At 59.9% G+C, this 56,621-nt stretch carries 53 protein-coding genes and 1 tRNA gene (1 of these 54 cut by a window edge); 40 read left to right on the top strand and 14 right to left on the bottom strand.

The window, feature by feature from the left end; translation table 11 throughout:
- Window positions 1–67: 67 nt before the first annotated feature.
- Both ACODSV_RS10170 and ACODSV_RS10175 read right to left on the bottom strand, forming a co-directional pair.
- Window positions 68–352 (bottom strand): colicin E3-like toxin immunity protein, encoded by a 285-nt coding sequence (locus tag ACODSV_RS10170; RefSeq protein WP_150295913.1) that lies wholly within the window; start codon window positions 350–352, stop codon window positions 68–70.
- 15 nt (window positions 353–367) lie between these two features.
- Window positions 368–1,531, bottom strand: a complete 1,164-nt coding sequence (locus ACODSV_RS10175) for an S-type pyocin domain-containing protein (RefSeq protein WP_454843132.1) — start codon at window positions 1,529–1,531, stop codon at window positions 368–370.
- A gap of 247 nt (window positions 1,532–1,778) precedes the next feature.
- Between ACODSV_RS10175 and ACODSV_RS10180 the strand changes: the two genes are divergently transcribed.
- Window positions 1,779–2,297 carry a hypothetical protein gene (locus ACODSV_RS10180; RefSeq protein ID WP_150054764.1) on the top strand — a complete coding sequence of 173 codons (519 nt, stop codon included), beginning with the start codon at window positions 1,779–1,781 and terminating at the stop codon, window positions 2,295–2,297.
- A gap of 80 nt (window positions 2,298–2,377) precedes the next feature.
- Here ACODSV_RS10180 and ACODSV_RS10185 read toward each other — a convergent pair whose 3' ends face one another.
- Window positions 2,378–2,749: a PH domain-containing protein gene (locus tag ACODSV_RS10185; protein WP_024077309.1), complete on the bottom strand. Its 372-nt coding sequence runs from the start codon at window positions 2,747–2,749 to the stop codon at window positions 2,378–2,380.
- Between the two features lie 156 nt (window positions 2,750–2,905).
- Here ACODSV_RS10185 and ACODSV_RS10190 point away from each other — a divergent pair, with 156 nt between their 5' ends.
- Window positions 2,906–3,541: a LysE family translocator gene (locus ACODSV_RS10190; RefSeq protein ID WP_024077308.1), complete on the top strand. Its 636-nt coding sequence runs from the start codon at window positions 2,906–2,908 to the stop codon at window positions 3,539–3,541.
- Between the two features lie 8 nt (window positions 3,542–3,549).
- On the opposite strand, the gene ACODSV_RS10195 is transcribed toward ACODSV_RS10190, so the two are convergent.
- From ACODSV_RS10195 to ACODSV_RS10210, 4 genes are all read right to left on the bottom strand, one after another.
- Window positions 3,550–3,879, bottom strand: coding sequence for a hypothetical protein (locus ACODSV_RS10195; RefSeq protein ID WP_102624133.1), 330 nt, complete (start codon window positions 3,877–3,879; stop codon window positions 3,550–3,552).
- A gap of 36 nt (window positions 3,880–3,915) precedes the next feature.
- Entirely contained in the window at window positions 3,916–4,590 is a 675-nt protein-coding gene (locus ACODSV_RS10200) for a DUF4276 family protein (RefSeq protein WP_150054765.1), read from the bottom strand.
- Window positions 4,587–5,714 (bottom strand): AAA family ATPase, encoded by a 1,128-nt coding sequence (locus ACODSV_RS10205; RefSeq protein ID WP_150095522.1) that lies wholly within the window; start codon window positions 5,712–5,714, stop codon window positions 4,587–4,589. Before ACODSV_RS10205 ends, ACODSV_RS10200 begins: the two co-directional genes overlap by 4 nt.
- Before the next feature lie 250 nt (window positions 5,715–5,964).
- Window positions 5,965–6,049, bottom strand: a tRNA-Leu gene (locus ACODSV_RS10210).
- Between the two features lie 108 nt (window positions 6,050–6,157).
- Here ACODSV_RS10210 and queA point away from each other — a divergent pair.
- The 6 genes from queA (at window position 6,158) to ACODSV_RS10240 (ending at window position 12,232) form a co-directional block, all read left to right on the top strand.
- Window positions 6,158–7,207, top strand: coding sequence for a tRNA preQ1(34) S-adenosylmethionine ribosyltransferase-isomerase QueA (gene queA, locus ACODSV_RS10215; RefSeq protein WP_024077304.1), 1,050 nt, complete (start codon window positions 6,158–6,160; stop codon window positions 7,205–7,207).
- 5 nt (window positions 7,208–7,212) lie between these two features.
- A complete protein-coding gene (gene tgt / locus ACODSV_RS10220) occupies window positions 7,213–8,328 on the top strand; it encodes a tRNA guanosine(34) transglycosylase Tgt (protein ID WP_003238437.1) in 1,116 nt (371 codons plus the stop codon).
- A gap of 43 nt (window positions 8,329–8,371) precedes the next feature.
- Entirely contained in the window at window positions 8,372–8,710 is a 339-nt protein-coding gene (gene yajC, locus ACODSV_RS10225) for a preprotein translocase subunit YajC (RefSeq protein WP_003175975.1), read from the top strand.
- Window positions 8,711–8,772: 62 nt separating this feature from the next.
- Window positions 8,773–10,641, top strand: a complete 1,869-nt coding sequence (gene secD, locus ACODSV_RS10230) for a protein translocase subunit SecD (RefSeq protein WP_150054767.1) — start codon at window positions 8,773–8,775, stop codon at window positions 10,639–10,641.
- Between the two features lie 9 nt (window positions 10,642–10,650).
- Complete coding sequence (gene secF, locus ACODSV_RS10235; protein ID WP_024077301.1) at window positions 10,651–11,565, top strand: protein translocase subunit SecF; 915 nt, start codon at window positions 10,651–10,653, stop codon at window positions 11,563–11,565.
- A gap of 124 nt (window positions 11,566–11,689) precedes the next feature.
- On the top strand, window positions 11,690–12,232 hold the full coding sequence (locus tag ACODSV_RS10240; RefSeq protein WP_024077300.1) for a glycine zipper 2TM domain-containing protein: 543 nt from the start codon (window positions 11,690–11,692) through the stop codon (window positions 12,230–12,232).
- A 128-nt stretch (window positions 12,233–12,360) separates the two neighbouring features.
- Here the strand turns inward: ACODSV_RS10240 and suhB are convergent, their stop codons facing one another.
- A complete protein-coding gene (gene suhB / locus ACODSV_RS10245) occupies window positions 12,361–13,176 on the bottom strand; it encodes a type III secretion system regulator SuhB (protein WP_003175971.1) in 816 nt (271 codons plus the stop codon).
- Window positions 13,177–13,321: 145 nt separating this feature from the next.
- Between suhB and trmJ the strand changes: the two genes are divergently transcribed.
- The 21 genes from trmJ (at window position 13,322) to ACODSV_RS10350 (ending at window position 32,166) form a co-directional block, all read left to right on the top strand.
- Window positions 13,322–14,092 carry a tRNA (cytosine(32)/uridine(32)-2'-O)-methyltransferase TrmJ gene (trmJ, locus tag ACODSV_RS10250; protein WP_150054768.1) on the top strand — a complete coding sequence of 257 codons (771 nt, stop codon included), beginning with the start codon at window positions 13,322–13,324 and terminating at the stop codon, window positions 14,090–14,092.
- A gap of 2 nt (window positions 14,093–14,094) precedes the next feature.
- Window positions 14,095–14,877 carry a serine O-acetyltransferase gene (gene cysE / locus ACODSV_RS10255; protein WP_024077298.1) on the top strand — a complete coding sequence of 261 codons (783 nt, stop codon included), beginning with the start codon at window positions 14,095–14,097 and terminating at the stop codon, window positions 14,875–14,877.
- A gap of 299 nt (window positions 14,878–15,176) precedes the next feature.
- Window positions 15,177–15,668 carry a Fe-S cluster assembly transcriptional regulator IscR gene (gene iscR, locus ACODSV_RS10260; RefSeq protein ID WP_003238451.1) on the top strand — a complete coding sequence of 164 codons (492 nt, stop codon included), beginning with the start codon at window positions 15,177–15,179 and terminating at the stop codon, window positions 15,666–15,668.
- Between the two features lie 50 nt (window positions 15,669–15,718).
- On the top strand, window positions 15,719–16,933 hold the full coding sequence (locus ACODSV_RS10265; RefSeq protein ID WP_024077296.1) for an IscS subfamily cysteine desulfurase: 1,215 nt from the start codon (window positions 15,719–15,721) through the stop codon (window positions 16,931–16,933).
- 99 nt (window positions 16,934–17,032) lie between these two features.
- Window positions 17,033–17,419 carry a Fe-S cluster assembly scaffold IscU gene (iscU, locus tag ACODSV_RS10270; protein WP_003209682.1) on the top strand — a complete coding sequence of 129 codons (387 nt, stop codon included), beginning with the start codon at window positions 17,033–17,035 and terminating at the stop codon, window positions 17,417–17,419.
- 28 nt (window positions 17,420–17,447) lie between these two features.
- Window positions 17,448–17,771 (top strand): iron-sulfur cluster assembly protein IscA, encoded by a 324-nt coding sequence (iscA, locus tag ACODSV_RS10275; RefSeq protein WP_024077295.1) that lies wholly within the window; start codon window positions 17,448–17,450, stop codon window positions 17,769–17,771.
- A gap of 8 nt (window positions 17,772–17,779) precedes the next feature.
- Complete coding sequence (gene hscB / locus ACODSV_RS10280; protein ID WP_024077294.1) at window positions 17,780–18,301, top strand: co-chaperone HscB; 522 nt, start codon at window positions 17,780–17,782, stop codon at window positions 18,299–18,301.
- Between the two features lie 51 nt (window positions 18,302–18,352).
- Entirely contained in the window at window positions 18,353–20,215 is a 1,863-nt protein-coding gene (gene hscA / locus ACODSV_RS10285) for a Fe-S protein assembly chaperone HscA (protein WP_150054318.1), read from the top strand.
- A 3-nt stretch (window positions 20,216–20,218) separates the two neighbouring features.
- Entirely contained in the window at window positions 20,219–20,560 is a 342-nt protein-coding gene (gene fdx / locus ACODSV_RS10290; RefSeq protein WP_003175958.1) for an ISC system 2Fe-2S type ferredoxin, read from the top strand.
- 14 nt (window positions 20,561–20,574) lie between these two features.
- A complete protein-coding gene (gene iscX, locus ACODSV_RS10295) occupies window positions 20,575–20,775 on the top strand; it encodes a Fe-S cluster assembly protein IscX (protein ID WP_017846180.1) in 201 nt (66 codons plus the stop codon).
- A gap of 91 nt (window positions 20,776–20,866) precedes the next feature.
- Entirely contained in the window at window positions 20,867–21,292 is a 426-nt protein-coding gene (gene ndk, locus ACODSV_RS10300; protein WP_017846179.1) for a nucleoside-diphosphate kinase, read from the top strand.
- Window positions 21,293–21,320: 28 nt separating this feature from the next.
- On the top strand, window positions 21,321–22,469 hold the full coding sequence (rlmN, locus tag ACODSV_RS10305) for a dual-specificity RNA methyltransferase RlmN (RefSeq protein ID WP_102624575.1): 1,149 nt from the start codon (window positions 21,321–21,323) through the stop codon (window positions 22,467–22,469).
- A 12-nt stretch (window positions 22,470–22,481) separates the two neighbouring features.
- Complete coding sequence (gene pilW, locus ACODSV_RS10310; RefSeq protein ID WP_024077291.1) at window positions 22,482–23,240, top strand: type IV pilus biogenesis/stability protein PilW; 759 nt, start codon at window positions 22,482–22,484, stop codon at window positions 23,238–23,240.
- On the top strand, window positions 23,240–24,262 hold the full coding sequence (locus tag ACODSV_RS10315) for a RodZ domain-containing protein (RefSeq protein WP_024077290.1): 1,023 nt from the start codon (window positions 23,240–23,242) through the stop codon (window positions 24,260–24,262). The genes pilW and ACODSV_RS10315 overlap by 1 nt, the downstream gene beginning before the upstream one ends.
- Window positions 24,263–24,264: 2 nt before the next feature.
- The gene (gene ispG, locus ACODSV_RS10320) at window positions 24,265–25,374 is read left to right on the top strand and encodes a flavodoxin-dependent (E)-4-hydroxy-3-methylbut-2-enyl-diphosphate synthase (RefSeq protein ID WP_024077289.1); all 1,110 of its coding nucleotides are present in this window, start codon (window positions 24,265–24,267) and stop codon (window positions 25,372–25,374) included.
- A 23-nt stretch (window positions 25,375–25,397) separates the two neighbouring features.
- Window positions 25,398–26,687, top strand: a complete 1,290-nt coding sequence (hisS, locus tag ACODSV_RS10325) for a histidine--tRNA ligase (RefSeq protein WP_150095177.1) — start codon at window positions 25,398–25,400, stop codon at window positions 26,685–26,687.
- A 41-nt stretch (window positions 26,688–26,728) separates the two neighbouring features.
- Window positions 26,729–27,370 carry a YfgM family protein gene (locus tag ACODSV_RS10330; RefSeq protein WP_024077287.1) on the top strand — a complete coding sequence of 214 codons (642 nt, stop codon included), beginning with the start codon at window positions 26,729–26,731 and terminating at the stop codon, window positions 27,368–27,370.
- The gene (gene bamB / locus ACODSV_RS10335; RefSeq protein ID WP_024077286.1) at window positions 27,363–28,514 is read left to right on the top strand and encodes an outer membrane protein assembly factor BamB; all 1,152 of its coding nucleotides are present in this window, start codon (window positions 27,363–27,365) and stop codon (window positions 28,512–28,514) included. The genes ACODSV_RS10330 and bamB overlap by 8 nt, the downstream gene beginning before the upstream one ends.
- Window positions 28,515–28,653: 139 nt before the next feature.
- Window positions 28,654–30,123 (top strand): ribosome biogenesis GTPase Der, encoded by a 1,470-nt coding sequence (gene der / locus ACODSV_RS10340; protein ID WP_041161016.1) that lies wholly within the window; start codon window positions 28,654–28,656, stop codon window positions 30,121–30,123.
- A 115-nt stretch (window positions 30,124–30,238) separates the two neighbouring features.
- The gene (locus ACODSV_RS10345) at window positions 30,239–31,387 is read left to right on the top strand and encodes a pyridoxal phosphate-dependent aminotransferase (protein ID WP_150054316.1); all 1,149 of its coding nucleotides are present in this window, start codon (window positions 30,239–30,241) and stop codon (window positions 31,385–31,387) included.
- Entirely contained in the window at window positions 31,375–32,166 is a 792-nt protein-coding gene (locus ACODSV_RS10350) for an amidohydrolase (protein ID WP_150054315.1), read from the top strand. The genes ACODSV_RS10345 and ACODSV_RS10350 overlap by 13 nt, the downstream gene beginning before the upstream one ends.
- 171 nt (window positions 32,167–32,337) lie before the next feature.
- Here the strand turns inward: ACODSV_RS10350 and leuA are convergent, their stop codons facing one another.
- From leuA to ACODSV_RS10370, 4 genes are all read right to left on the bottom strand, one after another.
- On the bottom strand, window positions 32,338–34,017 hold the full coding sequence (gene leuA / locus ACODSV_RS10355; RefSeq protein WP_024077281.1) for a 2-isopropylmalate synthase: 1,680 nt from the start codon (window positions 34,015–34,017) through the stop codon (window positions 32,338–32,340).
- A 324-nt stretch (window positions 34,018–34,341) separates the two neighbouring features.
- Window positions 34,342–35,163, bottom strand: coding sequence for a M23 family metallopeptidase (locus tag ACODSV_RS10360; protein WP_069076967.1), 822 nt, complete (start codon window positions 35,161–35,163; stop codon window positions 34,342–34,344).
- 3 nt (window positions 35,164–35,166) lie between these two features.
- Complete coding sequence (xseA, locus tag ACODSV_RS10365; protein ID WP_069076966.1) at window positions 35,167–36,546, bottom strand: exodeoxyribonuclease VII large subunit; 1,380 nt, start codon at window positions 36,544–36,546, stop codon at window positions 35,167–35,169.
- 10 nt (window positions 36,547–36,556) lie between these two features.
- Entirely contained in the window at window positions 36,557–37,447 is an 891-nt protein-coding gene (locus tag ACODSV_RS10370) for a LysR family transcriptional regulator (RefSeq protein ID WP_150055649.1), read from the bottom strand.
- A gap of 99 nt (window positions 37,448–37,546) precedes the next feature.
- Between ACODSV_RS10370 and ACODSV_RS10375 the strand changes: the two genes are divergently transcribed.
- The 4 genes from ACODSV_RS10375 to guaA all read left to right on the top strand — a co-directional run bounded on the left by ACODSV_RS10375 (window position 37,547) and on the right by guaA (window position 42,234).
- Window positions 37,547–38,314, top strand: a complete 768-nt coding sequence (locus ACODSV_RS10375; RefSeq protein WP_024077276.1) for a sulfite exporter TauE/SafE family protein — start codon at window positions 37,547–37,549, stop codon at window positions 38,312–38,314.
- Window positions 38,315–38,451: 137 nt separating this feature from the next.
- Window positions 38,452–39,000 (top strand): hypothetical protein, encoded by a 549-nt coding sequence (locus ACODSV_RS10380; protein WP_024077275.1) that lies wholly within the window; start codon window positions 38,452–38,454, stop codon window positions 38,998–39,000.
- A gap of 104 nt (window positions 39,001–39,104) precedes the next feature.
- Window positions 39,105–40,574: an IMP dehydrogenase gene (guaB, locus tag ACODSV_RS10385; protein ID WP_017530001.1), complete on the top strand. Its 1,470-nt coding sequence runs from the start codon at window positions 39,105–39,107 to the stop codon at window positions 40,572–40,574.
- An 82-nt stretch (window positions 40,575–40,656) separates the two neighbouring features.
- On the top strand, window positions 40,657–42,234 hold the full coding sequence (gene guaA / locus ACODSV_RS10390; RefSeq protein WP_024077274.1) for a glutamine-hydrolyzing GMP synthase: 1,578 nt from the start codon (window positions 40,657–40,659) through the stop codon (window positions 42,232–42,234).
- Between the two features lie 73 nt (window positions 42,235–42,307).
- Here the strand turns inward: guaA and treR are convergent, their stop codons facing one another.
- Window positions 42,308–43,012 carry a trehalose operon repressor gene (gene treR, locus ACODSV_RS10395; RefSeq protein WP_024077261.1) on the bottom strand — a complete coding sequence of 235 codons (705 nt, stop codon included), beginning with the start codon at window positions 43,010–43,012 and terminating at the stop codon, window positions 42,308–42,310.
- Between the two features lie 238 nt (window positions 43,013–43,250).
- Here treR and treP point away from each other — a divergent pair, with 238 nt between their 5' ends.
- The 5 genes from treP to ACODSV_RS10420 all read left to right on the top strand — a co-directional run bounded on the left by treP (window position 43,251) and on the right by ACODSV_RS10420 (window position 50,692).
- On the top strand, window positions 43,251–44,693 hold the full coding sequence (treP, locus tag ACODSV_RS10400; protein WP_024077260.1) for a PTS system trehalose-specific EIIBC component: 1,443 nt from the start codon (window positions 43,251–43,253) through the stop codon (window positions 44,691–44,693).
- Window positions 44,694–44,800: 107 nt separating this feature from the next.
- Window positions 44,801–46,447 (top strand): alpha,alpha-phosphotrehalase, encoded by a 1,647-nt coding sequence (gene treC / locus ACODSV_RS10405; RefSeq protein ID WP_150055376.1) that lies wholly within the window; start codon window positions 44,801–44,803, stop codon window positions 46,445–46,447.
- A 70-nt stretch (window positions 46,448–46,517) separates the two neighbouring features.
- Window positions 46,518–47,738, top strand: a complete 1,221-nt coding sequence (locus tag ACODSV_RS10410; protein WP_150055377.1) for a maltoporin — start codon at window positions 46,518–46,520, stop codon at window positions 47,736–47,738.
- 147 nt (window positions 47,739–47,885) lie between these two features.
- Window positions 47,886–50,402: a phosphoenolpyruvate--protein phosphotransferase gene (ptsP, locus tag ACODSV_RS10415; protein WP_454843136.1), complete on the top strand. Its 2,517-nt coding sequence runs from the start codon at window positions 47,886–47,888 to the stop codon at window positions 50,400–50,402.
- A gap of 2 nt (window positions 50,403–50,404) precedes the next feature.
- Window positions 50,405–50,692, top strand: coding sequence for a PTS sugar transporter subunit IIB (locus tag ACODSV_RS10420; RefSeq protein WP_150053701.1), 288 nt, complete (start codon window positions 50,405–50,407; stop codon window positions 50,690–50,692).
- A 107-nt stretch (window positions 50,693–50,799) separates the two neighbouring features.
- Here the strand turns inward: ACODSV_RS10420 and mltF are convergent, their stop codons facing one another.
- Window positions 50,800–52,260, bottom strand: coding sequence for a membrane-bound lytic murein transglycosylase MltF (mltF, locus tag ACODSV_RS10425; RefSeq protein ID WP_069076947.1), 1,461 nt, complete (start codon window positions 52,258–52,260; stop codon window positions 50,800–50,802).
- Between the two features lie 287 nt (window positions 52,261–52,547).
- On the opposite strand from mltF, the gene purL reads away from it, so the two are divergent.
- Together purL and ACODSV_RS10435 are read left to right on the top strand one after the other, a co-directional pair.
- Window positions 52,548–56,444 carry a phosphoribosylformylglycinamidine synthase gene (purL, locus tag ACODSV_RS10430; protein ID WP_150053700.1) on the top strand — a complete coding sequence of 1,299 codons (3,897 nt, stop codon included), beginning with the start codon at window positions 52,548–52,550 and terminating at the stop codon, window positions 56,442–56,444.
- Window positions 56,445–56,448: 4 nt separating this feature from the next.
- A protein-coding gene (locus ACODSV_RS10435) for a YqfO family protein (protein WP_102624587.1) crosses the window boundary here: on the top strand, window positions 56,449–56,621 show its 5' portion. Its footprint extends 139 nt past the window's final position; 173 of the gene's 312 nt are visible here — the first part of the coding sequence; the start codon lies at window positions 56,449–56,451; its stop codon lies beyond the right edge, outside the window.

Genomic DNA, 56,621 nt, shown 5'->3' on the forward strand with positions numbered 1-56,621 from the left:
TGCCGCCATGGGTTCGGGTGTTGACTGAGCGGTAGAGGAGGGGTTTTTCATGGTTGGGTTCATTGCATCAAGACTCCACCTTGGGTTGCTTATGAGAGGGTGGCCAAGCACCTTGGTAATGAAAAGATATCTGGTAGTCGAAAAGCCCAGGTGTTATCTCGTGCCGGAAATGTGGCTGGAGAATTGTTATCCAGCTGGAAAGAACATCGAATCCTCCTGCATAAATTTGGGGCTCATCGTGTAAATCGAGTGCTTCAAGAATGCTGCCGTCCTCAACGTTCGCTGAGTATTCGTCTGCTTCCAGGACTTCCGTCTGCTTGTTAAACCATTCCAGCCGTACTTTCATAGCCATATCGAACTCTCTCTTTTATTTTTGTATACGCCGCTCATCTTTTGCAGGACCCCGTTGTTCCCCGGTATAGGGGTCAAATGAGCCTAGGTGTTCCACATCGCTGTACCTATAGACTTCAAGCTCGCCTTTTTCTGAGTCCCACTCAAAAAGCCTTCGTCCTTTGGCGTCTTTCCAGCGCTCACGTAGTCCGCCACCGTTACGTTTTCTGTTTTTCTTCTTGAGTTCGATCAAACCCGGGAAGCCAGTGATGTCCTCGGTTCTGGGTGCCGGAAAGTAATCATGATCCGGATTTCTCAAGCCCTTCCGTGGCTCATTCACCACCACATACAGCGGCCGAACCCCCGACTCCACCGGGAATACCAGAATAAAATCCCGATACTCCGACGGATAAATCGGGTTCACCAGAATCTGCGCTGCCTTCTCCGTCGGCGGGTAAATCCAGATCACCGGCGCTTGCGGCGCAGCCTCCAAGGCCGGAATACCCAGCGTGTCACTTGGATCAACCGCGGGCGTCCAAATCAGCTCCACGCCCTCATCCAAATCCGCCACGAATTGATCGCCACGGTGTTGGAACTGCACCACATCAATCATCTGCCAATCGGCATGGTTGCCCGTGTAAAACCCATACCCCTTGAGGGTGCCGTCCTCGCCCTGCTCAATGTGCAGACGCATTTGCGAGCGCGCTTTTTGCAACGAACGCAATTGTTCCTCGCTGTACAGCGCGCTATCGCCCAGTTCCGATGGCCACACCAACGCCACCAGACCGGCGAGCAGACCCCCCGCCATCGTGCCGGCAGCCGCCGCCGTCGATTCCAGAACTGCCGAGCGCAACGCCAGCTGCCCCAGGCCAACAGGCAGGGCGCTGCCGCTGATCTTGCTTAGGGCAACGACGCCCCGGGTATCGACTTCGCGCCCGCCCAACAGGCTGAAATGGCCGTAGTCCTTGATCAGCTCAAGCGGTACGTAGCCGGTGGGGTTTGCGTAGCGAATGATGCCGTCGGGGAGCTTGCAGGGTTTGGTGAACACGCAACCGGCTGGCTTGGCGGGTGCCGAGGTTGGCGCTGGGGGAGGGGCGAATATGTCGATCGCCGGAAAATAGGGTGCTGGCGTCGGCTGTCGGCTCAGGATGCGCCGCTTGAGTTGTTCTTCTTCGGTGATGGGATACGCGCGTTCTGACATGACGGGCTCACTTCCTTGTGCGAGGGAGTGAGCCTATTAACGATAACGGAAACCTGATATTCGCAATGTTCGATGATGTACGTGAGAAAAGTCAGCTGAAACGCGACGAGTCTTGACGAGTATTTTTCTACCTTTGAGGCGACTCTTCATGTTTTCCAGCCTCATGACGATAAAGCAATGCGTAGGGTAGCCGCGTAAATCAGTTGTTGAGGCGGCACCCTCTATTACTACTCCCAAGGAAGACCTTATGACCCTGCAGGACTTTTGCCAGATTCTCTCTGATCACTTCACCCCAAAAGCCAAACAAGTCACCCGTTTTGCACATACCGGCTACTCATTTGAAGAGTGGGTCAATTGGGAGATTTTTACTGCTTTTGTTGACCGGGGTTACGAAGCCTTTCCCAAGCCTGCTTACAAGCAGTCTTTTGCGGACAACACATCAAAGTTTCTCGGGGACCTGCGCGTCTGTGGAAACGAGGGGACGCAGGTATTCCTTGAGGTTGCGACAGCGCATGCGTGGACCCAAAGCAAATGGAGAGACAAGATCCTCAATGACCGGCTGAAGTTGGCGAAGTGGGTACCCAAGGCTGAAAAAACGCTGAAAATCCAGGTCGTCATCTCTTGTTCCAGTGAGCAGAAAGACCTGGAGAGCAACTGGCTGGATTGGTACCAGCGGATTAGCTTCTGGGGGGATAAGAGCGAAACGCTCATCCTGGATGATGGCGGTAATGGAGAAGTGGTCATCAAGGTCTGGGAAGTGGCGTGATGTTTGAGCGCCGCCCGCGTCACTCATAGCGTCTCGGCAGCGATAGACCTTGGGGGCCAAGGTCTTTTTTTGTGTGGTGATCAAGTCAACAGGTGTTTGGAAATCAGCCGGGAGATTTCAACGATCGAGGTCTTGCCGGTGAACTCGAATTTCACTTTCCCCAGCGACGAGAAGTAAATCTCCAACTCCGAATCCAGGTCAAACGTCCCGGACGTCTCCACCGAATACGCCACGATGTTTTTATACGGCAGTGAGGTGAAGTCCTTCTTGCTGCCGGTAATCCCCTGCACATTCACCGCGATGATGCGTTTGGTGGTGAAGACCACGCCGTCGCGCATGGCTTTGTAGGCGTCGATCACTTCTTCGCCGTCCAGCAGCAGGGCCGATACGCGTTCGGCGTATTCGTTGTTCTGTTTGAGTTTGAAAAAGCCTTTGTTGTTGAAGTCGATCATGGGCCTGGCCTTGGGTGAGTGGTGCGGTGGTGTATGCCGTTTTGCTCGCGGATCTGTATCTAACGCGCGCATTTTGAACGCCCTACCATTGGGTCCAAGCCTATAACCTTGGCCAAATGTTTCACGTCGACAAAATAACACCCCAGGAGCCCAACAATGCCCGAACTGTCCAGCTGGCTGGCCTATGCGCTTATTTCACTCGGCATGGTGCTCACGCCCGGCCCGAACATGATTTACCTCATCTCCCGCTCGATCTGCCAGGGCCGCACGGCCGGGTTGATTTCCCTGGGTGGCGTGGCGTTGGGTTTTCTGGTTTACATGGTGTGCGCGGCCTTGGGGATCACGGCCTTGGTCATGGCGGTGCCATTTGCCTATGACGCACTGCGCTTCGGCGGTGCGTTGTACCTGGCCTATATGGCCTGGCAGGCAATTCGGCCGGGTGGGCGATCGCCGTTCCAGGTGCGGGATTTGCCCAAGGACAGCCCACGCAAACTGTTCACCATGGGCCTGGTGACGAACCTGCTGAACCCCAAGGTGGCGGTGATGTATTTGTCGTTGCTGCCCCAGTTCATCGACCCGAACGGTCATGGCAGTGTGCTGACCCAATCCCTGGTGCTGGGGTTTACGCAGATTTTCATCAGCGTGAGCGTCAACGCAGTGATTGCCACCATGGCCGGCTCCATCGCGGTGTTTTTCGTCACCCGACCGGGTTGGCAGGTGGTGCAGCGCTGGCTGATGGGGTCGGTGCTGATGGGGCTGGCGGTGCGGATGGCGGTGGAAGGGCGTCGCTGAACCGGACGTTACAGGATCGCCTTCAGGTAATCCTTGAGTGCGTTGAGTGGGGCATTGAGTTCGTGCAGTGTCGATGCTTGGCGCACATCCAACGTCAGCCGTTGCAGCTCGCGACCCATCACGGTATTCACGCCGCCCAAGGAGCTGAGTGCCACTGCCAGGCATTCGTCCAGTTTTTGCTGGATGATATTGATCTCGCCGTTGCGGACCAACAGCCCGAATACCTCGCGCTCGTATTCGCTCATGATCGGGTCATCACGCAGTATCGGACTCTCACCTTCTGTTTCATAGGCCAGTTTGTGCGAGAACAAGGCGACTGCTTCCAGTTGCAATTCCATGGTGTTGTTTACCTTAATGTGTCGCCAGCAGGCGCCTCAGGCAACCGGCTGCAAAGCTTCCATTTCACTTAGCCAGGTATCGAAGCGACTGCACTGTTCGCGTATCGCTGGCAGGCCGATTTCAATGGCCGCCAACGAGCCGTGCAGCGGCTTGTCGTAACCCGCATAAAGCGTCTTAAGCCTTTTGCTCGGCGCCGTCATCGGGCTGTTATTGATGGTTTCCGGCGTTTCAAACTCATTCCGTATGTGCATAAACCGATCTTCAAGGTTGGGCTGGTTGATGCCCGTGGCAAGTCGCCGTGGACAACTGAAAAGCAAACCTTCGAATTCGTACATCTGCACATAGGGAATGAATCGGCGCATGGCGTCATCACCTAATTCGATCGCTAGCCTTTCCACCATGGCTTCTAGCAGGCAATCGGCTTTTTCATCCATGGAGTTTTTGCCGGCGGCATTCGCTTTTCCAGGAAACTCTTCGGGCAGACCATAAAAATCAAAGAACGTGGTGCAATAGGCTTGGCGGTCGCCGAGCAGGCGTTTTTCAACATCGGTGAGCAGGCGCTCAAAGCGAAAGTTGCCGCCTTTGTGGCCTGGTTTACCGATCAGCGCTGGCATCAGGTAAATACCCAAGTGGTGAAAGGCTTGAGCCAACACTTCGTTGATGAACATCTCCTCTGTCTGGCCCTCGCAAATGACGTGCACTCGAATCATTTACGCGGCCTCCCGCCCAAGATGTTTTTCTCCCACAACTCGCCTACTGAGTAGTCGTCTAACCACGTTTCGAAAGCTTTTTCGTCCAGGCGCTTGAAGACAGTTGCTCCCTTTTCCCGCTCAACGATGATCAAGTCATCGAGAGAGAACTCGTTTACCAGTGGGACTGATTGCGTTGAAACAATCACCTGCATTCGCGTAGAGGCAGACCGTAACAGCGAACCTAGCAAAGTGATTGCATAAGGGTGCAGGCCTAACTCCGGCTCATCGATGATGATCGTCGATGGTGGGTCGGGCTGGAGGAGGGCGGTTACCAGGCACATGAAACGAATCGAGCCGTCCGAGAGTTGACTGGGCCAGAAGGTGTAATCGCTGTCCTTTTGTCGCCATTGCAAATTGATCAGTTCTTCTTGTGTGTCTAAGCGCACCGGACGGAGTACAAAATCGTCGAAGAACGGGATCGCCAGTTGGATGGTCTTGCGGATCTGGTCGTAGACTTCAGGCGTCTCAGTGGATAGGCGATGCAGATAAGCCGCTAGGTTCGAGGCGTCGGGCCTTAGGTAGTCGTTGATGTGAACAGGGCCGTAGCGTTTGACACTTGCTGTTTCGCTGGTGTCATGGAAGTGAAAAACCTTCCAGCTGGAAATCGATTCATAGCAGTACGCTACGACGTTATTTTTGTAAGGGGCTTGGAATTGTTTTACGTCGAACGCTTTTTTGAGTTTGGCCTCTTGGTGTCCTGAGCCGAGGGGAATCCATTCAGACCCATACATGGGGCCTTCAAAAAAAAGTCGTTCATTGGCAAAAACAAACCCTCCATCAACGGTCGACTCCAGCTCGAACTCATAACCGTTAAGGCCAAAGTGAACGTAGGAGAAGATCTTCGTCGTTTCCTTCACCCCGAAGCTGACAATTCGATCTGCCTTGCCTTGTTGGGTGGTCCATGTCTGTAGGCGCGACTCCATCATTTCGCTGAGCATACGAAAGTAAGCAACGAAGCTGCTCTTGCCTGCGCCATTGGCACCCAGCAGTACGTTCAAGCTTTCCAGGCGGAAGTCGTCAAGGTTCTTGATTGACTTAAATCCCTTGATCGTCAGCCGACTGATGGGGTTCTTTGTGCTCATTGCTGCTTGATTCCTTTAGCGCCGCTATGCGTCGAGACCAGGCTGCTGTCATTGATAGCTGTCGCGGAGTTTGCCATTGATTTCAGAGACTGGCTCGTCACTTGATAGCTTCATCCTAACGCTAATCTTTTCTACCTAATACCAACGCTTTGAGTGGTGGCAATTGCGGCTAAGACAGCTGAGGCAAGCCAGCGACCACTTTTCTTCAGGCGAAAAAAAAGACCTTGAATTTCAAGGTCTTTTTTTAAGATGGTGCCCCGAGGGAGACTCGAACTCCCACTCCTTTCGAAAACGGATTTTGAATCCGCCGCGTCTACCAATTCCGCCATCAGGGCTCAATGGCGGCGAAGTATAGAGATGAGATTACCGTTGGTCAATCACGTTTCATGGTCAATTTTGACTATTTCCGCTAGACTTCCCGGCCCTGCTAGACGAACCCCATCATGCGCGTTGCTGACTTTACTTTTGAGCTCCCTGATTCGCTGATCGCTCGCCACCCTTTGGCCGAGCGTCGCGCCAGTCGACTGCTGACCCTGGACGGGGTGAGCGGTGCCCTCGCACACCGTCAATTCACTGATTTGCTTGAGCATTTGCGCCCAGGCGATCTGATGGTGTTCAACAATACCCGGGTGATTCCGGCGCGGCTGTTTGGCCAGAAAGCCTCCGGCGGTAAGCTGGAAATTCTGGTGGAACGGGTGCTGGACAACCATCGCGTGCTGGCCCATGTGCGTTCCAGCAAATCGCCCAAACCGGGTTCGACGATCTTGATCGATGGCGGTGGCGAAGCCGAGATGGTTGCGCGCCATGATGCGCTGTTCGAACTCAAGTTTGCCGAGGAAGTGTTGCCGCTGCTGGAGCGCGTCGGCCATATGCCGTTGCCTCCTTATATAGATCGCCCCGACGAAGACTCGGACCGCGAGCGCTATCAAACGGTGTACTCGCAACGCCTGGGGGCGGTTGCCGCGCCGACTGCCGGGCTGCATTTCGACCAGCCGCTGCTGGATGCAATCGCCGCCAAGGGCGTCGAGAGCGCCTATGTGACCCTGCACGTGGGGGCCGGCACGTTTCAGCCGGTGCGTGTGGATAAGATCGAAGACCACCATATGCACAGCGAATGGCTGGAGGTCAGCCAGGACGTCGTGGACGCGGTTAATGCGTGCAAGGCGCGTGGCGGGCGCGTCGTTGCAGTGGGCACTACCAGTGTGCGTTCCCTGGAGAGCGCGGCGCGCGATGGCGTACTCAAGCCGTTCAGTGGCGACACCGATATCTTTATTTACCCAGGCCGGCCGTTTCACGTGGTCGACGCCCTGGTGACCAACTTCCATTTGCCGGAATCCACGCTGTTGATGCTGGTGTCGGCATTTGCCGGTTATCCGCAGACCATGGCCGCTTATCAAGCCGCCATCGACAATGGGTACCGTTTTTTCAGCTACGGTGATGCGATGTTTATCACCCGTAATCCGGCGCCGCGCGGCCCAGAGGAACAACTATGAGTCGTATGTCGTTTGAATTGCTCGCCACCGACGGCAAAGCCCGTCGCGGTCGCCTGACTTTCCCGCGCGGTACGGTAGAGACCCCGGCCTTCATGCCCGTGGGCACCTACGGCACCGTCAAAGGCATGCTGCCGCGCGACATCGTCGCCACCGGCGCCGAGATTATTCTGGGCAACACCTTTCACTTGTGGCTGCGTCCGGGCACGGAAGTGATCAAGAAGCACGGCGACCTGCATGACTTCATGAAGTGGCAAGGCCCGATCCTCACCGACTCCGGTGGTTTCCAAGTGTTCAGCCTGGGGGCCATGCGCAAGATCAAGGAGGAGGGCGTGACCTTCGCCTCGCCGGTGGACGGTGCCAAAGTGTTCATGGGGCCGGAAGAGTCGATGCAGGTCCAGCGCGACCTGGGCTCCGACATCGTGATGATTTTTGACGAATGCACGCCGTACCCGGCTGACGAAGACGTCGCGCGGATTTCCATGGAGTTGTCGCTGCGTTGGGCCCAGCGCTCGAAAAACGCCCACGGTGACAATACCGCGGCGCTGTTCGGCATCGTCCAGGGCGGCATGCATGAAAGTCTGCGCAAGCGCTCACTGGAAGGCCTCGACAAGATCGGCTTTGACGGTCTTGCCATTGGCGGCCTGTCCGTGGGCGAACCCAAGCACGAAATGATCAAGGTGCTGGATTATCTGCCGGGCCTGATGCCCGCTGAAAAACCTCGTTACCTTATGGGCGTTGGCAAACCGGAGGATCTCGTAGAGGGTGTGCGCCGCGGTGTGGACATGTTCGATTGCGTGATGCCAACCCGTAATGCCCGCAATGGGCATCTGTTCATCGATACAGGCGTGCTGAAGATCCGTAACGCGTTCCATCGCCATGATGAATCGCCGCTGGATCCCACCTGTGACTGCTACACCTGCCAGAACTTCTCCCGTGCTTATCTGCACCATCTGGACAAGTGCGGGGAAATGCTGGGTAGCATGTTGAATACCATCCACAATTTGCGTCACTACCAAGTCCTGATGGCTGGTTTGCGCGAGGCTATTCAACAGGGTACATTGGCCGCCTTCGTCGATGCCTTCTATGCCAAGCGCGGGCTCCCTGTGCCGCCCTTGGACTGAGTTTTCCGACCCTAAGATTCACTATTTGCAACTGGAGTGCTAAATGAGCTTTTTTATCTCTAACGCCATGGCTGACGCCGCTGCGCCTGCTGCTGCCGGCCCTATGGGCGGTGGTTTCGAGTGGATTTTCCTGGTCGGTTTCCTGGTCATCTTCTACCTGATGATCTGGCGTCCACAGGCCAAGCGCGCCAAAGAGCAGAAAAACCTGCTGGGCAGCTTGCAGAAAGGTGACGAAGTCGTGACCACTGGCGGTATCGCCGGCAAGATCACCAAGGTTTCCGACGCTTTCGTGGTCCTGGAAGTCTCCGACACCGTAGAAATGAAGTTCCAGAAGGGCGCTATCGCCGCCACGCTGCCTAAAGGCACGCTCAAAGCGATCTAAGCAACAACCTTTACCAATCGACGGGGCGCGCAAGGCGCCCCGCGTTATAAGCGGGCGGCGTGATGCTGAACAAATACCCTCTGTGGAAATACGTACTGATCCTGGCGGTGCTGGCGATCGGTTTTATTTATTCCGCTCCCAATCTCTATCCTGATGACCCTGCGATCCAGATATCTGGCGCCAGCACTTCGCTGAAGGTCAATCAGGCTGACCTGGAACGCGCGAGCAAGGCGCTCACCGATGCGGGCATCCAGGTCAAGGCGGCAACGTTGGCAGCTGATGCGAAAGGCGGCTTGTTGCGCCTGACCGAGCAAGAAGACCAATTGCCGGCCAAGGATGTTGTGCGCAAGGCCATGGGCGACGACTACGTTGTCGCGCTCAACCTGGCACAGACCACGCCAAAATGGCTGCGCAGCATTGGCGCGCACCCGATGAAGCTGGGTCTGGACTTGTCCGGTGGTGTGCACTTCCTGCTGGAAGTGGACATGGACAAGGCCCTCGACGCACGCCTCAAAGTCTACGAAGGCGACGTGAAGAGCCTGCTGCGTAAAGAGAAGTTGCGTTATCGCAGCCTCCCGCAGCTCAACGGTGCCATCCAGCTGGGCTTCTCTGACGAAGCGTCCCGCGAACAGGCCCGTGCGCTGATCCGCAAGAACTTCAACGATTTCGACATCGTACCGGCCGACCTCAATGGTCAACCGGTACTGCGTCTGGCGATGACCCCGGCCAAGCTGGCGGAAATCCGCGAATACTCGATCAAGCAGAACTTGACCACGGTACGTAACCGCGTCAACGAGCTGGGTGTGGCCGAGCCGATCGTTCAGCGTCAGGGCGCCAACCGCATTGTGGTTGAGCTGCCGGGCGTGCAGGACACCGCAGAAGCCAAGCGTATCCTGGGTAAAACCGCCAACCTGGAATTCCGCCTGGCCGCCGAGCCGGGTGCTTCCAAGGCCACTTCCGAGACTTTCGAGTTCCGTGAAGGTAACCGCCCTCCGGCGCAGATCGAGCGTGGCTTGATCATTACCGGTGACCAGGTCACCGACGCGAAGGCCGGTTTCGGCGAGCACGGTACCCCTGAAGTGAACATCCGCCTGGATGGCCACGGCGGCGAACTGATGAGCCGCGCCACGCGCAGTAACGTCGGTCGCAGTATGGCGGTGATCTTCATCGAGCAACGTCCGATCACTACCTACACCAAGCAAATGGTCAACGGCGTCGAGAAAGACGTGCCGGTACAGACCTTCAAGGAAGAGAAGAAGATCATCAGCCTGGCGACCATCCAGTCGCCGCTGGGTGCTCAATTCCGCATCACTGGCCTGAACGGCCAGGGCGAATCCTCGGAGCTGGCCCTGTTGCTGCGTGCCGGTGGCTTGGCTGCACCGATGTACTTCGCTGAAGAACGCACCATTGGCCCGAGCCTGGGCGCCGACAACATCACCAAGGGCGTCGACGCAGCCTTGTGGGGCATGCTGTTCGTTTCGCTGTTCATCATCGCCATCTACCGCTTCTTCGGCATCATCGCCACCGTGGCCCTGGCGGGCAACATGGTGATGCTGCTGGCCTTGATGTCGCTGCTGGGCGCTACGCTGACCCTGCCAGGTATCGCCGGTATCGTACTCACCATGGGTATGGCGGTGGACGCCAACGTGCTGATCTTCTCGCGGATTCGTGAAGAGATCGCCGCCGGCATGACCGTACAGCGTGCAATCAACGAAGGCTTCGGCCGGGCATTTACCGCGATTCTCGACTCCAACCTGACCACATTGCTGGTCGGCGGGATTCTCTTTGCCATGGGCACCGGCCCCGTCAAAGGTTTTGCGGTAACCATGTCCCTCGGTATCTTTACCTCGATGTTCACGGCCATCATGGTGACCCGCGCAATGGTCAACCTGATCTTTGGCGGGCGTGACTTCAAGAAGTTGTGGATTTAAGGGGCTGCCATGTTACGTACAATCAACTTCATGGGCGTTCGCAATATTGCGTTCGGCGTCACCGTGCTCCTTACCGTTCTGGCGTTGTTCAGCTGGTTCCATAAGGGCCTGAACTACGGTCTGGACTTCACCGGCGGTACGCTCATCGAGCTGACCTACGAGAAGCCGGCCGACGTTACCCTGGTGCGCAGTGAGCTGGTCAAGGCCGGCTATCACGAAGCCATCGTGCAGAGCTTTGGTGCAACCACTGACCTGCTGGTGCGTATGCCTGGCGAAGACCCACAACTGGGTCATCAGGTCGCCGAAGCCTTGCAGAAGGTCGGCGGCGATAACCCGGCGTCGGTCAAGCGCGTCGAGTTCGTCGGCCCTCAAGTGGGTGAAGAGCTTCGCGACCAGGGCGGTCTCGGCATGCTGATGGCGCTGGTCGGCATCATGATCTACCTGGCCTTTCGCTTTCAGTGGAAGTTCGGCGTCGGCGCCATTGTGTCGCTGATCCACGACGTGGTCGTGACCGTGGGTATCCTGGCGTACTTCCAGATCACCTTCGACCTGACCGTGCTGGCCGCGGTGCTGGCGATCATTGGTTACTCGCTCAACGACACCATCGTGGTATTCGACCGGGTTCGTGAGAACTTCCGGGTGCTGCGCAAGGCGACGCTGATCGAGAACATCAACATCTCCACCACCCAGACCCTGCTGCGGACCATGGCGACGTCGATCTCCACCTTGCTGGCGATCGCGGCCCTGATGATCTTTGGTGGCGACAACCTGTGGGGCTTCTCCCTGGCATTGTTTATTGGCGTCCTGGCGGGTACCTACTCGTCGATCTACATCGCCAACGTGGTACTGATCTGGCTGAACCTCAACAGCGAAGACCTGATCCCTCCGGCCAGCACTGGCAAGGAGGTCGACGACCGTCCTTGATGGGCGTTTGTTGATCAGCTGTTACAAAAAAGGCACGAGTATTGAACTCGTGCCTTTTTTTTTGCTCCAAGGCTGGGTATAGCGCGGATCTTTCGGTCCGTTTGTGATGGTCAGGAGGTTCAACGTGAACAAGTCGTTACTGGTTGGTGCGGTATTGGGTGCTGTCGGTGTAACTGCCGGGGGTGCTGTTGCCACCTACAGCCTGGTAAAAAGCGGCCCTGAGTATGCGCAAGTGCTGGCAGTGCAGCCGGTGAAAACCCAGATTAAAACGCCTCGCGAGGTCTGCAAGGACGTCGCAGTGACCCGGCAGAAGCCGGTGCAGGATCAACACCAGATCGTCGGTACGGTGGTCGGTGCGCTGGCTGGTGGCTTGTTGGGTAACCAGATCGGCGGCGGTAATGGTAAGAAGCTGGCCACCGTGGCCGGTGCTGTCGGTGGTGGTTACGCCGGTAACAAGGTTCAGGAAGGCATGCAGAACCGCGATACCTACACCACCACGCAAACGCGCTGTAACACCGTTAACGACATCAGTGACAAGGTAGTCGGGTACGACGTGCGTTACACCTTGGATGGCAAGGAAGGCTCGGTACGTATGGACCGTGATCCAGGCGGCCAGATTCCGGTCGACAAGGAAGGGCGTCTCGTCCTGGGCCAGAACCAGCAGTAATCCCAAAGCCTGGTTCAGTTCAAGGTATGGGAGGGGCCCCCTCCCATATTTGTTGTGTGTTGCTAGTGGTCTTCAAATCCCAGGCATAAAAAAAGCACCCCGAGGGGTGCTTTTTTGTGCTCGCTCGCTTAGCGCTTCAGCGAGGCTGGCAGGTGCGGCTGGATCGCCGTCAGGACTGCCTTGAAGCATTTGGTGTTGCCGGCAACGACGTGGCCTTTTTCAAGGAAGTCATGGCCGCCGGTGAAGTCGCTCACCAGGCCGCCTGCTTCCTGAATCAGCAGGGCGCCTGCAGCCATGTCCCACTCGGACAGGCCTGATTCCCAGAACGCATCGAAACGGCCGGCAGCCACGTAGGCCAGGTCCAGGCTGGCTGCACCGGCGCGGCGGATGCCGGCGGTCTGGCCAACCAGGGCGCGGAACATGCCCAGGTAGTTTTCCAGGTTGTCCATCTGGTCATCGCGGAACGGGAAGCCGGTGCCCAGCAGGGCGCCGTCCAGGCTGGTGCGACCGCTGACGCGCAGGCGGCGGCCATTGAGCTGGGCGCCACGGCCACGGCTGGCGGTGAATTCTTCCTGGCGAACCGGGTCGAGGACAACGGCGTGTTCCAGGCGGCCGCGGTATTTGCACGCGATGCTTACGGCAAAGTGCGGGATGCCGCGCAGGAAGTTGGTGGTGCCATCCAGTGGATCGATGATCCACAGGTAGTCTTCGCCTTCGCCGCTACCTTTGTGCAGGCCGGTTTCTTCACCGAGGATGCCGTGGGTCGGGTAGGCCTTGCGCAGGGCGTCGATGATTTTCTGTTCGGCGGCGCGATCCACCTCGGATACATAATCCTTGGCGTCTTTTTCGTCGACCTTGATGGTATCCAGGCGCTCGATGGAGCGGAAGATCAATTCACTGGCGCTGCGGGCGGCGCGCAGCGCGATATTCAGCATGGGCTGCATGGATGTGTCACCTAAGGTTGTTAAAGAAAGCCGAGCATTCTAGCAGAAACTTTCTTCAGGTGAAGGACGACGTGAGCTTTCATGGCATAACCTTAGGCTGTTCTGTAAGATTTGCTCCCCTTTCCTGTGTCCGAGAGCGCCTCCCTTGCTGCAAAACATTCGTGTCGTCCTGGTCAATACCAGTCATCCCGGCAATATCGGCGGGGTGGCGCGAGCCATGAAAAACATGGGGCTGACGCGCCTGGTGCTGGTCGAACCGCGCGTGTTCCCGCATCACGAGGCCGATGCTCGTGCATCTGGCGCCAATGACATCCTTGAAAGTGCCCAGGTCGTCGCCACCTTGGAAGACGCCCTGGTCGGCTGCAATCTGGTGCTTGGCACCAGCGCTCGCGACCGGCGCATTCCGTGGCCACTGCTGGATCCGCGTGAATGCGGGACCAAAGTGGTGGAAGAGGCGGCCGGTGGCGCTGAAATCGCCCTGGTCTTCGGTCGCGAAGACTCCGGCCTGACCAATGAAGAGCTGCAGCGATGTCATTATCACGTGCACATCCCATCAGACCCTGAGTTCAGCTCGCTGAACCTCGGGGCAGCGGTGCAGGTGTTGAGTTACGAGGTGCGCATGGCCTGGCTGGCTGCTGAAGGCCAGCCGAGCAAGGTCGAGAAGGATGAAGTTGCGTCGACCAAAAGTGGCGAACTGGCCACCATGGACGAGCTGGAGCGGTTCTATGAGCACCTGGAGCAAACCCTGGTGGCCATCGAATTTCTCGATCCGGAAAAACCACGGCACTTGATGGCGCGCCTGCGTCGGTTGTACGGGCGCAGCTCGGTCAGTCGAGCGGAAATGAATATATTGCGTGGCATCCTCACGGAAACCCAGAAAGCGGCCCGTGGCGAGCTTCTTAAGCGGAAGGATTAAAAATGTTCGAGCGTTTGCGAGAAGATATCCAGAGTGTTTTCCATCGTGACCCGGCAGCGCGCAATGCCTTTGAAGTGCTGACCTGCTATCCGGGCATGCACGCTATCTGGATCCACCGCCTGTCCGGTGCGTTGTGGAATATGGGCTGGAAATGGCTGGCGCGACTGGTGTCGAACTTCGGTCGCTGGTTGACCGGGATCGAGATCCATCCGGGTGCCAAGGTGGGGCGTCGCTTCTTTATCGATCACGGTATGGGCATCGTGATTGGCGAGACTGCCGAGATTGGTGATGACGTGACCCTGTACCAGGGCGTGACCTTGGGCGGCACCAGTTGGAACAAGGGTAAGCGCCACCCGACGCTGGGGAACGGCGTGGTGGTGGGCGCGGGCGCCAAGGTGCTTGGCCCGTTCACGGTAGGGGCTGGTGCCAAGGTCGGTTCCAACGCCGTGGTGACCAAGGCCGTGCCGGCCGGCGCCACCGTGGTGGGTATTCCCGGGCGGATCATCGTCAAGCCGGAAGTGGGCGATGAGCAGGAAGCCAAGCGCAAGGCCATGGCCGAGAAGATCGGCTTCGATGCCTACGGTGTCAGCGAAGACATGCCCGACCCGGTGGCGCGCGCCATCGGCCAGTTGCTTGACCACCTGCAAGCGGTGGACGGCAAGTTGGACGGCATGTGTGGCGCGCTGAAGGAGCTGGGCAGCAGCTACTGTGCGAAAGACTTGCCTGAGCTGCGCGAAGAGGACTTCGCCGAGATCAAGGACGAAGCTGCAAGCAAGGCCGGCTGAAGTCTCATCGTCACCACAAAACCCCTGTGGGAGGGGGCTACCCCGATGACGGTGGGTCAGTCGACGCATTCGTCAGCTGTCAGACCGCTATCGGGGCAAGCCCCCTCCCACATTTGATCTCCGTTGATCCAGCAATTCCCATCCGGTCCTGTTCCCGCTGTTCGTCCCCACCCCATCCTGCTATGATTCGCGCGCCCTTTTTACGGGTAATCCTGACTAAAGTACTAGGTCTTATAGTTGACTTAAATACTCGGGAATCGCATACTTGCTCCCATTCTGAAACACCTTGGTACTTGTCCATGAGACTGACTACAAAAGGCCGATACGCGGTAACCGCCATGCTTGACTTGGCCTTGCACGCGCAAACTGGGCCGGTGTCCCTGGCCGATATCTCCGAGCGCCAAGGCATTTCCCTGTCCTACCTTGAGCAACTGTTCGCCAAATTGCGCCGCAGCAATCTGGTTTCCAGTGTGCGTGGGCCAGGTGGCGGCTATCAACTGTCCCGCGAGATGCAGGGCATCCAGGTGGCCCAGGTCATCGACGCGGTCAACGAATCCGTCGATGCGACCAAATGCCAGGGCCTGGGTGACTGCCACGCCGGCGACACTTGCCTGACGCATCACTTGTGGTGTGACTTGAGCCTGCAGATCCATGAGTTTTTGAGTGGTATCAGCTTGGCTGATCTTGTGACTCGCCGTGAGGTGCAAGAAGTAGCCCAGCGTCAGGACCAGCGCCGTTGCAACACCAAGGCGCCGCGTCTGGACAAGATTGAAGCGTCCGCCGTCGAGTGACAGCCGAAGAGCTAACGGCACGCCAGCCAGCCTGATTTAGGAGAAAGTCCATGAAATTGCCGATTTACCTTGATTACTCAGCGACCACGCCGGTTGATCCGCGTGTCGCACAAAAGATGAGCGAATGCCTGCTGGTCGACGGAAACTTCGGCAACCCGGCCTCCCGCTCCCACGTTTTCGGCTGGAAAGCCGAGGAAGCGGTGGAGAACGCTCGTCGCCAGGTCGCTGACCTGGTCGGTGCAGACCCGCGCGAAATCGTCTGGACTTCCGGCGCCACCGAATCCGACAACCTGGCAATCAAGGGCGCGGCGCATTTCTACGCGACCAAAGGCAAGCACCTGATCACTACCAAGATTGAGCACAAGGCTGTCCTCGACACCATGCGCCAACTGGAGCGTGAAGGTTTCGAGGTCACTTACCTCGAGCCAACCACCGACGGTATCGTCACCCCGGCCATGATCGAAGCCGCGCTGCGTGAAGACACCATCCTGGTTTCCGTGATCCACGTGAACAACGAAATCGGGACCATCAACGACATCGCGGCCATCGGCGAGCTGACGCGCTCCAAAGGCGTCCTGCTGCACGTCGACGCTGCTCAGTCCACCGGCAAGGTCGACATCGACCTGTCGAAGCTGAAAGTCGACCTGATGTCGTTCTCGGCCCACAAGACCTACGGCCCTAAAGGCATCGGCGCGCTCTACGTGAGCCGTAAGCCCCGCGTACGTATCGAAGCCACCATGCACGGCGGCGGTCACGAGCGCGGCATGCGTTCGGGCACCCTGGCGACCCACCAGATCGTTGGTATGGGCGAAGCTTTCCGTGTGGCCAAGGAAGATATGGCTGCCGAGAACCTGCGCATCAAGGCCCTGAGCGAGCGCTTCTACAAGCAGGTCGAAAACCTTGAAGAGCTGTACATCAACGGCAGCATGACCGCCCGTGTACCGCACAACCTGAACTTGAGCTTCAACTACGTCGAAGGCGAGTCGCTGATCATGGCGCTCAAGGACCTGGCGGTTTCGTCCGGTTCGGCCTGCACCTCGGCCTCCCTTGAACCGTCCTACGTGCTGCGTGCCCTGGGCCGCAACGACGAACTGGCGCACAGCTCGATCCGCTTTACGTTTGGCCGCTTCACCACCGAAGAACAAGTCGACTACGCGGCGCAGAAAGTCTGCGAAGCCGTCAATAAGCTGCGCACTTTGTCGCCGCTGTGGGACATGTACAAAGACGGTGTCGACATTTCCAAGATCGAGTGGGCGGCACACTAACTATAGAAGCCGCCACCCCAGCTCTGTAGGAACGTGGCGGAAAACGCAGGCGTTTCTACAGGGTTACAGAGCGGCCCTGATGAGTGAGGATTCAGTACCATGGCTTACAGCGAAAAGGTCATCGACCACTACGAAAACCCGCGTAACGTCGGCAAGATGAACGCGGAAGACCCAGATGTCGGCACCGGCATGGTCGGCGCTCCGGCGTGCGGCGATGTGATGCGCCTGCAGATCAAGGTCAACGAGGCGGGCGTTATCGAAGACGCCAAGTTCAAGACCTACGGCTGCGGTTCGGCCATCGCCTCCAGCTCCCTGGCGACCGAATGGATGAAAGGCAAGACCCTGGATGAGGCTGTGACGATCAGCAACACCCAGCTGGCCGAAGAACTGGCCCTGCCGCCAGTGAAAATCCACTGCTCCGTACTCGCAGAAGACGCCATTAAGGCGGCCGTTCGCGACTACAAGCAGAAGAAAGGCTTGATCTAAGCATTTGGCGACGAGTAAGGAGTCAACGATGGCTATCAGCATGACAGAAGCGGCTGCACGGCACGTGCGACGCTCCCTGGATGGGCGCGGTAAAGGTGAGGGGATTCGTCTGGGTGTGCGCACCACGGGCTGTTCCGGCCTTGCCTATGTGCTGGAGTTTGTCGACGAGGTGGTTGATGAGGACCAGGTGTTCGAAAGTCACGGCGAGAAAGTGATTATCGACCCTAAAAGCCTCACCTATCTGGACGGCACCGAACTCGATTTCGTCAAGGAAGGGTTGAACGAAGGCTTCAAGTTCAACAACCCCAACGTACGCGGTGAATGTGGCTGCGGCGAAAGCTTCAACATCTGAGGCTATTTGTGGGCACTCCTTGTCATTTCGCTTTATTCGAGCTGCAGCCGAGCTTTCGGCTGGACCTCGAGCAGCTTGCCACGCGCTACCGTGAATTGGCGCGTGGGGTGCATCCGGACCGCTTCGCTGACGCTTCCGAGCGTGAGCAACGCCTGGCGCTGGAACAATCGGCCAGCCTCAACGAAGCCTATCAGACGCTCAAAAGTCCCCCCAAGCGCGCGCGTTACCTGCTCGCGATGAATGGTGGCGAGTTGCCGTTGGAAGTCACGGTGCACGACCCGGACTTCCTGATGCAGCAGATGCAGTGGCGCGAAGAGCTCGAAGACTTGCAGGACGAAGCCGATCTGGCGGGTGTCGCGGTCTTCAAGCGTCGTCTGAAAACCGCCCAGGATGAGCTCAACGAAAGCTTCGCAGCCTGTTGGAATGATGCGGCGCAACGTGAACAGGCCGAACGCCTGATGCGGCGCATGCAGTTCCTCGACAAGCTCTCCTACGAAGTGCGCCAGCTAGAAGAGCGCCTCGACGATTAACCCAGTGCTGCCCGTGATGCACGCCTGATAGACAGATAAGACCTGATTACCATGGCTCTACTGCAAATCGCCGAACCCGGCCAAAGCCCTCAACCGCACCAGCGTCGCCTGGCGGTGGGGATTGACCTGGGCACCACCAATTCCCTGGTCGCTGCCTTGCGCAGCGGCCTGTCCGAGCCGCTGCCCGACGCCGATGGCCAGGTGATCCTGCCGTCCGCTGTGCGTTATCACGCCGATCGCACCGAAGTGGGCGAGTCGGCCAAGCTGGCGGCGTCTACCGACCCCCTGAATACCGTACTGTCGGTCAAACGCTTGATGGGTCGTGGTCTGTCCGACGTCAAGCAGCTGGGCGACCAACTGCCGTACCGCTTTGTCGGTGGCGAGTCCCACATGCCGTTCATCGACACCGTCCAGGGCCCGAAGAGCCCGGTGGAAGTGTCGGCCGATATCCTCAAGGTGCTGCGCCAGCGTGCAGAAACCACCTTGGGCGGCGAGCTGGTCGGGGCGGTGATCACGGTTCCGGCCTATTTCGATGATGCTCAGCGCCAGGCCACCAAGGACGCGGCGAAGCTTGCCGGCCTGAACGTGCTGCGCCTGCTCAACGAGCCGACGGCAGCCGCTGTGGCGTATGGCCTGGACCAGCATGCCGAAGGCCTGGTCGCCATTTACGACCTGGGCGGCGGCACCTTTGATATTTCGATCCTGCGCCTGACTGGCGGTGTCTTCGAAGTACTGGCCACGGGTGGCGATACAGCCCTGGGCGGCGATGACTTCGATCACGCCATCGCGGGCTGGATCATCACCAGTGCCGGCTTGTCCGCCGATCTGGACCCGGGCGCGCAGCGCAACCTGCTGCAAACCGCCTGCGCTGCTAAAGAAGCGCTGACTGATGCTGCATCGGTTGAAGTGTCCTATGGTAGCTGGTCGGCCCAACTGACCCGTGAAGCCTTCGATGCTTTGATCGAGCCGATGGTCGCCCGCAGCCTGAAAGCCTGCCGGCGCGCCGTGCGTGATTCCGGCGTCGAGCTGGAGGACGTAGTCGCCGTGGTCATGGTCGGCGGTTCGACCCGCGTACCACGTGTTCGCGAAGCCGTGGCCGAAGCTTTTGGCCGCCAGCCGCTGACCGAAATCGATCCGGATCAAGTGGTCGCCATCGGTGCGGCGATCCAGGCCGATACCCTGGCCGGCAATAAGCGCGATGGTGGCGAGCTGTTGCTGCTCGACGTGATTCCGTTGTCCCTGGGGCTGGAAACCATGGGCGGCTTGATGGAGAAGGTGATTCCGCGCAACACCACCATCCCTGTCGCCCGCGCCCAGGACTTCACGACCTATAAAGATGGCCAGACGGCCATGATGATTCATGTGCTGCAAGGTGAGCGCGAGCTGATCAGCGACTGTCGCTCACTGGCGCGCTTCGAATTGCGCGGTATCCCTGCCATGGTTGCCGGTGCCGCGAAGATTCGCGTGACCTTCCAGGTCGACGCCGACGGCCTGCTCAGCGTGGCTGCGCGTGAATTGGCGTCAGGCGTCGAAGCGAGCATCCAGGTCAAGCCGTCCTACGGCCTGACTGACGGCGAAATCGCCAAGATGCTCAAGGACTCGTTCCAGTACGCCGGTGACGATAAGGTCGCGCGCGTACTGCGTGAGCAACAAGTGGATGCCCAGCGCCTGCTCGAAGCGGTGCAGGGCGCCCTTGACACCGACGGCGAGCGCCTGCTGGATGCCGAAGAGCGCATGGTCATCGACCTGCAGATGCAGGAACTGGCCGAACTGATGAAAGGCAACGATGGTTACGCCATCGAGCAACAGACCAAGCGCTTGTCGCAGGTGACTGACGCCTTTGCCGCCCGCCGCATGGATCAGACGGTGAAAGCCGCACTGGCCGGGCGCAACCTGAATGAAATCGAGGAATAATCAATGCCGCAGGTCATTTTTCTGCCACACGCCGAGCACTGCCCGGACGGTATGGTTGTTGAGGCTGAGACCGGCAAGTCCATCCTCGAAGTTGCCCATGACAACCACATCGAGATCGAAAGTGCCTGTGGTGGAGTGTGCGCTTGCACCACCTGCCACTGCATCATTCGTGAGGGGTTCAACTCTCTGGAAGAAGCGGACGAGTTGGAAGAGGACTTTCTTGACCGGGCCTGGGGCCTGGAAGCGACTTCTCGCCTAAGCTGTCAGGCAAAGGTCGGAACGGAAGACATCACCGTCGAAATCCCGAAATATTCCCTCAACCATGCGGCCGAAGCGCCGCACTGATTCAAGGAAGTGTCATGAGTCTTAAATGGGTTGATGTGCAAGAAATCGCTATCCTGTTGGCCGACGGCAACCCGGATATGGATCCCTATTCGCTGAACTTTGTTGCTTTGCGTGACATGGTCATGGCCTTGCCAGGTTTTGACGATGAGCGTGATCGCGGTGGCGAAAAGGTTTTGGAAGCTATTCAGACAGCCTGGAAAGAAGAACAGGACTGACGCCTCCCTTACGCAGTTAGGCAATACCCAAGAACCCGCGTATAATTCGCGGGTTTAATTTTTCGTAAATTACCGTTTCTGGAGTTACACCATGGCTGTTCAACGTACTTTCTCCATCATCAAGCCTGACGCTGTTGCAAAAAACGTCATCGGCGAGATCACCACTCGTTTCGAAAAAGCCGGCCTGAAGGTTGTAGCTTCGAAACTCAAGCAACTGTCCAAGGCTGAAGCTGAAGGTTTCTACGCTGAGCACAGCGCTCGTGGCTTCTTCGGCGACCTGGTTGCCTTCATGATCTCCGGTCCTGTCGTTGTTCAGGTTCTGGAAGGCGAAAACGCTATCGCTCTGAACCGCGAACTGATGGGTGCTACCAACCCTAAAGAAGCAGCTGCCGGCACCATCCGTGCTGATTTCGCTGACTCCATCGACGCCAACGCTGTACACGGTTCGGACTCCGAAGCCGCTGCTGCTCGCGAAATCTCGTACTTCTTCGCAGCTACTGAAGTAACCACTCGCTAAGCATTGGCTTAAGAGTGAAGGTGAATCCATGACTACATCGACTGTAAAAACCAACCTGCTGGGTCTGACTCAACAGGAAATGGAAAAATTCTTCGACTCAATCGGGGAGAAGCGTTTCCGTGCCGGTCAGGTAATGAAGTGGATTCACCACTTTGGCGTCGACGATTTCGATGCCATGACGAACGTCAGCAAGGCCCTGCGTGACAAGCTCAAGGCCATTGCCGAGGTCCGTGGTCCGGAAGTTGTCAGCGAGGACATCTCCAGCGACGGCACCCGTAAATGGGTGGTGCGCGTGGCGTCCGGCAGCTGCGTCGAGACCGTATACATTCCCCAGGGCAAACGCGGCACCTTGTGCGTTTCGTCCCAGGCAGGCTGTGCCCTGGATTGCAGTTTCTGCTCCACCGGCAAGCAAGGCTTCAATAGCAACCTCACCGCCGCCGAAGTCATTGGCCAGGTGTGGATTGCCAACAAATCCTTTGGCAGCGTCCCGGCGACCGTCGACCGTGCCATCACCAACGTGGTGATGATGGGCATGGGTGAGCCGCTGCTGAACTTCGACAACGTGGTTGCGGCCATGCACCTGATGATGGACGACCTGGGCTACGGCATCTCCAAGCGCCGTGTGACCCTGTCGACTTCCGGCGTGGTGCCGATGATCGATGAGCTGTCCAAGCACATCGACGTCTCCCTGGCGTTGTCGCTGCACGCACCGAATGACGCATTGCGTAACCAATTGGTGCCGATCAACAAGAAGTATCCGCTTAAGATGCTGCTCGAATCTTGCCAGCGCTATATGTCGTCCCTGGGCGAAAAGCGCGTGCTGACCATCGAGTACACCTTGCTCAAGGACATCAACGACAAGGTCGAACACGCGGTCGAGATGATCGAGTTGCTCAAGAACATCCCGTGCAAGATCAACCTGATTCCGTTCAACCCGTTTCCCCATTCTGGCTACGAGCGGCCGAGCAACAACGCCATCCGCCGTTTCCAGGATCAACTGCACCAGGCGGGCTTCAATGTCACCGTACGTACCACCCGTGGTGAAGACATCGACGCCGCTTGTGGCCAATTGGTAGGACAGGTGCTGGATCGCACCCGTCGCAGCGAACGATATATCGCGGTGCGCGAACTGAGTGCCGCCGACGATATGCCGCAAAGCGCTGCGAATCGAACCTGAGAGAGGATCTCTATGCCCTTGCGCCTTGCGCTGCTCCTGCTGGTTACCGGTCTTGCGGCCGGTTGTGTTTCATCGGGCCATGACAGCCCTTTGCAAACCGGCAAGGGCCGTGAAGAGGCGCGAGCGGCCTATGTTCAGTTGGGCCTGGGTTACCTGCGCCAAGGCATGAGCGAGCAAGCCAAGGTGCCGTTGAGAAAGGCCATAGAGCTGGACCGCGACGATGCCGACGCCAATGCTGCACTGGCCTTGGTGTTCCAGGCCCAGGCCGAGCCTGAACTGGCCGACCAGTATTTCAACAAGGCCCTGGCCTCCCGTCCTGCCGACCCACGGCTGCTGAACAACTACGGCAGCTTTCTGTTCGAGCAGAAACGCTATGACCAGGCTTCTCGTTATTTCCAGCAAGCCAGCGCCGACACCCTCTATCCTGAGCGCTCGCGCGTTTTCGAGAACCTGGGAGTGACCTCCAAGCGCCTCGGCCTGCGCGACAGCGCGCGCCAGCAGTTGGAAAAAGCCCTGCACCTGAACAGTCGCCAGCCACGAGCCTTGCTCGAAATGGCTGAGTTGTCCTACGAAGACAGGCATTATGTGCCGGCACGTGACTATTACGAGCGTTTTAGCCTGCTCAGCGGGCAAAATGCACGTAGTCTATTGCTCGGCGTGCGCCTGGCGACGGTTCATGAAGAACGCGACACGGCCGCACGTTTTGGCCAGCAACTCGAACGACTCTATCCCGGTACCCCGGAATATCAGCAATACCTGTCGGAGCAATGATGAAAGCGGCGCACCCGGAAGTTGTAGCAGCTAATCGCGTAAACCCAGGCGAGACCTTGCGTCAGGCCCGCGAAAGCAATGGTTGGTCGCTGGCAGAAGTGGCCCTCAAGCTCAATTTGACCACCACGTCCCTGGGCAACCTGGAAGCCGGCGCGTTCGACAAGCTGCCTGGGCATACCTTTGCCCGCGGCTATATCCGCGCCTATGCCAAATTGCTGGGCATCGACCAGGCCGTCCTGGTCCAGGAGTTCGACCAGTTCACCGGTACCGACTCCCAGGGCAGCAATGTCCATGGCCTGGGTCGCATCGAAGAGCCGGTGCGGGTTTCCCACACGATCTTGCGTATTGTCAGCCTGTTACTGTTGATCGCCGTCATCGGTGGTGGCTTCCTCTGGTGGCAGGACCAGACTTCCCAGCGCGGCAAGGACCTGGCCAGTAACAGCATGGAGCACGTCGAAGTCGAGAGCGCCGACGGCACCACCCAGATTCACCCGCTCGACGAGCCGGAAGACCAGGCTGTTGTCGAAGGCCAGGCTGCGCCCCAGGTGCCGCCCGCCACCGAGCAACCGATACCGGATGCAGGCACTGCAACCGCTGTAGTACCTGCTCCGGCTACACCGGCCGTTCCAAGTACCCCGGCCGTACCTGCTCATACTCCGGTAGCGCCTGCTGCCCAGGCCCATGCGCCGGCTGTTCCCGCCCAGGCTCCTGCGACTACCGCCCCAGCTGCCCCGGCGGCGCCAGCGATTTCGCCGCCCACCACACCTGCGTTGATCGCGGGTGACGGGCACGTACAAATCACCTTTGTTGCTGATTGCTGGACGCAGCTCACCGATGGCAATGGCAAAGTGCTGTTCAGCGGTCTGAAGCGTAAGGGCGACACGCTCGACCAGGGCGGCAAACCACCTTTGACGCTGCGTCTGGGCTTTGCCCGTGGCGCGCAAGTGGCCTACAACGGCCAGCCTGTGGACGTGGCGCCGTTCACCAGTGGCGAGACCGCTCGCCTGAAGTTGGGACAATAGTCATGCACGGCGAATCTCCAATCAAACGTCGCGTATCGCGCAAGATCTGGGTCGGCTCGGTGCCGGTGGGTGGCGATGCCCCCATCGCAGTACAAAGCATGACCAACAGCGACACCAATGATGTCGCAGCTACCGTCGCCCAGATCAATCGTCTGGAAGCGGCTGGCGTCGACATCGTGCGGGTTTCCGTGCCGGACATGGACGCTGCCGAAGCCTTTGGCCGTATCAAGCAATTGGTCAAGGTGCCGTTGGTTGCCGACATCCACTTCGACTACAGGATCGCGCTACGCGTGGCCGAACTCGGCGTCGATTGCCTGCGCATCAACCCGGGCAACATCGGTCGTGAAGACCGCGTGCGTGCCGTGGTGGATGCTGCCCGTGACCGCGGGATTCCGATCCGTATCGGCGTCAACGCCGGTTCCCTCGAAAAAGACCTGCAAAAGAAATACGGCGAACCCACTCCTGCCGCGTTGGTTGAGTCGGCACTGCGCCACGTTGAGCACCTTGAGCGCCTGAATTTCCAGGACTTCAAGGTCAGCGTAAAGGCGTCCGACGTCTTCATGGCAGTAGAAGCCTACCGCCTGCTGGCCAAGGAAATCGTGCAGCCGCTGCACCTGGGGATCACCGAAGCCGGCGGTTTACGCTCAGGCACAGTGAAATCTGCGGTGGGTCTCGGTATGCTGCTCGCCGAAGGGATTGGCGATACTATCCGCATCTCCCTGGCGGCAGACCCGGTAGAGGAAGTGAAGGTCGGTTACGACATTCTCAAATCCCTGCATTTGCGTTCCCGTGGCATCAACTTCATTGCCTGCCCGAGCTGCTCGCGGCAGAACTTCGACGTGGTGAAAACCATGAACGAACTGGAAGGGCGCCTCGAGGACCTGCTGGTACCGTTGGATGTTGCGGTAATCGGTTGCGTGGTCAACGGCCCGGGTGAAGCCAAGGAAGCCCATATCGGCTTGACCGGCGGCACGCCAAACCTGATCTATATCGACGGTAAGCCGTCGCAGAAGTTGACGAATGACAATCTGGTGGATGAGCTCGAAAGACTGATCCGCCAGAAAGCGGCCGAAAAGGTCGCGGCTGACGCAGCGCTGATCGCGCGCGGCTGATTGAACGAATTTAAGGATTTGATGTGAGCAAGTCTCTGCAAGCCATACGTGGCATGAACGACATCCTGCCGGAGCAGACGCCGCTGTGGCGCTATTTCGAAGGCACTGTCGCGCGCCTGCTGGATAACTACGGTTACAAACAGATCCGCATGCCGATCGTCGAATTCACCGAGCTGTTCAAGCGCTCTATCGGTGAAGTGACCGACATCGTCGAAAAAGAGATGTACACCTTCGAAGACCGCAACGGCGACTCCCTGACCCTGCGTCCGGAAGGGACCGCCGCCTGCGTGCGCGCCGTGCTTGAGCATGGCCTTACCGGCGGTGGCCAGCCGCAGAAACTGTGGTACATCGGCCCGATGTTCCGTCACGAGCGCCCACAGAAAGGCCGTTATCGCCAGTTCCACCAGATCGGCCTGGAGGTGTTCAACCTCGACGGTCCGGACATCGACGCCGAGCTGATCGTGCTGACCTGGCGCCTATGGGGCCTGCTGGGTATCCGCGACGCGGTCAAGCTTGAGCTCAACAGCCTGGGCACCAGCGAATCTCGCGGCCGCTACCGGGTTGCCTTGGTCGAGTACCTGTCCGCCCACCTGGACAAACTTGACGAAGACAGCCAGCGCCGCCTGAAGACCAATCCGCTGCGCGTCCTCGATACCAAGAATGCCGACACGCAAGCCGTACTGGTCGACGCGCCAAAAATGGCCGACTACCTGGACGACGAGTCCCGTACGCACTTCGAGGGCCTCAAGGCTCGCCTGGACGCGGTGGGTATCCCCTACATGATCAACCCGAAACTCGTACGCGGCCTCGATTACTACAGCAAGACCGTATTCGAGTGGGTCACTGACAAGCTCGGCGCCCAGGGCACCGTGTGCGCCGGTGGCCGTTACGACGGCCTGGTCGAGCAGATGGGCGGCAAGCCGACCACTGGCGTGGGGTTTGCCATGGGCATCGAGCGCCTGATCCTGTTGCTCGAAACCCTGGAACAGGTCCCGGAAGAAATCTCCCGTCAGGTGGACGTGTACCTGTGCGCCTTCGGCGAGGCCGCCGAACTGGCTGCCCTGGCCCTGAGCGAAAAAGTGCGCGACCAGTTGCCGAACCTGCGCCTGCAGGTCAATGCCGGCGCGGGCAGCTTCAAGAGCCAGTTCAAGAAGGCTGACAAGAGCGGTGCGCTGTATGCACTGATCCTCGGCGATGACGAACTGGCCCAGCAAGTGATAGGTTTCAAACCCCTGCGTGGCCAGGGTGAGCAACAGAACATTGCCTTCGATGCGCTCGCCGCGCACTTGGCCACCTGCGTCGTGCAGGGTTGAAGCTGTCGAACAGCCGAATTTAGCGATTAAGGAGTATTGGGGTGTCGAGTACTGATGATGAGCAGTTGGCCGAGTTCAAGGACTGGTGGCAGCGTAACGGCAAGCCCCTGGTTACCGGTGGCCTGCTGGCTTTAGTGGTGGTGTTCGGCTGGCAAGCCTGGCACAAGTATCAGGCCAACCAATCCCAAGGCGCCTCGATCCTCTATCAGCAATTGCTGGAAACCACCCTTACGCCGGACGGCAAGCCCGATCCTGCACAGGTGGCTGACCTGGCAAGCAAGCTGAAGAACGAATTTGGCGGCAGTACCTACGCTCAATACGGCAGCCTGTTCGTCGCGAAAGTCGCGGTCGATACCGGCAAGCTGGACGATGCAGCCGCTGAACTGAAGGCCGTCGCCGACAAGCCGACCAACCCGACCCTGGGTGAAATCGCACGTCAGCGCCTGGCCCAGGTATTGGCGGCACAGAACAAGGCCGACGAAGCACTCAAACTGCTCGACGGCGATGCTGACAAGGCATTTGTAGCCACTCGCGAAGAGCTCAAGGGGGACCTGTTGGTCCAATTGGGTCGTACCGACGAAGCCAATGCTGCGTACCAAAAAGCCAAGGCGGCGCTGTCTGATGAAGCGGCGGTCGGTGGCTTACAAATCAAGCTCGACGACTTGGCCAAAGGGGATGCGTGACGTGATCCGTTGGAAACATGCAGCATTGCTGGCTCTGGCCGTTCTGGCCGCGGGTTGCAGCAGCAACAGTAAAAAAGAACTGCCTCCGGCCGAGCTGACCAGCTTCAAGGAAGAAGTCGTCCTGCAAAAGCAATGGAGCCGCTCCATCGGTGACGGCCAGGGCGAAACCTACAACATGTTGGTACCGGCAATCGACGGTGACAACATTGTGGCGGCTGACGTGACCGGCGTGGTGATCTCCATGGATCGCATGAACGGCGACGTGAAATGGAAGAAAGACCTGGAACTGCCTGTGTCCGGCGCTGTAGGCGTGGGTTACGGTCTGGTGATGCTCGGCACGCTCAAGGGCGAAGTCGTGGCGCTGGACTCCAGCACCGGTGAAGAGAAATGGCGCGCTCGCGTGACCAGTGAAGTCCTCGCACCGCCTGCTACCAACGGCGATATCGTCGTGGTGCAAACCCAGGACGACCGTGTGATTGGCCTCGACGCCAGCACCGGCGCACAGCGCTGGTTGTATGACAGCACCCCTGCGGTGTTGACCCTACGCGGTACCAGTGGTCCGGTTGTGACCAACAATCTGGCCGTTGCAGGCCTGTCGACCGGTAAAGTGGTCGCCCTGGACACCCAGAATGGCGTACCTGCGTGGGAAACCCGCGTGGCTATCCCGCAAGGTCGTTCCGAGCTGGATCGCGTCGTGGACATCGACGGCGGCTTGCTGCTGTCGGGTGAAACCCTCTACGTCGCCACTTACCAGGGCCGCGTTGCCGCGCTGGACCTTCAGAGCGGTCGCATCAACTGGCAGCGTGATGCTTCCAGCTACGCGGGTGTCGCCCAAGGGTTTGGCAGCGTCTACGTAAGCCTGGCGTCCGGTACTGTTGAAAGTGTCGACGAGCGTTCCACCACTGCGCTGTGGAGCAATGACTCCCTGGCTCGCCGTCAACTGTCGGCACCGGAAGTGTTCTCCAGCTATGTAGCGGTAGGCGATTTCGAAGGTTACCTGCACCTGCTGAGCCAGGTGGACGGTCGCTTTGTAGGTCGTGAGCGTATCGACAGCGATGGCCTGCGTGCCCGTCCGCTGGTCGTGGGTAACATGCTTTATGTGTTTGGCAACAGCGGCAAGCTGGAAGCCCTGACCATCAAGTAAAGGTTTGACTATGCTTGGGGTTACCCCCAGGCGGCCCTGCTTCGGCGGGGCATGCGGCATCTGAATATGCCGCCCCGAGCACCAGCCGCTGCCTTGCAGCGGCTTTTGTATTTTCTGAAATAACGAAGTGGAGAGCCGCATGGTTCCCGTAATCGCCCTGGTGGGCCGACCTAACGTCGGCAAGTCCACCTTGTTCAACCGCCTGACCAGGACTCGCGACGCCATCGTCGGCGACTTGTCTGGTCTGACCCGTGATCGCCAATACGGTGAGGCAAAGTGGCAAGGGCGCTCCTACATTATTGTCGACACCGGTGGTATCTCCGGTGACGAGCATGGCATGGACGAAAAGATGGCCGAGCAGTCGCTGCTGGCCATTGAAGAAGCCGATGTGGTGCTGTTCCTGGTGGATGCCCGTGCGGGCTACACCGCTGCCGACCAGATGATTGGCGAGCACCTGCGCAAGCGCAACAAGCGTTCCTACGTGGTCGCCAACAAGATCGACAACATCGATCCTGAAATGGCCCGCGCCGAATTCAGCCCAATGGGCCTGGGCGACGCGATCCCGATCGCGGGTGCCCACGGTCGCGGTATCACCCAGATGCTGGAAATCGCCCTGCGCGATTTTCCTAAGGATGACGCCGAGGAAGAAGAGGGCGAAGAAGAGATCGTCGCCGAAGGTGAGGAAGCCAAGCGCATTCCTGGCCCGAGTGAAAAAGACGGTATCAAGATCGCCATCATCGGCCGCCCGAACGTCGGCAAGTCGACCCTGGTCAACCGCATGCTCGGTGAAGACCGGGTTATCGTCTACGACCAGCCCGGTACCACCCGCGACAGTATCTACATCCCGTTCGAGCGTAATGACGAGAAGTACACCCTGATCGACACCGCGGGTGTGCGCAAGCGCGGCAAGATCCACGAGGAAGTCGAAAAGTTCTCGGTGGTGAAAACCCTGCAGGCGATCAAAGACGCCAACGTGGTGATCTTCGTGATGGACGCCCGCGAAGGCGTGGTGGATCACGATCTCAACCTGCTGGGCTTCGCCCTGGAAGCCGGTCGGGCACTGGTGATCGCGATCAACAAGTGGGACGGCATGACGCCGAGCGAGCGCGATTTCGTCAAGATCGAGCTGCAACGTCGGCTGTTCTTCGTGGAGTTCGCCGATATCCACTTTATCTCGGCCCTGCACGGCACAGGCGTGGGTAACCTCTACGCCTCGGTACAGAACTCGTTCAAGTCCGCGGTCACCCGTTGGCCAACCAACCGCCTGACCCAGATCCTGGAAGATGCTGTTGGCGAGCACGCGCCGCCGATGGTCAACAACCGCCGGATCAAATTGCGTTACGCCCACTTGGGTGGTGCCAACCCGCCGATTATCGTGATCCACGGTAACCAGATCGAGAAGGTGCCGAAGTCCTACGTGCGTTACCTGGAAAACACCTACCGCCGTGTCTTGAAGCTGGTCGGTACGCCGATCCGCATCGAGTTCAAGGGTGGCGAGAACCCATACGAAGGCAACAAGAACACACTGACCGACCGTCAGGTGAACAAGAAGCGTCGTTTGATGACTCACCACAAGAAGGCCGACAAGAAGCGCCGCGACAAGCGCTGATTTCGTCGTCGAAAAAAAGGGCTCTCGACGAGCCCTTTTTTGTGCGCGCAGGTTTGAGCCTTGACCCCATGAGGCTGGCAGCTTAAAACTTGAGGCTCACCTGCAGGGGCCTCCGATGATCAACAGCAAGCTGCCAAATGTCGGCACGACCATTTTCACCACCATGTCGCAACTCGCTGCCGAAACTGGCGCGCTCAACCTGTCCCAGGGCTTTCCCGATTTCAATGGCCCCCAGGCTTTGCTCGATGCCGTGGGCAAACACGTTGCCAGTGGCCACAACCAATACGCACCCATGACCGGCCTGCCGGGCCTGCGTCAGCAAGTGGCGGCCAAAATCGCCCGCAGTTATGGCGCCACGGTCAACGCCGACAGTGAAGTGACCATCACCCCAGGCGCCACGGCGGCCATCTTCTGCGCGATCCAGGCGGTGATTCGCAGCGGCGACGAAGTCATCGTGTTCGACCCGTGCTACGACAGCTATGAACCTTCGGTCGAGCTGGCCGGTGGTCGCTGCGTGCATGTGCAACTGAACCTGAAAGACTTCACCCTCGACTTTGAAAAGATCCAGGCTGTGCTGTCGCCCCGCACGCGCATGATCATCCTTAACACACCGCACAACCCCACTGGCGCGCTGATCAGCCGTGCCGAGCTGGACCTGTTGGCAGCACTGATCCGCGACCGCGATATCTACCTGGTCAGCGATGAGGTCTACGAGCACCTGGTGTTCGATGGCGTGCCCCACATCAGTGTGCTGGCCCACGAAGAGCTGTACTCGCGTGCTTTCGTGGTCAGCTCCTTTGGCAAGACCTACCACGTCACCGGCTGGAAAACCGGCTATGTGGTCGCCCCCCCGGCCCTGACGGCCGAACTGCGCAAGGTGCATCAATACGTCAATTTTTGTGGCGTCACCCCGTTGCAATACGCGCTGGCCGACTTCATGGCTGAACACCCGGAGCACGTCGACGAACTGCCAGCGTTCTACCAGGCCAAGCGCGATCTGTTCTGCGACCTGCTGGCAGCGTCCCGATTCAGCTTTACCCGCGTCACCGGTACCTACTTCCAGCTGGTGGATTACTCCCGTATTCGTCCTGACCTGGATGACGTCGCCATGTCCCTGTGGATGACCCGCGAACACGGCGTGGCAACCATCCCTGTCTCGGTGTTCTACCAGAACCCACCCCAAGGCCAGCGCCTGGTGCGCCTGTGCTTTGCCAAACGCGAGGAGACGCTGCGGCAAGCAGCCGAAAAACTATGCGTGATCTGACTGTATTACCGAACCTGAATATCGCCCTGGTCCAGACCACCCTGGCCTGGCACGATCGCCAGGCGAACCTTGAGCATTTTGATCTGCTGCTGGAACAGGCACGGGGCGCCGACCTGATAGTGCTGCCGGAGATGTTCACCACCGGTTTCTCCATGGACTCACAAACCCTCGCCGAGCCGGAAAACGGCCCCACCCATCACTGGATGCAGGCCCAGGCGGCAAAATACAGTGCGGTGATCACTGGCAGCGTGATCATCCAGGCCGCCGATGGCAGCCACCGCAACCGTCTGTTATGGGCGCGGCCGGATGGCGAGGTGTTGCACTACGACAAGCGCCACTTGTTCCGCATGGCCGGCGAACACCATCACTACACGCCCGGCGAGCGCCAGGTGCAGTTCGAGCTGAAGGGGTGGCGGGTTCGTCCGTTGATTTGCTACGACCTGCGCTTCCCGGTGTGGAGCCGCGATGCCCAGGACACCGACCTGTTGCTGTACACCGCCAACTGGCCGGGAGCGCGGCGTCTGCACTGGAACCGGTTGTTGCCGGCGCGGGCGATCGAGAACCTGTGTTACGTGGCGGCGGTGAATCGGGTGGGTACGGATGGAAAGGGTTTCGCTTATACCGGCGACAGCCAGGTCCTGGACTTCCAGGGTGAGACCTTGCTGAGCGCAGGGGAGGCGGACGGGGTGTTCCAGGTGTGCCTCGATGCAGCTGAACTGGCGGCTTACCGCACGCGGTTTCCGGCGAACCTGGATGCCGATACCTTTCAGTTGGTCTGATAGACCGCTATCGGGGGCAAGCCCCCTCCCACATTTTGAATGTATTCACAAATCAAAGTGTGGGAGGGGGCTTGCCCCCGATGAGTCCCTGACAGGCCACCCCAATCTGAAACTCAATAAAAAGGCCCCTGGATTCTCACCCAGGGGCCTTCTGCATTACGGCGCTAAGGTTTACGCCGCTTTCGCTTCCAGCTGGCTCAACGAGCGGTTCAGCGCGCTGAACACGGCCTTGAAGCTGGCGGTGGTGATGTTTTCATCAATGCCCACGCCATGCACTGGACGCTCACCGTTCACGCGCAATTCAATGTAGGCCGCTGCCTTGGCATTGGTGCCTGCACCGATCGCGTGTTCGTTGTAGTCCATGATCTCCACCTTGATCGGCAGGGCGGCGACCAGTGCTTCCAGGGTGCCGTAGCCCTTGCCCTGCCAACGCAGGTTGGTTTCGCCCTGGCCTTTGCCCGAGACTTCCACTTCCACGGTGCTGTTGCCGTTCTCTTCCTGCAGGCGATGGCTGACCAGCGCATACGGGGTGTTGGCTTGCAGGTATTCGCGCTGCAGCAAGGCGTAGATCTGCGGTGCGGTCATTTCCAGGCCCACGCGGTCGGTTTCGGCCTGTACCACCTGGCTGAATTCGATCTGCATGCGACGTGGCAGGCTGATGTCGTATTCCTGCTCCAGCAGGTAGGCGATGCCGCCTTTGCCCGACTGGCTGTTCACCCGGATCACTGCCTCGTAGCTGCGGCCGATGTCGGCCGGGTCGATCGGCAAGTACGGCACTTCCCACAATGCGTCGGGTTTCTGCTGGGCGAAGCCCTTGCGGATTGCATCCTGGTGAGAGCCGGAGAACGCGGTATGCACCAGGTCGCCCACATACGGGTGACGTGGGTGGACCTGGATCTGGTTGCACTCTTCGACGACTTTGCGCACGCCGTCGATGTCGGAGAAGTCCAGCTCAGGATTGACGCCCTGGGTGTACAGGTTCAGTGCCACGGTAACCAGGTCGACGTTACCGGTACGTTCGCCGTTGCCAAACAGGCAGCCTTCGACGCGGTCGGCGCCGGCCATCAGGCCCAGCTCGGTGGCGGCGACGCCGGTACCACGGTCGTTGTGGGTGTGCAGGCTGATGATCACGCTGTCACGACGGTTGATATGGCGACCGAACCACTCGATCTGGTCGGCATAGATGTTCGGCGTGGCGCATTCCACAGTGGCTGGTAGGTTGAGGATCATCTTGTGCTCGGGCGTTGGGTTCCACACCTCGATCACGGCATCGCAGACTTCCTTGGCGAACTCCAGCTCAGTGGCGCTGAAGGTCTCCGGGGAGTATTCGAAGGTCCACTGGGTTTCCGGCTGCTGGGCGGCGTATTTGACGAACAGCTTGGCTGCGTTGACGGCGATGGCCTTGATGCCGTCCTTGTCCTGGTTGAACACGATGCGGCGGAACGACGGCGACGTGGCGTTGTACAAGTGCACGATGGCCTTCTTGGCGCCGCGCAGGGATTCGAAGGTGCGTGCGATCAAGTCTTCACGGCCCTGGGTCAGCACCTGGATGGTGGTGTCCTCGGGGATGTGGTTGTCTTCGATCAGGGTGCGCACGAAGTCGAAGTCGGTTTGCGATGCGGCCGGGAACGAGGCTTCGATTTCCTTCACGCCGACAGCGACCAGGGTCTTCCAGAAGCGCAGCTTCTTCACCGCGTCCATCGGTTCGATCAGCGACTGGTTGCCATCGCGCAGGTCGGAACTGCACCAGATCGGCGCGGTGGTGATGGTTTTCGATGGCCAGGTGCGGTCCGGAATATCGATGGTCGGAAACGCGCGGTACTTCGAAGACGGGTCTTTGAGCATGCTCATCGGGAAATCCTTTGTTGTAGGGGCCGAGAAAAGGCGGCCTGCCGTAGAACTGTTTTTGGGGATAAAGCTAAAAGACGAGGCAGATCGATTCAGCCTGGCAGTCGTGCGCTGACGAGGCACAGGCTGCGGTGCTGGCGGAGCTGAATGAGGGTGTGAGAGGTTTTCATAAGCCCAACCCTAACCTCAGGGGTGAAAGATGGCAAGCAGTCGATAAAAATTGAGAGAAGTTCTTCTATTGGCGCGTTAAACGAGATTTTATGGTTGGAATCTGTCCTTGGCCTATTTTTAATTGCGCGCCGATTATCGGGCGCGCAATTGAGCTATTCAGGGCTGGAAGGCGCCGATAAAGATCGCCGGATCGACCCTGGCATCGTTGAGGCTGACATTCCAATGCATATGCGGCCCGGTCGCACGGCCCGTCGAGCCCACCTTGCCCACCACTGCGCCGCGTACCAGTTGCTGGCCCACCTTCACGTCGATCTTCGACATATGGCAGAACATGCTGATAAAGCCTTGGCCGTGGTCGACGAACACGGTGTTGCCGTTGAAGAAGTAGTTGCCGACCAGAATCACCTTGCCGTTCGCCGGTGTCTTGATTGGCGTGCCGGCCGGTACGGCAAAGTCCAGGCCGGAATGAGGATTGCGCTCTTCACCATTGAAGAAACGGCGCACCCCGAATTTACTCGACAGCGGGCCGTTCACCGGTTTGTCCAGCACCAGGTTGCTCGGCAGGGTCGGGCTGAAACTGCGGTAGGCCTTGAGTTGCACGGCGAGTTCGGCTTCGATGCGCTTGAGCTGCACCGGGTCGGGGTTGACCTGGCTTTTGTTCTTCAAGGTAATGCGCTGTTCCGGGTACTGCTTGTAGCCGACGATAAACGGCAGGTTGCGCCCGCCACTGCTGATGCGTTCATTGCCCGGCTTGACCGTCAGCGGAATGCCGACAATCGCCAGCCAGTTGTCCTGCTCCTTCACGACCAGTACCGGTTTGCCCTGGTACGTGGCTTTCGGCACGGTGGCTGAAGGGCCGAGTTCGACCACGGCAACCCCGCCCGGCACCGGTTTGTTCAGGGTTCGGGTGATATAGCTGTCGGCTTGGGCGTTAACGGTGAGGCACAGCAGCATCAACAGGCTAAATAGACGTGGCATCGATCAATCCAGAAGCGAAAGGGTAACGGGCGTCAGGTGGTTGTCTTCCACCCGCACTTGCAATTGGCCTTCACCGAGGCGTGCGGTCAGGCGCTGGCCTGTTTGGGTTTGTGCCGCGTTGCGGATGGCCTGGCCGCGCTCGTCCAGCAGGATGCTGTAGCCACGGCCCAGGGTCGCCAGGGGGCTGACCACATGCAGCGTCTGCACCTGGCTTTGCAGTTGCAGGCGGCGCGCCTTGAGCCCCTCGCGCATGGCGCGGGGCAGGCGTTCGGCGAGGCTGTCCAGGCGCTGGCGCAGCAGGGCCAATTGGCGGCCAGGGTGTTGGCCGGCGAGACGGGTTTCCAGGCGGATCAAACGTTCGCGACGGGTATTGAGGCTGCGTTCGAAGGCGCGGCGCAGGCGCATGTCCAGGTCATCCAGGCGCTGTGCCTGCTGGCGTAGACGCTCGCCGGGGTGGCGCAGGCGACGGGCCATGCCTTCCAGGCGCAGGCGGTCGTGGGTCAGCCGGTTGCGCATCAGCATCACCAGGCGACGATGCAGGCTTTCGACCTGGCGGACCAGGTTGCTGGCGTCAGGCGCGAGCAGTTCGGCTGCGGCGGAAGGCGTGGGCGCGCGGACGTCAGCCACGAAGTCACTGATGGAGACGTCGGTCTCGTGGCCGACGGCGCTGACGATCGGCGTCACGCAGGCATCAACCGCCCGCGCCACAGCCTCTTCGTTGAAGCACCAGAGGTCTTCCAGCGAACCACCCCCACGAGCCAGGATCAACGCGTCGAAGCCGCGCGCGTCAGCCAGCTTCAAGGCCCGCACAATTTGCGGGATGGCTTCACGGCCCTGCACGGCCGTGGGGATCAGCGTCAATTGCACCTGCGGTGCACGGCGGCGGAACACGCTGATGATGTCGCGGATCACCGCGCCGGTGGGCGAGCTGATAATGCCGATGCGCCGTGGATGGGCCGGCAGCGGCACCTTGCGCTCGGCACTGAACAGACCTTCGGCGCTGAGTTTCTCCTTCAAGGCATCGAAGGCCAGGCGCAGCGCGCCGTCACCCGCCGGCTCCACCGTGTCGAGGATCAGCTGGTAATCGCCACGGCCCTCGAACAACGAGACCTTGCCGCGCACCTTGACCGCCAAGCCGTCTTTCAACGCCTGGCGCACCCGTGCGGCATTGTTGCGAAACAATGCGCAACGCACCTGGGCGCCGCTGTCCTTGAGGGTGAAATACACATGGCCGGAGGCCGGACGGGCGAGGTTGGAGATTTCGCCTTCGACCCAGATATTGGTGAACACGTCTTCCAGCAACACCCGCGCGCGGCCGTTGAGTTGGCTGACAGTCAGGACTTCGCGGTCCAGGCCCAGACGGGCAAAGGGATCTTTAATCATGGGCGGCAGTTTATAGGCATTCGTGCAAGGTTTGACAGAATTGCTCCACCAGCGCGCTCGGCGCCTGGGGGCAGGCCAGCGCCACGGTACTCAGGCAGTCCGGGTCGGCCAGGGGTAAAAAGTGCAGACTGGCCGGGGCGATGTCTTGCATGGACTCTGGTAGCAGGGCAATCCCGAAGCCGGCCTGGATCAACTGCAACTGCGTGGTTTTGCGCGACATCACCCGCGCGGCCTTGGGGAAAAATCCGGCGCGCATGCACAGTTCGGCGGACAGATAACTCAGGCCGCCGCGCTGGGGGTGGGGGATCGAGATAAACGCCTCATCCTTGAGCTGGGCCAGGTCGACGGCCTCGTCATTGCGCGCCAATGGGTGATTCGGCGGTACCGCCAGGAGCAATCGCTCGGTATATAAAGGCACGACGCGCACCCCTTCACGTTGGCGCAACACCGGCAAGCGCAACAGGCCGACGTCCAGGTGACCGTCGGCGATGTCCTCCAGCTGCGCTTCTGAGGACAGTTTGGCGATATCCATCGACACGCCAGGGCAGCGTTCCAGCCAGGTGCTGATGCCTTGCAACAGCGCACCGTTCATCGGCACGGTGCTCGAATGGCTCAGGCGCAGGGTGCCGAGCTGGCCGTTACCGACCTGGGTCGCCAGGTTACTGGCCTTGTGCAGTTCGCCCAGCAGGTTGCGTGCCCGTGGGTAAAAGGCTTCGCCTGCGGCCGTCAGCTTGGGCTGGCGTGCAGTGCGTTCGAACAGTGGGGTTTGCAGCTGGGTTTCCAGTGCCTTGATCTGCCTGCTCAGGGCCGATTGCGCGATGAACAGGCGCTCGGCGGCGGCGCTGAAACTGCCGCTGTCGGCGATCTCGACGAAGTAGCGCAGTTGGCGAGTGGAAATCACATGTCATGCCTTTTCGAGATGGGTGAGTGGCTTTGAAGATATTAGTCGCAACCCTCGCGGATGGCTAAAGTGATAGCCATCTCTTTCAAGGAATAACCCATGGGCCCGATTGAGCTGATGAGTCAGTGGTCGTTTGGCGGCGTTGATTGGCTGGTGATCGGCCTGGGTACCGCGGTGGCCTATATCGTGTTTGGCATTGCCGGCTTCGGTACGGCACTGGTGGCGGGGCCGATCCTGATTGTGTTTATGCCACTGTCGAAGATCATTCCGTTGCTGGTGCTACTGGATTTTGTCGCGGCGTTCGGCAACCTCCTGCAATCGCGACGGGAGGTGAACAAACCGGAGTTATTGCGACTGCTGCCGTGCATGGCGATTGGCTGCACCCTGGGCGTGGTGTTTCTGCTCAACCTGCATTCCGATCTGTTGTTGCTGTTGATGGGGCTGTTTATCAGCGCCTACGCGATCTACAGCCTGGCGGTGAAAGCCCGGCCGGCGCAGCTGGCGGCGGGGTGGTCGATACCCATGGGCACGGTCGGCGGTCTGTTTGGCGCGCTGTTCGGCAGTGGCGGCTTTTTATATGCGATCTACCTGAACAGTCGTTTACCCAAGGACGCGGCCCGTGCCACTCAGAGCGCGCTGATCAGTTGCAGCACGGTGGTGCGCCTGAGCCTGTTCCTGATTGCTGGGGTGTACGCCGACTTGCCGCTGTTGATGTTGGCGTTGTGCCTGCTGCCGGCGATGGTCCTGGGGCTGTGGTGCGGGCGTCGGCTGACGATGCGTATGTCGCGCGAGGCGTTTGTGCGGTTGGTGACCTGGCTGGTGCTGGCCAGTGGGATTGCTTTGATTGGACGGTATTTGAGTACTTGACCTGATTTCTTCAGGGATTAAGCTGCCGTCCTCCCGGGCGTCATCGCGGGCAAGCCCGGCTCCCACAGTTGAGTGCATTCCAATGTGGGAGCCGGGCTTGCCCGCGATGACGCCAGAAGCCACACCGCAGGACTCTCATGAACTCCCAAAGCATCCTTGTCCCGAAAATCTCCACCTTGCCGGTCCACGAACCGCGCGCACGGGCGATCGTGCGCTGGCTGGTGCGCAAGAACATCGTCAAGGAAGAGCTGACCACTTGCGGGCGCACCGGCAACCGCATGGCCTATGCCTTGGCCGACGGCGCCCGCGCGGTGGTGTTGCATCCCGAGGCGCTGCCGTTCAACGAGCCGGTCAATGGGTTGGAAATCATCTATAAGCGCTGCATCTATACCCCCGCCAAGGGGTTTCTCGAAGAGGCCGGTTGCCCGGAATGCCTCAAGGAAGTCGGCGAGGCGCTCTTCGAAAGCCTGGAAGACTGGATGCCTGGCCACACCGACAACTTCACCTGTCCGTTGTGTGGGCATGAAGATGACATCAATGGCTTTTTATTCCTCCAGGAATGTGGGTTTTCCAACCTCGGGTTCATCTTCAACAACTGGGCGGAGGCGGGGTTCAAGCAGAGCTTTATCGATGAATTCGCCGACTGGTTGGATCAGAAGATGAGTTGGGTCAAAGTCGAGTTATAGCCCTTCTATCACTATTCCCAAATATGTCAGAGTTTTACATTGAGACCTGGGGGGTGTCTGAGTATAATGGCGCGCTTCCATTTTCCCGCTCGGGAGCCCCCGCGATGCTGCGTATCAGCCAAGAAGCTCTGACATTCGACGACATTCTCCTAGTGCCCGGTTATTCCGAGGTACTTCCTAACGAAGTCAGTCTCAAGACCCGCCTAACCCGTGGCATCGAGCTGAATATTCCCCTGGTTTCCGCTGCCATGGACACCGTCACTGAAGCCCGTCTGGCCATTGCCATGGCTCAGGAAGGCGGCATCGGCATCATCCACAAGAACATGACCATCGAGCAGCAAGCTGCCGAAGTGCGCAAGGTCAAGCGTTACGAAGCCGGTGTGGTGAAAGATCCAATCACCATCGAAGCCGACGCCACCGTGCGCGACCTGTTCGACCTGACCCGCCTGCACAACATCTCCGGCGTTCCGGTGCTGCATGATGGCGACCTGGTCGGCATCGTCACCTCCCGTGACGTGCGTTTCGAGAACCGTCTTGAAGTCACCGTCCGCGAAGTGATGACGCCCAAAGAGCGTCTGGTCACGGTCAAGGAAGGCGCCGACAAGAACGATGTGCGCGAACTGCTGCACAAGCACCGCATCGAGCGCGTGCTGATTGTCGACGACAAATTCGCCCTCAAAGGCATGATGACCGTCAACGACATCGAAAAAGCCAAGGCTTACCCGCTGGCCAGCAAGGACGACCAAGGTCGCCTGCGCGTTGGCGCTGCGGTCGGTACCGGTAAAGACACCGGCGACCGTGTAGCGGCCCTGGTTGCGGCCGGTGTTGACGTGGTGGTGGTCGACACTGCCCACGGTCACTCCAAAGGCGTGATCGACCGCGTTCGTTGGGTCAAGCAGAACTTCCCTGAAGTGCAGGTGATCGGCGGCAACATCGCCACCGGCGCTGCCGCCAAGGCCTTGGCCGAAGCGGGCGCGGATGCCGTCAAGGTCGGTATCGGCCCTGGTTCGATCTGCACCACGCGTATCGTCGCCGGTGTGGGCGTGCCGCAAATCAGCGCCATCGCCAACGTCGCTGCAGCCCTTGAAGGTACTGGCGTTCCATTGATCGCCGACGGCGGCATCCGTTTCTCCGGTGACCTGTCCAAGGCCATCGTTGCCGGTGCTTCCTGCGTGATGATGGGCTCGATGTTCGCCGGTACCGAAGAAGCGCCAGGTGAGATCGAACTGTTCCAGGGCCGTTCGTACAAGGCTTACCGTGGCATGGGTTCGCTGGGCGCCATGTCCCAGGCGCAAGGTTCTTCCGATCGTTACTTCCAGGATTCCTCGGCAGGCGCCGAGAAGCTTGTACCGGAAGGCATCGAAGGCCGTGTTCCCTACAAGGGCACCCTGAGCGCCATCATCCATCAACTGATGGGCGGCCTGCGCTCCTCGATGGGCTACACCGGTAGCGCCAACATCGAAGAAATGCGCACCAAGCCTGAGTTCGTGCGGATCACCGGTGCCGGCATGGCCGAATCCCACGTCCACGACGTGCAGATCACCAAGGAAGCGCCAAACTACCGCGTAGGTTGATGCTTCCAGCAAATAGTTAAGTAACCGGGGCTGTCTTATTCAGCCCCGAGTTGTTTCTGATTCATTAGACGAGACTGATCTCATGGCCCTCGACATTCACGCCCACCGTATCCTGATCCTCGATTTCGGTTCCCAGTACACCCAACTGATCGCCCGCCGCGTGCGTGAAATCGGTGTGTACTGTGAACTGCATCCGTTCGACATGGATGACGAAGCGATTCGCGAATTCGCACCGAAAGGCGTCATCCTCGCCGGTGGCCCCGAGTCCGTGCACGAAGCCAACAGCCCGCGCTGCCCACAAGCCGTATTCGACCTGGGCGTGCCCGTGTTCGGTATCTGCTATGGCATGCAGACCATGGCCGAGCAACTGGGTGGCAAGGTTGAAGGTTCCGAGTTGCGTGAGTTCGGTTACGCCCGTGTCGACGTGGTCGGCAAGAGCCGACTGCTGGACGGCATTGAAGACCACATCGACGCCGACGGCCTGTTCGGCCTCGACGTATGGATGAGCCACGGTGACAAGGTCACCAAGATGCCGCAGGACTTCCACATCCTGGCGAGCACCCCAAGTTGCCCGATCGCTGGCATGTTCAGTGACGAGCGTCGTTACTACGGCGTGCAGTTCCACCCGGAAGTGACCCACACCAAGCAAGGCGGCCGCATCCTGTCGCGCTTCATCCTCGACATCTGCGAGTGTGAAGCCCTGTGGACACCGTCGAAAATCGCTGAAGACGCCATCGCCCAGGTGCGCGCCCAGGTCGGCACCGACAACGTCCTGCTGGGCTTGTCCGGCGGCGTTGACTCTTCCGTGGTTGCCGCGTTGCTGCACAAGGCCATCGGTGACCAACTGACCTGCGTGTTTGTCGACAACGGCCTGCTGCGCCTGCACGAAGGTGAGCAAGTGATGGCCATGTTCGCTGAGAACATGGGTGTCAAGGTGATCCGCGCCAACGCTGAAGATCAATTCTTGAACAACCTGGCCGGCGAGTCCGACCCGGAGAAGAAGCGCAAGATCATCGGTCGCACCTTCATCGACGTATTCGATGCCCAGTCCAACAAACTGGACAACATCAAGTACCTCGCCCAGGGCACCATCTACCCCGACGTGATCGAATCGGCCGGCGCCAAGAGCGGCAAGGCCCACGTGATCAAGTCCCACCACAACGTGGGTGGCCTGCCTGAGGAAATGAACCTCAAGCTGGTAGAACCGCTGCGTGAACTGTTCAAGGACGAAGTCCGCCGCCTCGGTCTGGAACTGGGCCTGCCGTACGACATGGTCTACCGCCACCCATTCCCAGGCCCGGGCCTGGGCGTGCGGATCCTCGGTGAAGTGAAGAAGGAATACGCCGACCTGCTGCGTCGCGCCGACCACATCTTCATCGAAGAACTGCGCAAGGCCGACTGGTACCACAAGGTCAGCCAGGCGTTCGTGGTGTTCCAGCCGGTGAAATCGGTTGGCGTGGTTGGCGACGGCCGTCGTTACGCATGGGTCGTGGCCCTGCGTGCCGTGGAAACCATCGACTTCATGACCGCCCGTTGGGCACACCTGCCGTATGAACTGCTGGAAACTGTCAGCGGCCGTATCATCAATGAGATCGAAGGCATCTCGCGCGTGACGTATGACGTGTCGAGCAAGCCGCCGGCGACGATTGAGTGGGAATGATCCTGCGGTAGCAGGTGAGCGCTGAATAACAAAACCCCGGCCATGTCCGGGGTTTTGTGTTTCTGGTATTTGTTTACCGTCGCGCAATATCCGAAAAGTAAAACTTATCCAGCGTATGCCGCGATTCGGTGTACTCGAACTGGCGCCCATCCTGCAAAAACGTCTGGTTACTCACCACGATCACATGGCTCTGGCCGTCGAGGTCGAGGTGCGCCTGGTCGTCTTTGCTGCGGGGCAGGGCTTCGATGGTGCGTTGCGCGTAGCTGATCTGCAACTGCAGCGTCTGCTCGATGAACGCGTAGATCGACTGCTCGGCGATGTCGCGGTCCAGGCCGGGAATCAGGTCGGCGACAAAGTGGTTGATGTCGAGGATCACCCGTTTGCCGCCGATGCGCCGGACGCGCTTGATCCGAGTGATCAGGGTGCCGGGTTCGGCTTCGATGTGTTGTTGCAATGAGCCTTCCAGTGGGAACTGGGTGAACTCGACCACTTCGGTGCGTACGTCGTCGCCCAGGTCGGCGTGGGTTTCGTGGAAGCTGACGATGCCACCCAATTGGAACTCGATGGGGTTGGGCGACAACACGAAAGTGCCCTTGCCGTGGATTTTTTGCGCGAACCCACGCTCCTGCAACTGCTCGATGGCCCGACGTACGGTGCCACGGCTGGCCTGGTAGGCATCCATCAATTCGGTTTCGGAGGGAAGACGGGTGCCACGTTGCAGGCGTTCAGTGGTGATGTTGGCAAGCAGATCGGTATAGATCTGGTTGTATTTGCTCATGGGGATGGCTCTGTGCCGGGTTTGCGTTCAAGGCAGGAACCTTAGTGGCAAGGGGGGTGTTTGTCCATTGGGCCCTTGGATATCTGTGGCGCGTGACGGTGTAGAGCCCATAAAAAAACAAACAAAATGTAACTCGTACAGACGAGTTGTTGCTTTAACTCGTCTGTACGAGTACGTTTGCTCTCGGCGTGCTGCCAATGACTGCCCCCAAATAAAAAAATCAAAGTGGAAACCAAGCATGAGCCACGACTATTCGAACATTGCCCGCGAGATTCTCGAGAACCTCGGGGGCAGCGACAACCTTGAGCAAGCTGCCCACTGCGTGACTCGCCTGCGCCTGGCGCTCAAGGATCCGAGCCGGGTCAAGAGCAGCGCCTTGAACCAGGTTGACCTCGTCAAGGGCTCGTTTTTCACCGGGGGCCTGTTCCAGGTGGTGATCGGCCCCGGCGAAGTGGAAAAAGTCTATGCCGCGCTGCGGGAACAGACCGGCCTCGCCGCCGCCACCATCGCCGACGTCAAGAAAAAGGGCGCCGACAAGACCAATGCCATGCAGCGCCTGGTGCGGGTGTTCTCCGATGTGTTCATGCCGATCCTGCCTGCGCTGATCATTGCCGGCCTGTTGATGGGCGTGAACAACCTGATGGGCGCCAAGGGCATGTTCATCGAGGGCAAGACGCTGCTGGAGGCCTATCCGAACCTGGATGGCCTGTGGAGCCTGATCAACCTGATGGCCAACACCTCGTTCGTGTTCTTGCCGGCGCTGGTGGGCTGGTCGGCGGCCAAGCGCTTTGGCGGCAGTGAAATCCTCGGCATCGTGCTCGGCCTGATGCTGGTGCACCCGGACCTGCTCAACGCCTGGAACTATGGCAAGGCGGTCGCCGGGCTGGATGGCCAGAGCCTGCCGTACTTCGATATTTTCGGTTGGTTCAAGATCGAGAAAGTGGGTTACCAGGGGCAGATCCTGCCTATCCTGATGGCGGCCTATGTGATGAGCGTCATCGAGAAATGGCTGCGGGCGCGGGTGCCGAATGCGATTCAACTGCTCGTCGTACCGATCACCACCATCGTCGTTACCGGTGTGCTGGCCCTGGCAATCATTGGCCCGGTCACCCGTCACCTGGGCATCCTGATTACCGAAGGCGTGGTCACCCTCTTTGACCTGGCGCCGATGCTGGGCGGGGCGATTTTCGGCCTGCTGTATGCACCGCTGGTGATCACCGGCATGCACCATATGTTCCTCGCCGTGGACCTGCAATTGATCTCCACCCAGGGCGGCACCTTTATCTGGCCGATGATCGTCATGTCCAACCTGGCCCAGGGCAGCGCCGCGCTCGCGGTGTTCTATATGACCCGTAATGCGCGGGACAAAAGCATGGCCTCGACCTCAGCGGTTTCCGCCTACTTCGGCATTACAGAGCCTGCGATGTTCGGCGTGAACCTGCGCTTCAAATTCCCGTTTTATGCCGCGCTTCTGGGTTCGGCGCTGGGCAGCATCTTCCTGTCGTTGAACAAGGTCCAGGCCTCGGCCATCGGGGTCGGCGGCCTGCCTGGGTTTATCTCGATCGTGCCGAGCGCCATTCCGATGTTTGTGATCGGGATGGTCATCGCGATGGTCGTGCCGTTTGTTTTGACCTGCGCGTTGAGCATGAAGATCGTGCGGCCTGGATACAGGGTTGCCTGATCTAGCGCTATCGGGGGCAAGCCCCTCCGCATTTTGAATGTGGGAGCGGGCTTGCCCTCCGATGAGGCCCGAGAGGCCTGCAAAAAACTCTACTGAAGGAACCCACCATGCAAGACTGGCAACACTCGGTGATCTACCAGATCTACCCCAAAAGCTTCCACAGCCACGCGGGTAACGCCACCGGTGACCTGCTGGGTATCGTGGATAAACTCGATTACCTCAAGTGGCTGGGGGTCGACTGCCTGTGGATCACCCCGTTCCTGCGTTCACCGCAGCGCGACAACGGCTACGACATCAGCGACTACTACGCCATCGATCCCAGCTACGGGACCATGGCCGACTGCGACCTGCTGATCAGCGAAGCAGCCCAGCGCGGCATCAAGCTGATGCTCGACATCGTGGTCAATCACACCTCCATCGAGCATGAGTGGTTCCAGCAGGCACGCAGCAGCCTCGACAACCCGTACCGTGACTTCTATATCTGGCGCGACCAGCCGAACAACTGGGAATCCAAGTTCGGTGGCTCAGCCTGGGAATACGAAGCGCAAACCGGCCAGTACTTCCTGCACCTGTTCGATCACACCCAGGCCGACCTCAACTGGGACAACCCCAAGGTGCGCGCCGAGGTGTTCAAGCTGATGCGCTTCTGGCGCGACAAGGGTGTGGGCGGTTTCCGCCTGGACGTGATCAACCTGATCTCCAAGCCCGCCGATTTCCCCGAAGACAACAGCGATGGCCGTCGCTTCTACACCGACGGCCCGAACGTGCATGCATACCTGCAGGAAATGCACCGCGAAGTCTTCGAGGGCCATGACCTGATCAACGTCGGCGAGATGTCGTCCACCAGCCTGGAACACTGCATCCGCTATTCGCGGCCGGAGTCCAAAGAGCTGTCGATGACCTTCAACTTTCATCACCTGAAAGTCGATTACCCGAACTTGCAGAAGTGGGTGCGCGCCGACTTTGATTTCCTGCAGCTCAAGCAGATCCTCTCTGATTGGCAACTCGGCATGCAGGCGGGTGGCGGCTGGAACGCACTGTTTTGGTGTAACCACGACCAGCCTCGAGTGGTCTCGCGATTTGGCGATGACGGCGAACACCGGGTGGTCTCGGCCAAGATGCTCGCCACGGCGTTGCACTTCCTCCAGGGCACGCCCTTTGTGTACCAGGGCGAAGAGCTGGGCATGACCAACCCGGGGTTCGACAAGATCGAGCAATACCGTGATGTCGAGACCTTGAACATCTTCCGCCTCAAGCGCGATGCGGGGGAGTCCGAGGCGTCGAGCATGGCGGCGATCATGCAGAAGTCCCGCGATAACGGGCGCACGCCCATGCAGTGGAACAACCAGGCGAATGCCGGTTTCAGCACGGGCGAGCCGTGGATCGGTATCCCGGCCAATGCGGCGCAGATCAATGTCGAGCAGCAACTGGATGACCCGGACTCGGTGCTGCATCACTACCGCGCGCTGATCGCCTTGCGTCGCCATGAACCGCTGATTCAGGAGGGCGTTTACCGCCCGTTGCTGCAAGACCACCTTCAGGTCTGGGCATACCTGCGCGAAGGTCATGGCGAGCGGTTGCTGGTGCTGAACAACTTCTACGGCCAGCCGTGCGAGATCCAACTGCCCGGCAACGTGATCAGTGGGGGCACCGAGCAACGCCTGCTGATCAGCAACTACCCCGATTGCCCGATGCGTACCCGCACAGTCGTGCTGCGCCCCTACGAATCCTTTGTGCTGCACCTCAAGGACTGAGACCCGTTGTAAACCCCGTGTGGGAGCGCGGGGACGCGTTAAAAACATAATAAAAATATCGGAGCGCTTAATGAAAACAACAATAAAGCTGGGCCTAGTAGCATCGTGCCTGAGCCTGCCATTCGGCGCGCAGGCCCTGGAATTTGCCGGTTACCTGCGCAGTGGCGTGGGCACTTCAACCGGCAGTGGCAAGCAGCAGTGTTTCCAACTGCCGGGCGCGCAAACCAAATACCGCTTGGGCAACGAATGCGAGCAGTACGCCGAACTGGAATTGCGCCAGGACCTGCTGACCCTCGACGATGGTTCGGTGCTCAGCGTCGACGCCATGGCCTCCCTGTACAACCAATACGACCGCGCCCTTAAATTCCAGGGTGAAAACAACGGCTCGGCGCGCATGCCGCAGATGTATGCGCAATGGTCGAACCTGCCCGGTCTCAACGGCGGGTCGCTGTGGGCCGGGCGGCGTTACTACAAGCGTAACGACATCCATATTTCCGATTTCTACTACTGGAACCAGAGCGCCACTGGCGGCGGTATCGAGGACGTGCTGATTGGCGACTTGAAATACAGCTACGCCCTCTCGCGCAAAGACAACCTGTACCAGAAGGAATACGCCACACGTCACGATTTCAACGTTGCGGGCTTCAAGACCAACCCCGGTGGCGAGCTGGAGCTGGGCTTGAGCTACATCGAAAAGGCCGGCGGGCGCGATACCAACAGCGGTTGGGCGATCACGGCGCAGCACGTACAAAAGGCTTTCCTGGGCGGCAAGAACAAATTCGCCCTGCAGTACGGCGAAGGTCCTGGCACCGGCCTGGGCTACACCGGCAATACCCGCTTGGACAACAGCAGCAAAAGCTATCGCGCCGTCGAGTTTTTCGACTGGCAGGTGACCCCGCGTTTCGGCGGGCAGATCGAGGCGGTGTACCAGAAAGACATCCGCCCCGGCAGCCAGGACCAGACCTGGATGTCCGTCGGCGTGCGCCCGGCCTATGCGATCAGCGAGCAGTTCAAGCTGGTCACCGAACTTGGTCATGATCAGGTCGATGCCAGCGGTGGCACGCGCAAGCTGAGCAAGTTCACCTTCGCCCCGACCTGGTCGCCCAAAGGCCCGGATTTCTGGGCGCGGCCGGAGGTGCGTTTGTATTACACCTATGCCAGTTGGAACGACGCGGCCAAGCGTGCGGCGAATGAACTGGCGGCGGGTTCGGCGTTGTCCGACACCGGCGCCTACGGCACTGCGCGGCATGGCTCGAACGTCGGCGTGCAAGTCGAATACTGGTGGAAATGAGCCTTCGGGTGCACAGGGAATAAATGTGGGAGGGGGCTAGCCCCCGATAGCGGTGTTTCAGATAGGCATTTATTGGCTGGTACACCGTCATCGGGAGCAAGCCCCCGCCCACACGGATATCTACAGAACAAAACAGCAGGTGAAGTCATGACCGCAACTCAACCCCTGGAATTGCTGGCGCCCGTGTCGGGTGTGCTGCTGGCGCTGGATAAGGTGCCCGACCCTGTATTCTCCAGCCGCCTGATTGGCGACGGCCTGTGTATCGACCCCACCTCGCAGATCCTCTGCGCGCCACTGGCCGGGGTGATCAGCAATATCCAGGACAGTGGGCATGCGGTCAGCATCACCGATGACAATGGCGTCCAGGTGCTGATGCACATCGGCCTGGACACCGTGAACCTGGCAGGCAAGGGATTTACCCGATTGGTCGAGGAAGGCCAGCGGGTGGAGGCCGGGCAACCGCTGATCGAATTCGATGCCGACTACGTGGCGCTCAACGCCCGTAGCCTGCTGACCTTGATGCTGGTGGTCAGTGGCGAGCCGTTTAGCGTGTTGGCAACCGATCTTGTGGAGGTCGGCCAACCGCTGTTGCAGTTATCCCCAGGTGAAACCGTTGACGCAGTGGACGAAGAGGAGGGCGATGCGCTGTTCTCCAAGCCGTTGACCTTGCCCAATGCCAATGGTTTGCACGCCCGCCCGGCGGCGGTGTTCGCCCAGGCGGCGAAAGGTTTCAACGCAAGCATCTATCTGCACAAGCAAACCCAGAGCGCCAACGCCAAATCGCTGGTGGCGATCATGGCGTTGCAAACCGTGCACGGCGACACCTTGCAGGTGAGTGCGGCGGGTGAGGATGCCGCAGCGGCGATCACTGCGCTGGTGGCCTTGTTGTCTGAAGGCTGTGGCGAGGGGGTGGCGAGCGTGGCTGAAGCGGTCGTTACGCCACCCTCGGCGACCTTGCTGCGAGGCGTGTGCGCATCGCCGGGTTCGGCGTTTGGTCAGGTCGTTCAAGTGACTGAGCCTGAGCTGAGCATCCCTGAACAAGGTACGGGTGAAACCACTGAACGTGCCGCTTTGGCGCGTGGCCTGCTGGCTGCCACCGAGGCATTGCAGGCTTTTCGGGATAAGGCCGCCGGCAGCGCCCAGGCAGAGATTTTCCGCGCCCATCAGGAATTGCTCGAAGACCCGACCTTGCTGGAGCACGCCCATAGCCTGCTGGCTGAAGGCAAGAGCGCCGCCTTTGCCTGGAACAGTGCCACGCTCGCGACCGTCAAGCTATTTCAGGGGCTGGGCAATGCGCTGATCGCCGAGCGTGCGGCAGATCTGGCGGATGTTGGCCAGCGCGTGCTGAAACTGATCCTGGGCATTCAGGACAACGCCTGGGACTTGCCGGAGCGCGCAATCCTGATCGCTGAGCAATTGACCCCTTCGCAGACTGCCAGCCTGGATACACGCAAAGTGCTGGGTTTTGTCACCGTCGGCGGAGGCGCGACCAGCCACGTCGCGATCCTCGCCCGCGCCCTTGGCCTGCCGGCCATTTGCGGTGTTTCGGCCCAGGTACTGGGGTTGGCCAACGGCAAGCAGGTGTTGCTCGACGCCGACAAAGGCGAACTGCACTTGGACCCGGACCTGGCCGAAATCGAACAATTGGAAGCCGCCCGCAAGCAGCAGGTGCTTCGCCATCAACGCGATGTGGCGCAGGCGTCGTTGCCCGCCACTACCCGAGACGGTCATCGCGTCGAAGTCACCGCCAACGTGGCCTCGTTGCAGGAAGTGGAGCAATCCCTGACCCTTGGCGGCGAAGGCGTCGGCCTGTTGCGTTCGGAGTTCCTCTACCTGGACCGCAACCGTGCGCCGGGCCCTGACGAACAAGCAGCCACCTACACGGCCATCGCCCGTGCCCTGGGCGCCGAGCGCAACCTGGTGGTGCGCACCTTGGACGTCGGTGGCGACAAACCCTTGGCTTATGTGCCGATGGATGCCGAAACCAACCCGTTCCTCGGGCTGCGCGGCATCCGCCTGTGCCTGGAGCGTCCTGAGCTGCTGCGCGAACAGTTCCGTGCGATCCTCGCCAGTGCCGGTTTTGCACGCCTGCATATCATGCTGCCGATGGTCAGCCTGCTCTCCGAGTTGCACCTGGCGCGCAAGATGCTCGAAGAAGAAGCGCTGGCCCTGGGGCTCACCGAGCTACCGAAGCTGGGCATCATGATCGAGGTGCCGTCTGCGGCGTTGATGGCGGATGTGTTTGCGCCCCATGTGGATTTCTTTTCGATCGGCACCAATGACCTGACCCAATACACCCTGGCCATGGACCGCGACCACCCGCGGCTGGCCGGCCAGGCCGACAGCTTTCACCCGGCGGTGCTGCGCCTGATCGCGACCACAGTCAAGGCCGCCCATGCCCACGGCAAATGGGTGGGCGTGTGCGGGGCGTTGGCGTCCGAAGCCTTGGCCGTGCCGGTATTGATCGGGCTGGGGGTGGATGAGTTGTCTGTCAGTGTGCCGCTGATCCCGACCATCAAGGCCACCGTACGCGAGCTGGACCTGGCGGACTGTCAGATCATCGCCCGCCAGGTACTGGGCCTGGAAGAGGCCGCCCAAGTGCGCGAGGCCTTGCGCCTGTATCACGCGGCCACCGTTGAAACCTCACCTGTCGTGGAGCACTGAGCATGTTCGAGAAATTGCAGCGGGCGTTCTGGAAAGCCCTGACCCCGGATTTGATTGCCGAGACGGTAGCGCCGTCGACACCGAGTCTGTTGTCGGCCGATGTGCTGGATGCGCTCGGTGGTGCGGATAATCTCAAGACGCAACAGCGCGTGGCGTTGACGCGGGTGCGCGTGCAACTGCAGGACGAGGCGCGGGTGGATGTGGCGGCGTTAAAGGCGGCTGGAGTGCCTGGCGTGATGGTGTTGGCGGGAGGCACGGTGCATCTGCTCACCGGCCTCCAGGGCCAGTAGCGAACGAGCGGTGGGAGTGCCGGTAGCAGGGGGCGGTCAGCTTGTCTGTGGCTGATCCAGCCTCATCGGGAGCACGCTCCCTCCCACATGGGGCTGGATGATCGGGTTTACAGCTGCGGGTTCTCTTCCGGCGGCTTGGTCTTGTTCACCCCAGGTACATGCAGGTTGCCTTCGACCACCTGATTACCTTCCAGCTGTGGCTGAGTCACCCAGGTGAGGATGTCGTAGTAGCGCCGGATGTTCGCCACGAAGTGCACCGGCTCGCCGCCACGGGCATAGCCGTAGCGGGTCTTGCTGTACCACTGCTTCTGCGACAGGCGCGGCAGCATCTTCTTCACGTCCAGCCACTTGTTCGGGTTCAGGCCGTCCTTCTGCGCCAGTTTGCGCGCGTCGTCCAGATGCCCGGTGCCCACGTTGTAAGCGGCCAGGGCAAACCAGGTACGGTCCGGCTCGGCGATATCATCGTCAAGCTCATCCTTGATCTTGGCCAGGTACTTGGCGCCGCCCATGATGCTTTGCTTGGCGTCCAGGCGGTTGGACACGCCCATGGCCTGGGCGGTGTTCTGGGTCAGCATCATCAGCCCGCGCACGCCGGTCTTGGAGGTGACCGCCGGTTGCCAGAGTGACTCCTGATAGCCGATGGCCGCCAACAGGCGCCAGTCGACCTTTTCTTCCTTGGCGTAGGCCTTGAAGTGTTTCTCGTACTTGGGCAAGCGCTGCTGCAAGTGCTGGGCAAACGTATAGGCGCCCATGTAGCCGAGCACATCGACGTGCCCGTAGTAGCGATCTTTGAGGCGCTGCAAGGTGCCGTTCTTGCCGACCTTGTCGAGGTAGCTGTTGACCTCGTTGAGCAGGCTGTTGTCTTCGCCGGCGGCCACGGCCCAGCTCTGGTGGCTGGCATCGCCGAGGTCGAATGCCACGCGCACGTTGGGGAAGTACACCTGGTTCATCGCCACTTCGTTGGAGTCCACCAGGGTCAGGTCGATCTGGCCTTCGTCGACCATGCGCAACAGGTCGACTACTTCAACGGCGTCGGACTCTTCGTATTCGATGGCAGGATTCTGTTTTTTCAGCTCCGCCAGTTGTTCGGCGTGGGTGCTGCCCTTGAGCACCATGATCTTCTTGCCCACCAGGTCCGCCGCGTTGGTGGGGCGTGATTGGCCGTTGCGATAGATGATCTGCGGGGTCACTTCCAGGTACGGGTGGGAAAAGCGTACCTGCTTCAGGCGCTGCTCGCTGCTGACCAGGCCGGCGGCAGCCAGGACCGGGCCGTTGGGTTTGCCCAGCTGGCCGAACAGGTCGTCGAGGTTGTCAGCGGTTTCGATTTCCAGCTTCACCCCCAGGTCGTCGGCAAAACGCTTGACCAGTTCGTATTCGAAACCGGTTTCACCGTTGCGGTCCTGGAAATACGTGGCCGGGCTGTTTCGGGTAATCACCCGCAATACGCCATCCTCCTTGATTCGCTCGAGCGTGCTGGGTTTATCAACACAGGCGCTGAGCATCAGGAAGAGTCCGGTTGCGATGAGCCATTTGGCGCACCGCGGGCGCAAAGCAGTAGGGGAGAACATCTGCGCAGTATACGCAAACGGCCCACGGCGCCATATCTCGACAGCGTGGGACTTGTCTGCTAGCGCCGGCAAAACTGTGCTGCAACCCGCAGAAACGTGGCTTGGCGAGTGATTGTGACGGTTAAAATAACTGCGCGGAATGCCACGGATAGCGCGCGGATAGCGTGCAATCGGTGCCAACTGACGTTCGGCAGCAGCCACCAGTAGCGTTTCGGGTGCCGTTGGCGGCGGTTTACGCTAGAATGCACGGCCTCAAAGCACACCCCCTTCCCGAGGCTGTCCCGAAGATGTTGATCCTGCGCGGCGCTCCTGCCCTTTCTGCCTTTCGCCACAGCAAACTCCTTGAGCAACTGAGCCAGAAGGTTCCAGCTGTTACAGGCCTGTATGCTGAATTTGCTCACTTCGCCGACGTTACCGGCGTCTTGACCGCCGACGAACAGCAAGTGCTGGCACGCCTTCTGAAGTACGGCCCAAGCGTTCCCGTTCAAGAGCCGACCGGCCGCTTGTTCCTGGTTCTGCCACGGTTCGGCACCATCTCGCCCTGGTCGAGCAAGGCCAGTGATATCGCCCGCAACTGCGGCCTTACGAGCATCCAGCGCCTGGAACGCGGGATTGCCTTCTATGTCGCCGGGCAGTTCAGCGAGACCGAAGCCGAGCTTATCGCCAGCAGCCTGCACGACCGCATGACCCAGATCATCGTCAGCCAGCTGGAACAGGCTGCCGGCCTGTTCAGCCACGCCGAGCCCAAGCCGCTGACCGCGATTGACGTGCTTGGCGGCGGTCGCGCCGCCCTCGAGAAGGCCAACACCGAACTGGGCCTGGCCCTGGCCGAAGACGAGATCGACTATCTGGTCAACGCTTTCAACGGCTTGAAGCGCAACCCGCACGACATCGAACTGATGATGTTCGCCCAGGCCAACTCCGAGCACTGCCGTCACAAGATCTTCAACGCCAGTTGGGACATCGACGGCGAAAGCCAGGAAAAAAGCCTGTTCGGCATGATCAAGAACACCTACGTGATGCACAGCGAAGGCGTTCTGTCGGCTTATAAGGACAACGCCTCGGTCATCGTCGGCAGCGTCGCCGGCCGATTCTTCCCGGACCCTGAGACCCGCCAGTACGGCGCGGTGCAGGAGCCGGTGCACATCCTGATGAAAGTCGAGACTCACAACCACCCGACCGCGATTGCCCCGTTCCCGGGCGCAGCCACCGGTTCCGGCGGCGAGATCCGCGACGAAGGCGCCACCGGTCGTGGCGCCAAGCCAAAGGCCGGCCTCACCGGCTTTACCGTGTCCAACCTGCAGATCCCAGGCTTCGAACAGCCGTGGGAAGTGCCATACGGCAAGCCGGAGCGCATCGTTACCGCGCTGGACATCATGATCGAAGGCCCGCTGGGCGGCGCCGCGTTCAACAACGAATTCGGGCGCCCGGCACTGACCGGCTACTTCCGGACCTTCGAGCAATCCATCACCACCCTGCGTGGCGATGAAGTGCGCGGCTACCACAAGCCGATCATGTTGGCCGGCGGCATGGGCAACATCCGTGAAGAACACGTCAAGAAAGGCGAAATCCTGGTCGGCTCCAAGCTGATCGTCCTCGGCGGCCCGGCGATGCTGATCGGCCTGGGTGGCGGTGCTGCCTCCTCCATGGCCACCGGTACCAGCTCGGCAGACCTCGACTTCGCTTCCGTACAGCGCGAAAACCCAGAGATGGAGCGTCGCTGCCAGGAAGTCATCGACCGTTGCTGGCAGTTGGGTGACAAGAACCCGATCAGCTTCATCCACGACGTCGGTGCCGGTGGTTTGTCCAACGCCTTCCCCGAACTGGTCAACGATGGCGACCGCGGTGGCCGTTTCGAACTGCGCAATATTCCAAACGACGAGCCGGGCATGGCCCCGCACGAAATCTGGAGCAACGAGTCCCAGGAACGCTACGTACTGGCCGTCGGCCCTGAAGACTTTGCGCGCTTCCAGGCCATCTGCGAACGCGAGCGCTGCCCGTTTGCCGTGGTCGGCGAAGCCACTGCCGAGCCGCAACTGACGGTCACCGACAGCCACTTCGGCAACAGCCCGGTGGACATGCCGCTCGAAGTGCTGCTGGGCAAGGCCCCGCGCATGCACCGTTCGGCCGTACGTGAAGCCGAGCTGGGCGATGATTTCGACCCGAGCACGCTGGACCTGGCCGACAGCATCGAACGTGTGCTGCACCACCCGGCCGTGGCGAGCAAAAGCTTCCTGATCACCATTGGCGACCGCACCATCACTGGCCTGGTGGCCCGTGACCAGATGGTCGGCCCATGGCAAGTGCCGGTGGCTGACGTTGCCGTCACCGCCACCAGCTTCGACGTCTACACCGGTGAAGCCATGGCGATGGGCGAGCGCACGCCGCTGGCCCTGCTGGATGCTCCGGCGTCGGGACGCATGGCCATTGGTGAAACCCTCACCAACATCGCGGCGTCGCGCATCGGCAAACTGTCCGACATCAAGTTGTCGGCCAACTGGATGTCCGCTGCCGGCCACCCCGGTGAAGACGCGCGCCTGTACGACACCGTCAAGGCGGTCGGCATGGAGCTGTGCCCGGAACTGGGGATCACCATTCCGGTGGGCAAGGACTCCATGTCCATGGCCACCCGTTGGAACGAAGACGGCACCGACAAGAGCGTCACTTCGCCGCTGTCGCTGATCGTCACCGGTTTCGCACCGGTCACCGACATCCGCCAGACCCTGACCCCGCAACTGCGCATGGACAAGGGCACCACCGACCTGATCCTGATCGACCTGGGCCGTGGCCAGAACCGCATGGGCGCCTCGATCCTCGCGCAAACCCATGGCAAGCTCGGCAAGCATGCGCCGGACGTCGATGACGCCGAAGACCTCAAAGCCTTCTTCGCCGTGATCCAGGGCCTCAACGCCGACGGCCACCTGCTGGCCTACCACGACCGTTCCGACGGTGGCCTGCTGACCAGCGTTGTAGAGATGGCGTTTGCCGGTCACTGCGGCTTGAACCTGGTACTCGACAGCGTTGCCGAGGATGCTTCTGAAATCAACGGCATCCTGTTCAACGAAGAGCTGGGCGCCGTGATCCAGGTGCGCCAGGATGCGACCCCTGGGGTGCTTGCACAATTCAGCGCGGCGGGCCTGAGCGAATGCGTGGCAGTGATCGGCCAGCCGATCAACAACGGCCAGATCGACATTGTCTTCAACGGCGACACCGTTTTCGAAGGCCAGCGCCGTCTGCTGCAACGCCAATGGGCGGAAACCAGCTACCAGATCCAGCGCCTGCGCGACAACGCCGACTGCGCCGAGCAGGAGTTCGACCTGATCCTGGAAGAAGACAATCCGGGCCTGAGCACCAAGCTCAGCTTCGACGTCAACCAGGACATCGCCGCGCCGTACATCAAGAAAGGCATTCGTCCACAAGTCGCCGTACTGCGTGAGCAGGGCGTCAACGGCCAGGTCGAAATGGCGGCCGCGTTCGACCGCGCCGGCTTCAACGCGATCGACGTGCACATGAGCGATATCCTCGCCGGTCGCGTTGACCTCAACGAGTTCAAGGGCCTGGTGGCCTGCGGTGGCTTCTCCTACGGCGACGTCCTGGGTGCCGGTGAAGGCTGGGCCAAATCGGCTCTGTTCAACAGCCGTGCCCGCGACGCGTTCCAAGGCTTCTTCGAGCGCAACGACAGCTTCACGCTGGGTGTGTGCAACGGTTGCCAGATGATGTCCAACCTGCATGAGCTGATCCCGGGCAGCGAGTTCTGGCCGCACTTTGTGCGTAACCGTTCCGAGCAGTTCGAAGCCCGTGTCGCCATGGTGCAGGTGCAGGAGTCCAACTCGATCTTCCTGCAAGGCATGGCTGGTTCGCGCATGCCGATCGCCATCGCCCACGGTGAAGGCCATGCCGAGTTCGAAAGCGAAGAAGCCCTGCTGGAAGCCGACCTGTCCGGTTGCGTGGCCATGCGTTTCGTCGACAACCACGGCAAGGTCACCGAAAACTACCCGGCCAACCCGAACGGCTCGCCGCGCGGGATCACCGGCCTCACCAGCCGCGACGGCCGCGTCACCATCATGATGCCGCACCCGGAGCGTGTATTCCGCGCGGTGCAGAACTCGTGGCGCCCGGAAGAGTGGAACGAAGACGGCGCCTGGATGCGCATGTTCCGCAACGCTCGCGTGTGGGTGAACTAAGGCGGTGTACAAGCTCAGCTTCTTTGTGCCCGACAGCCATGTGGAGACGGTGAAGACCGCCGTCTTCGCAGCCGGTGGCGGGCGCATCGGCGACTACGACAGCTGCGCCTGGCAAGTGCTGGGCCAGGGCCAATTCCGTGCGTTGGACGGCAGCCAGCCGTTTATCGGGCAGGTGGG

It is taken from the genome of Pseudomonas sp. FG86 (assembly GCF_057808775.1).

What these genes read in the sequence shown, in the direction of transcription:
- fdx (WP_003175958.1), top strand. Translation starts at nt 20,219, where the DNA reads ATGCCGCAGGTCATTTTTCTGCCACACGCCGAGCACTGCCCGGACGGT.
- rlmN (WP_102624575.1), top strand. Translation starts at nt 21,321, where the DNA reads ATGACTACATCGACTGTAAAAACCAACCTGCTGGGTCTGACTCAACAG.
- queA (WP_024077304.1), top strand. Translation starts at nt 6,158, where the DNA reads ATGCGCGTTGCTGACTTTACTTTTGAGCTCCCTGATTCGCTGATCGCT.
- bamB (WP_024077286.1), top strand. Translation starts at nt 27,363, where the DNA reads ATGCGTGACGTGATCCGTTGGAAACATGCAGCATTGCTGGCTCTGGCC.
- ACODSV_RS10380 (WP_024077275.1), top strand. Translation starts at nt 38,452, where the DNA reads ATGAACTCCCAAAGCATCCTTGTCCCGAAAATCTCCACCTTGCCGGTC.
- suhB (WP_003175971.1), bottom strand. Translation starts at nt 13,176, where the DNA reads ATGCAGCCCATGCTGAATATCGCGCTGCGCGCCGCCCGCAGCGCCAGT.
- ACODSV_RS10350 (WP_150054315.1), top strand. Translation starts at nt 31,375, where the DNA reads ATGCGTGATCTGACTGTATTACCGAACCTGAATATCGCCCTGGTCCAG.
- ACODSV_RS10265 (WP_024077296.1), top strand. Translation starts at nt 15,719, where the DNA reads ATGAAATTGCCGATTTACCTTGATTACTCAGCGACCACGCCGGTTGAT.
- ACODSV_RS10360 (WP_069076967.1), bottom strand. Translation starts at nt 35,163, where the DNA reads ATGCCACGTCTATTTAGCCTGTTGATGCTGCTGTGCCTCACCGTTAAC.
- hscA (WP_150054318.1), top strand. Translation starts at nt 18,353, where the DNA reads ATGGCTCTACTGCAAATCGCCGAACCCGGCCAAAGCCCTCAACCGCAC.
- guaB (WP_017530001.1), top strand. Translation starts at nt 39,105, where the DNA reads ATGCTGCGTATCAGCCAAGAAGCTCTGACATTCGACGACATTCTCCTA.
- secF (WP_024077301.1), top strand. Translation starts at nt 10,651, where the DNA reads ATGTTACGTACAATCAACTTCATGGGCGTTCGCAATATTGCGTTCGGC.
- purL (WP_150053700.1), top strand. Translation starts at nt 52,548, where the DNA reads ATGTTGATCCTGCGCGGCGCTCCTGCCCTTTCTGCCTTTCGCCACAGC.
- treC (WP_150055376.1), top strand. Translation starts at nt 44,801, where the DNA reads ATGCAAGACTGGCAACACTCGGTGATCTACCAGATCTACCCCAAAAGC.
- treP (WP_024077260.1), top strand. Translation starts at nt 43,251, where the DNA reads ATGAGCCACGACTATTCGAACATTGCCCGCGAGATTCTCGAGAACCTC.
- iscR (WP_003238451.1), top strand. Translation starts at nt 15,177, where the DNA reads ATGAGACTGACTACAAAAGGCCGATACGCGGTAACCGCCATGCTTGAC.
- cysE (WP_024077298.1), top strand. Translation starts at nt 14,095, where the DNA reads ATGTTCGAGCGTTTGCGAGAAGATATCCAGAGTGTTTTCCATCGTGAC.
- xseA (WP_069076966.1), bottom strand. Translation starts at nt 36,546, where the DNA reads ATGATTAAAGATCCCTTTGCCCGTCTGGGCCTGGACCGCGAAGTCCTG.
- iscA (WP_024077295.1), top strand. Translation starts at nt 17,448, where the DNA reads ATGGCTATCAGCATGACAGAAGCGGCTGCACGGCACGTGCGACGCTCC.
- ACODSV_RS10420 (WP_150053701.1), top strand. Translation starts at nt 50,405, where the DNA reads ATGTTCGAGAAATTGCAGCGGGCGTTCTGGAAAGCCCTGACCCCGGAT.
- ACODSV_RS10195 (WP_102624133.1), bottom strand. Translation starts at nt 3,879, where the DNA reads ATGGAATTGCAACTGGAAGCAGTCGCCTTGTTCTCGCACAAACTGGCC.
- ACODSV_RS10200 (WP_150054765.1), bottom strand. Translation starts at nt 4,590, where the DNA reads ATGATTCGAGTGCACGTCATTTGCGAGGGCCAGACAGAGGAGATGTTC.
- ACODSV_RS10345 (WP_150054316.1), top strand. Translation starts at nt 30,239, where the DNA reads ATGATCAACAGCAAGCTGCCAAATGTCGGCACGACCATTTTCACCACC.
- ACODSV_RS10315 (WP_024077290.1), top strand. Translation starts at nt 23,240, where the DNA reads ATGAAAGCGGCGCACCCGGAAGTTGTAGCAGCTAATCGCGTAAACCCA.
- ptsP (WP_454843136.1), top strand. Translation starts at nt 47,886, where the DNA reads ATGACCGCAACTCAACCCCTGGAATTGCTGGCGCCCGTGTCGGGTGTG.
- yajC (WP_003175975.1), top strand. Translation starts at nt 8,372, where the DNA reads ATGAGCTTTTTTATCTCTAACGCCATGGCTGACGCCGCTGCGCCTGCT.
- ACODSV_RS10180 (WP_150054764.1), top strand. Translation starts at nt 1,779, where the DNA reads ATGACCCTGCAGGACTTTTGCCAGATTCTCTCTGATCACTTCACCCCA.
- tgt (WP_003238437.1), top strand. Translation starts at nt 7,213, where the DNA reads ATGTCGTTTGAATTGCTCGCCACCGACGGCAAAGCCCGTCGCGGTCGC.
- ACODSV_RS10205 (WP_150095522.1), bottom strand. Translation starts at nt 5,714, where the DNA reads ATGAGCACAAAGAACCCCATCAGTCGGCTGACGATCAAGGGATTTAAG.
- ndk (WP_017846179.1), top strand. Translation starts at nt 20,867, where the DNA reads ATGGCTGTTCAACGTACTTTCTCCATCATCAAGCCTGACGCTGTTGCA.
- pilW (WP_024077291.1), top strand. Translation starts at nt 22,482, where the DNA reads ATGCCCTTGCGCCTTGCGCTGCTCCTGCTGGTTACCGGTCTTGCGGCC.
- ACODSV_RS10170 (WP_150295913.1), bottom strand. Translation starts at nt 352, where the DNA reads ATGGCTATGAAAGTACGGCTGGAATGGTTTAACAAGCAGACGGAAGTC.
- ACODSV_RS10190 (WP_024077308.1), top strand. Translation starts at nt 2,906, where the DNA reads ATGCCCGAACTGTCCAGCTGGCTGGCCTATGCGCTTATTTCACTCGGC.
- guaA (WP_024077274.1), top strand. Translation starts at nt 40,657, where the DNA reads ATGGCCCTCGACATTCACGCCCACCGTATCCTGATCCTCGATTTCGGT.
- ACODSV_RS10375 (WP_024077276.1), top strand. Translation starts at nt 37,547, where the DNA reads ATGGGCCCGATTGAGCTGATGAGTCAGTGGTCGTTTGGCGGCGTTGAT.
- iscU (WP_003209682.1), top strand. Translation starts at nt 17,033, where the DNA reads ATGGCTTACAGCGAAAAGGTCATCGACCACTACGAAAACCCGCGTAAC.
- ACODSV_RS10185 (WP_024077309.1), bottom strand. Translation starts at nt 2,749, where the DNA reads ATGATCGACTTCAACAACAAAGGCTTTTTCAAACTCAAACAGAACAAC.
- treR (WP_024077261.1), bottom strand. Translation starts at nt 43,012, where the DNA reads ATGAGCAAATACAACCAGATCTATACCGATCTGCTTGCCAACATCACC.
- mltF (WP_069076947.1), bottom strand. Translation starts at nt 52,260, where the DNA reads ATGTTCTCCCCTACTGCTTTGCGCCCGCGGTGCGCCAAATGGCTCATC.
- ispG (WP_024077289.1), top strand. Translation starts at nt 24,265, where the DNA reads ATGCACGGCGAATCTCCAATCAAACGTCGCGTATCGCGCAAGATCTGG.
- secD (WP_150054767.1), top strand. Translation starts at nt 8,773, where the DNA reads ATGCTGAACAAATACCCTCTGTGGAAATACGTACTGATCCTGGCGGTG.
- ACODSV_RS10410 (WP_150055377.1), top strand. Translation starts at nt 46,518, where the DNA reads ATGAAAACAACAATAAAGCTGGGCCTAGTAGCATCGTGCCTGAGCCTG.
- ACODSV_RS10175 (WP_454843132.1), bottom strand. Translation starts at nt 1,531, where the DNA reads ATGTCAGAACGCGCGTATCCCATCACCGAAGAAGAACAACTCAAGCGG.
- iscX (WP_017846180.1), top strand. Translation starts at nt 20,575, where the DNA reads ATGAGTCTTAAATGGGTTGATGTGCAAGAAATCGCTATCCTGTTGGCC.
- leuA (WP_024077281.1), bottom strand. Translation starts at nt 34,017, where the DNA reads ATGAGCATGCTCAAAGACCCGTCTTCGAAGTACCGCGCGTTTCCGACC.
- der (WP_041161016.1), top strand. Translation starts at nt 28,654, where the DNA reads ATGGTTCCCGTAATCGCCCTGGTGGGCCGACCTAACGTCGGCAAGTCC.